The sequence below is a fragment of the Streptomyces sp. NPDC001604 genome (genome assembly GCF_042893475.1).
In the GTDB taxonomy this organism is placed as follows: domain Bacteria; phylum Actinomycetota; class Actinomycetes; order Streptomycetales; family Streptomycetaceae; genus Streptomyces.
Genome location: NZ_JBIAUY010000005.1, coordinates 1 through 56181 on the forward strand (window position 1 = coordinate 1; position 56181 = coordinate 56181).

The window sequence follows — 56181 nt, forward strand, 5'->3', positions numbered from 1 at the left end:
CTGGTCGGCGGCCTGTTCACGCGCTGGTTCCACCGCTGGGCGCTGCTCGCGGGCTGGGCGGTCGGCATGGTCTACGGCACCCTCGCCGCCTACGGCGTCGCCTCCCCGACCAACCCGGGCCAGAAGCACTTCGGCGGCTCCAACGCGAACATCCCGGGCCTCGACGAGATGGGCTACATCGGCCTGACGGCGTTCGTGCTGAACGCGGTGGTCGCGGTGGTGCTCACCTTCGTCCTGAAGGCCCTCAAGGCCCCCGAGGGCGTCGACGAGACGAAGCCGGACGACTACACGGCGGACGCGGGCGACCCGGGCGTCCAGGTGGAACTGCCGCCGGCGACGGCGGGCGCGTCCCACTAACGGATACGGCGATCAGCGGGCCGTCGGAGAAATCCGGCGGCCCGTTGTCGTACCCGTCCGGCAGACTCGGGACCATGGACATCGTGATCAGGCAGGCGGAACCCGGTGACTACGAGGCCCTCGGCGAGATCACCGCTCAGGCCTATCTCCAGGACGGCCTGCTCACCTTCGGGGAAAGCGACTGGTATCTGGCCGAGTTGAGGGACGTCGCCAAGCGGGCGGCCGCCGCCGAGGTGCTGGTGGCCGAGCTGGGCGGCCGGCCGATCGGCGGCGTCACCTACGTCCCGTCCGCCGGCCCCATGGCGGATCTGGCCGGCCCGGGAGAGGCCGAGATACGCATGCTCGCCGTCGACCGGGCAGCCCGCGGCCGAGGCGCCGGAGAAGCCCTCGTACGCGCCTGCATCGACCGGGCAAGAGCCGCGGAGCGCACCGGCATCGTCCTGTGCACCCAGCCGGTCATGCACGCCGCCCATCGCATCTACGAACGCGCCGGCTTCGTCCGCGCCCCCGAGCGCGACTGGAAGCCGATCCCGGGTCAGGACTTCACCCTCCTCGCCTATGAGTTGACGTTCTGACACGCTCCGAAGTCGCCACGACACAACATATGGGGGTGCTACCCACACCCGGCACAAGATGTATGCTCATGCTCGCTGTCGCCGCAGGGGAATCCGGTGTGAATCCGGAACTGTCCCGCAACGGTGTACCCATACGTGTTCGCACACATATGGGCGTCAGTCCGAGGACCTGCCGACAGTGCGCCCGGCCCATCCGGCCCGGGTGCATTGACGTCCGGGCCTCGTGGAGTGGGCCGGTGGACGCGACGCCGTGTGCGCTCGTGCCTGCCCCCTGCCCTCCGCAAGGCCCCCGTGCCGAGCGAGGGAGAGCCTCACGTGACCATCGCGCCAGCAGACCCGGTTTCAGCCAGCGCCGCCGTGGCCGACGACGGTCCCGGTACCGCGCTGCTGCGGACCCTGACCGAGCTGACCGCCGACCTCCCCGACGCCGACCCCGGCCGGGTCGCCGCCGCCGCGCTGCGCGGCCGGTCCGCCCGCGCGGACGAGACGGAGCTGCGCGAACTGGCCACCGAGGCGGCCGCCGGCCTCATCTCGGAGGACCCCGCCTACTCGCAGCTGGCAGCCAGGCTGCTGACGATCGGCATCGCCGCCGAGGCCGCCTCCCAGGGCGTCAGGTCCTTCACCGAGTCCGTCGCCGTCGGCCACCGCGAGGGCCTCATCGCCGATCGCACGGCGGAGTTCGTACGGGTCCACGCCGACCGCCTCGACGCACTCGTCGACCCGCAGGCCGATGACCGTTTCGGCTACTTCGGCCTGCGCACCCTGCACAGCCGCTATCTGCTCCGGCATCCCATCACCCGCAAGGTCATCGAGACGCCCCAGCACTTCATGCTGAGGGTGGCGAGCGGACTGGCCGAGGACGACACCACGCGCGCACTCGAGGAAGTCGAAGCCCTCTACCGGCTCATGAGCCGCCTGGACTACCTCCCCTCCTCCCCCACCCTCTTCAACTCCGGCACCCGCCACCCCCAGATGTCGTCCTGCTACCTCCTCGACTCCCCGCTCGACGAGCTGGACTCCATCTACGACCGCTACCACCAGGTCGCCCGCCTCTCGAAGCACGCCGGCGGCATCGGCCTGTCATACAGCCGCATCCGTGCCCGTGGCTCCCTGATCCGCGGCACCAACGGCCACTCCAACGGCATCGTCCCGTTCCTGAAGACCCTCGACGCCTCGGTCGCCGCCGTGAACCAGGGCGGCCGACGCAAGGGTGCGGCCGCCGTCTACCTGGAGACCTGGCACTCCGACATCGAGGAGTTCCTGGAGCTGCGCGACAACACCGGTGAGGACGCCCGCCGTACGCACAACCTGAACCTCGCGCACTGGGTCCCGGACGAGTTCATGCGCCGCGTGAACGCCGACGCGCAGTGGTCCCTGTTCTCCCCGGCGGACGTGCCGGAGCTGGTGGACCTGTGGGGCGAGGAGTTCGACGCCGCCTACCGCAAGGCAGAGGACGCGGGGCTCGCGAAGAAGACCATCCCGGCCCGTGACCTCTACGGCCGCATGATGCGTACCCTCGCGCAGACCGGCAACGGCTGGATGACCTTCAAGGACGCCGCCAACCGCACCGCCAACCAGACCGCCGAGCCGGGCCATGTCGTCCACTCCTCCAACCTCTGCACGGAGATCCTGGAGGTCACGAACGACGGCGAGACGGCGGTCTGCAACCTGGGCTCGGTCAACCTCGGCGCGTTCGTGGCCGGTGGGGACATCGACTGGGAACGGCTGGACGAGACGGTCCGCACGGCCGTGACCTTCCTGGACCGCGTGGTCGACATCAACTTCTACCCCACCGAGCAGGCGGGCCGCTCGAACGCCCGCTGGCGCCCCGTGGGCCTGGGCGCGATGGGCCTCCAGGACGTCTTCTTCAAGCTGCGCCTGCCCTTCGACTCACCGGAGGCGAAGGCCCTGTCCACCCGGATCGCCGAGCGCATCATGCTCGCCGCCTACGAGGCATCCGCCGACCTCGCAGAACGCAACGGCCCGCTTCCGGCCTGGGAGAAGACCCGCACGGCCCGCGGTGTCCTGCACCCCGACCACTACGACACCGAACTCACCTGGCCGGAGCGCTGGGCGGCCCTCCGGGAGCGCATCGCCGCCGTCGGCATGCGCAACTCGCTCCTGCTCGCGATCGCCCCCACGGCCACCATCGCGTCGATCGCGGGCGTGTACGAGTGCATCGAGCCGCAGGTCTCCAACCTCTTCAAGCGCGAGACCCTCTCCGGCGAGTTCCTCCAGGTCAACTCCTACCTGGTGAAGGAGCTCAAGGAGCTCGGCGTCTGGGACGCCCGCACCCGTGAGGCGCTGCGCGAGGCGAACGGCTCGGTGCAGGACTTCGCCTGGATCCCGGCCGACGTACGCGCCCTGTACCGCACGGCGTGGGAGATCCCGCAGCGCGGCCTGATCGACATGGCGGCGGCCCGCACGCCGTTCCTTGACCAGTCCCAGTCCCTGAACCTGTTCCTGGAGACGCCGACGATCGGCAAGCTCTCCTCGATGTACGCGTACGCCTGGAAACAGGGCCTCAAGACCACGTACTACCTGCGCTCCCGCCCGGCGACCCGTATCGCCCGCGCCGCCCGGGCGACCGTCCCCGTGCAGCAAGCAGCCGACCCCGAAGCGGTCGCCTGCTCCCTGGAAAACCCCGAGTCCTGCGAGGCCTGCCAGTAATGACCACCCGTAACCAGAACCTGCTCGACCCGGGCTTCGAACTGACCCTGCGCCCCATGCGCTACCCGGACTTCTACGAGCGCTACCGGGACGCCATCAAGAACACCTGGACCGTGGAGGAGGTCGACCTCCACTCGGACGTCGCGGACCTCGCGAAGCTCACGCCCGCCGAGCAGCACCTGATCGGCCGGCTCGTCGCCTTCTTCGCGACGGGCGACTCGATCGTGGCGAACAACCTGGTCCTGACCCTGTACAAGCACATCAACTCCCCCGAGGCACGGCTCTATCTGAGCCGGCAGCTGTTCGAGGAGGCGGTGCACGTCCAGTTCTATCTGACCCTCCTGGACACCTACCTCCCCGACCCGGAGGACCGCGCCGCCGCCTTCGCGGCCGTCGAGAACATCCCCTCCATCCGCGAGAAGGCCCAGTTCTGCTTCAAGTGGATGGACTCGGTGGACTCCCTGGACCGTCTGGATTCCAAGGCCGACCGCCGCCGCTTCCTCCTCAACCTGATCTGCTTCGCGGCCTGCATCGAGGGCCTGTTCTTCTACGGCGCTTTCGCGTACGTCTACTGGTTCCGCAGCCGGGGCCTGCTGCACGGCCTGGCCACCGGCACCAACTGGGTGTTCCGCGACGAGACGATGCACATGTCCTTCGCGTTCGACGTGGTGGACACCGTCCGCAAGGAGGAGCCGGAGCTCTTCGACGACCAGCTCGAGCAGCAGGTGACGGACATGCTGCGGGAGGCCGTCGAGGCCGAGCTGCAGTTCGGGCGCGACCTGTGCGGGGACGGTCTGCCCGGCATGAACACCGAGTCGATGCGCCAGTACCTGGAGTGCGTCGCCGACCAGCGCCTCACCCGCCTCGGCTTCGCCCCGGTGTACGGCTCCGAGAACCCCTTCTCCTTCATGGAGTTGCAGGGCGTCCAGGAACTGACCAACTTCTTCGAGCGCCGCCCTTCGGCGTACCAGGTGGCGGTGGAGGGCACGGTCGACCTGGACGAGGACTTCTGACGGCTCCCGGCTGCGGCAGGCCCCGCCTGTGGTAAGCCAGGAGGGTGATCAGCCGCCGCCCTCTCGATGACCAACTCGACGCACTGCGTGGGGTGTTGTCCCGCAACGGCGTCCTGACCGAGGTGCTGGAGCGGACCGCGACGATGACGCTGCCCGGCTGGTACCTCACCGCCGGGTGCCTCTTCCAGACCGTCTGGAACGTCGTCACCGACCGGCCGCCCACCGCCGGCATCAAGGACTACGACGTCTTCTACTTCGACGCCGGCGACCTGTCCTGGGAGGCCGAGGACGCCGTGATCAAGGCCGGCCGGGAGATCTTCGCGGATCTCCCGGCCGAGGTCGAGATCCGCAACGAGGCACGCGTGCACCTCTGGTACCAGGACAAGTTCGGGGTGCCGTGCCCGCCGTACGAGTCGAGCGAGGCGGCGATCGACAGCTTCGCCGCCACGACCTGCTGCCTGGGGGTACGGCTGGAGGCCGGCGGCCGGTGGCGGGTCTACGCACCGCACGGCCTCTCCGACGTCTTCAACCTCGTCGTGCGGCCCAACCCGGTGCTCGCCCCGCGTTCCGTATACGAAGCCAAGGCCGCGCGCTGGCGCGAGCAATGGCCGGAACTGACCGTCCTGGACTGGCCTCGCCGGGACTCGTCCATGGCGGGTCCATAGGGCCTCCATCGGACGGCCATGGACCTCCCACGGAGCGGCAAAGTTCTTCCGGCCCATCTGTTCCGGGCTCCTCGCCTCCGGCTACTTTCTGGCCGTCCTGCCATGTACACACAACACCGGCTCAGGATGTTTCAAGTGTCATGCCCATGACGGCATCGCGCACCGCCGCCGCTACGCGCGTCACAGGCCTGCCACCAGCGTCGAGAACCCCACTCCAACGACGGAGGCAGTAACCCCATGCGTGAGAAGCCCAGACGGAGCCTGCGAAGACTCCTGGCCACCGCCATACCCGCCCTCGCTCTCGGCCTCGCCGGCCTCGTGGCCGCACCGGCCCATGCGGCACCCGCGGCACCCGCGGCACCCGCGGCGACGCACCCCACCCGGACCGCCCAGAACGCCAAGGCACTCACCTCCCCCGAGCGGCAGACGTTCCACTCGACCGGCAAGGCCGGCCAGAAGGTGCCGACCCAGCACCTGTGTGCCGCCGCCGCCCCGGGTCACGCGTCCTGCTTCGCCCAGCGCCGTACCGACATCAAGCAGCGGCTGGCCTCCGCGGTCGCCGCCGCCGCGCCCTCCGGCCTCTCCCCGGCCAACCTGCACAGCGCCTACAACCTGCCGTCGACGGGCGGCTCCGGCCTGACGGTCGCCGTGGTGGACGCCTACAACGACCCCAACGCCGAGTCGGACCTGGCCACTTACCGCTCGACGTACGGCCTGTCCTCCTGCACCAAGGCCAACGGCTGCTTCAAGCAGGTCAGCCAGACCGGCTCCACGACCTCGCTGCCCACCAACGACACCGGCTGGGCGGGCGAAGAGGCGCTGGACCTCGACATGGTCAGCGCGGTCTGCCCGAACTGCAACATCATCCTCGTCGAGGCCAACTCCGCGAACGACACCGACCTCGGCATCGCCGAGAACGAGGCCGTGTCGCTCGGCGCGAAGTTCGTCTCCAACAGCTGGGGCGGCTCCGAGTCCTCCTCCCAGACCAGCGAGGACACCTCGTACTTCAAGCACCCGGGTGTAGCGATCACCGTCTCCGCCGGTGACTCCGCCTACGGCGCCGAGTACCCGGCCACCTCGCAGTACGTGACGGCGGTCGGCGGTACGGCACTGTCCACGTCCTCCAACTCCCGCGGCTGGACCGAGTCGGTGTGGCACACCAGCTCCACCGAGGGCACCGGCTCCGGCTGCTCCGCGTACGACCCGAAGCCGAGCTGGCAGACCGACAGCGGCTGCAGCAAGCGCATGGAGGCCGACGTCTCCGCGGTCGCCGACCCGGCCACCGGTGTCGCGGTGTACGACACGTACGGCGGTTCCGGCTGGGCGGTCTACGGCGGTACGAGCGCCTCGGCCCCGATCATCGCGGGTGTGTACGCCCTCGCCGGCACCCCGGGCTCCAGCGACTACCCGGCGAAGTACCCGTACTCCCACACCAGCAACCTGTACGACGTCACCAGCGGCAGCAACGGCTCCTGCTCCACGGCGTACTTCTGCACCGCCGAGACCGGCTACGACGGCCCGACCGGCTGGGGCACCCCGAACGGCACCACCGCCTTCACCTCGGGCAGCACCTCCGGCAACACGGTGACCGTCACCAACCCGGGCAGCCAGTCGACGACGACCGGCAGTTCGGTCAGCCTGCAGATCAAGGCGAGCGACAGCGCGGGCGCGACCCTCACCTACAGCGCGAGCGGCCTGCCGACCGGGCTGTCGATCAGCAGCTCCAGCGGCCTGATCTCCGGTACGGCGTCCACCGCCGGCACCTACCAGGTCACCGTCACCGCCAAGGACTCGACCGGCGCCTCCGGCTCGACCTCCTTCAGCTGGACCGTCGGTTCCGGCGGCGGCACCTGCTCCTCCACGCAGCTCCTCGGCAACCCCGGCTTCGAGTCGGGCAACACCACCTGGACCGCGTCCAGCGGAGTCATCACCAACTCCAGCAGTGAGTCGGCGCACGCCGGTTCGTACTACGCCTGGCTGGACGGCTACGGCTCCTCGCACACCGACACGCTCTCCCAGTCGGTGACCGTGCCGAGCGGCTGCAAGGCGACCTTCACCTTCTACCTGCACATCGACACCGCGGAGACCGGCTCCACCGCGTACGACAAGCTGACGGTCAGCGCCGGTTCGACCACCCTGGCGACGTACTCGAACGTCAACGCCGCCTCCGGGTACGTACAGAAGTCCTTCGACCTGAGCTCCTACGCGGGCTCGACCGTCACCCTGAAGTTCAGCGGTGTCGAGGACTCCTCGCTCCAGACCAGCTTCGTCGTCGACGACACCGCCGTCACGACCAGCTGATCCCGCTCGATCCTGTGTGACCCGGGCCCCGGCCGCGATCTCCGCGGCCGGGGCTCCGGTGTGGATCCGGACGTCGGGGTCACACGTCACAGAGGTGAGGAGGCCCCCCATGCGCCGAACGATCCGCCACACGACCCTCGCCCTCGCGGCACTCACCCTCGCCCTGGCCGGCTGCGGCAACCAGACCGACAGCGGCAAGGGCGGCGACGGCAACCACGTGTCGTCCTCCCCCACGCCCAGGAAGAGCCCGCCGGCCAGTACGACACCGAGTCCCTCGGGCGGCTGCACGACGTCGTCGACGCTCGGCGCCGCCGACAGCGGCCGTACGGTCTGTATGGCGGTGGGCGACACCCTCCGGATCAGCCTGGACGGAACCGCGAAGCGGCCCTGGAAGCCGGTCACCGCGAGCGGCTCGGTGCTGCGGGCCACCAACAGCGGCTTCGTCCTGCAGCCCGGGGATGCGAGCGCCGCCTTCACGGCCGTGGCGGACGGGAAGACCCGGCTGCAGTCCACGCGGCCGCTGTGCGCCGCCCAGCCCGGCCGGGTCTCGTGCCTGGGGATTCAGGAGTGGTGGGTCACCGTGGTGGTGAAGTAGCGCGGCCGGCGGGCGGGACGGCCCGCGGGGCCGCGGTCCTCGGCCTGCCGGCGGGCCTGCTCGGCCTCGCGGATCTGCCGGTCGATGCGACGGTCGCGCGCGATACCGAGCACGGACGGGAGGACCAGGAGAACGAGGAGGGCGAGAACGGTCAGCATTCCGATCAGTCCTTCGAGGTGTGCCGTATCCATGGACACCACTGTCGCGCCGATAGCTCCTGACAAACAGTGGCAGGACTGCCGTAGACCCTCGAAATACTGCCACCAGCGGGGCACACTGGTGGCATGCTGCAGAACGTCGCCGCCGTCGTCCTGGACGGTGTGAACCCCTTCGAACTGGCCGTCGTCTGCGAGGTGTTCGGCACCGACCGCAGCGACGACGGACTGCCCGTCTACGACTTCGCGGTCGCCTCGGCCGAGGGCCCGGTGCTGAGCACGCGCGCCGGCTTCTCCATGAACGTCGGGCACGGTCTGGAGCGGCTGGAGGAGGCCGACCTGATCGCCGTGCCGGCCGGCGCCTGCTTCGAGACCCGGGAGTTCCCGCCCGAGCTCCTGGACGCCCTGCGGCGCGCGGCAGGCCGGGGCGCCCGGATCCTCAGTGTCTGCTCCGGCGTCTTCGTGGTCGCCGCGGCCGGGCTGCTCGACGGCCGGCGCTGCGCCGTGCACTGGCACCACGCCGAGGAGCTGGCGCGGGCGTACCCGCAGCTGACGGTCGAACCCGACGTCCTGTACGTGGACGAGGACCCGGTGATCACCTCGGCGGGCACCGCGGCCGGCATCGACGCCTGTCTGCACATCGTGCGCAAGGAGCAGGGCCCGGAGGTCGCCAACAAGATCGCCCGGCGGATGGTGGTGCCCCCGCACCGGGACGGCGGGCAGGCGCAGTACATCGAGCGCCCGCTGCCCCGCTCGCACGGCGACACGGTCGCCGAGGTGCTGGTGTGGATGGAGCGGCACCTGGACGAGGAGGTCACGGTCGAGCAGCTCGCCGAGCGCGCCCACATGTCGCCGCGCACCTTCGCCCGCCGCTTCCAGCAGGAGACGGGGACGACTCCCTACCGGTGGATCCTGCGGCAACGCGTGCTGCTGGCCCAGCGGTTGCTGGAGGGGACGGACGAGACGGTGGACGCGATCGCGGGCCGGGCGGGGTTCGGCAACGCGGCCGCGCTGCGCCACCAGTTCGTCCAGGCGATCGGGACGACCCCGAACGCCTACCGGCGCACCTTCAGGGGCCCGGAGGCGGCCGCCTGACCGTCAACCGGGTGCCTCAGTCGTTCGCGACGACGGGGTAGCGCGGCTCGTTCTCGGCCATCTGCCTGAGCGCGTCCTTGCGCTCCCGCTTGGACAGGCGGTCGATGTACAGGTAGCCGTACAGGTGGTCGGTCTCGTGCTGCAGGCAGCGGGCGAAGTAGCCGGTGCCGCGGACCTTGATCGGGTTGCCCTTCTCGTCCTGGCCGGTCACCTCGGCGTAGTCGGGACGGGCCAGCGGTGCGTACGCGGTCGGCACGGACAGGCAGCCCTCGTTGCTGTCGTCCAGGCGGCGCCGCTCGGCGGGCAGGTCGACCAGCTTGGGGTTGCAGACGACACCGACGTGCCGGACGCCCTCGTCGTCGCCGCAGTCGTAGACGAAGACCTTCAGGTCGACGCCGATCTGGTTGGCGGCCAGGCCCACGCCCTCGGCGGTGCGCTGCGAGGCGAACATGTCCGCGACCAGCTGCTGCAGCTCCTCGCCGAACTCGGTGACGTCCTTGCACTCCTTGTGCAGCACCGGGTTCCCGACGACGGTGATGGGCCGCGAGGTGCCCCGCTCACGCCAGGCGTTCTCGCGCTCCTCCGTGTTCTCGGTGTCGACGACGAACCCCTCGTCGTCGACGGGGAGCACGCCCCCGTGCTGCTGCTCGGTGTCCTGCTGGGCCATGACCGACGTATGCCTTCCTAGAAAACAGGGGTGTGATGCTGCTACAGGGTACGGGGAAGCGCCCCTCAAGGGGCGCGGGACTGTGTCGATATGCGGCTTCGCCGCGTGGGCGCGACCAGCCACGACGAGCCCGCAGTCGGCAGGGGCGCTCAGCAGACCTCTTCCAAATCCCGCCAATCCCTGGAGTCCGGGCTGTCGGCAACCCACCCGTCCAAGAGCCCCCTGACCAGGGAAGCCGGAGCAGCCACGCCACACTCCCGCTCAGGCACCCAAAGCTGCCCGTCGGTCCGATGCCCCAGCGGCCCGGGATGCCCAGGCTCACTGTGGTCATGGGGGTCAAGATGCTCCCCGTCACCCTCATCCGACGGCATCCGAGACTCCGAGCACATACGGCACAGCAGCCGCACCGAGGACGACCAGTCCTCCGCGGCAAACCCCGCGTCCGCGGCAAGCTGCTCCAGCGCATCCCGATCCGCCTCGGTGGCGGCTTCGAGCAGCACCACCCACGTCGGCACAGGCGAAGGCGCCCACAGCTCGATCTCGTCGAACACCGGGTACGCATGCCCGGCGGCGGTCGTCCGCTCGCCATGGGGCACCCCGTCGTGCAGCACGACCTCACCCCACCGCCGCCCGGACGACGGCAGCGGGATCGACAGCACCTCGATACGCGCGGGGTCCAGCCGCCGCCCCCACACCACCTCGGCCTCCCCCTCCGGGGACAGCCGTACGGCAGCGCTGCCGAGCTCCATGCCGACGGGCTCGCCGTTCGCGGCGGCGGCCCCGGGCACCCGCAGCCCGTACGCCTGCCAGGCCCGCCGGGCCAGCGGCCAGTCCTGCAGGGCGGTGGCCGCGATGCCGACGTTCCACCAGTCGGGGGCGCCGGTCTCCCGGTCGAGCAGCGCGACGGCCCGCAGGCCTGCCGCGCGGGCCTGCTCCCAGTCGTGCCGGAACTTGTGCAGCAGGGCGAGGTTGAACCAGGACTCGGAGAGCCAGGGCTCCAGGTCGGCGGCACGTGTCAACAGAGCGCCCGCGTCCTCGTACCGGCCGTCGCCGATCAGCGTGAACGCCCGGTCGGTGGCCTGCCGCCAGGAGGCGGAGGGCCGGTGCCGTCCCTTGCCGAAGATCCTCACGATTCCCTGCCAGTTCCGTGGAGTGGGCTGGCTAGTGCTGCCCCCGGACACACCCTCTCATTCGCATCCAACCACGTACGGCTGGAAGGGCGCTCATTACCCATGGGTTACCCAGCCGCAGGCAGGGTCAGACAGTCCCGCGCGAGGACCCGGGCCAGCGATTCCACCACTTCGGGCGCATAGTCCCCTGCGGTGGCGAGCCGCAGCTCCTCCAGCGCCGTGAGGGGCCCGCCGGGCCCCGCGTCGCGTGCTTTCTCGTCGTAGGCGTTGACGGCCCGCACGATCCGGGCGGCAAGGGGCTGCTCCCGGTAGGGGTCGGCCTGCCGCTCCACGACCACGGCGACCGCCGAGTCGACCCCGGTCTGACGTACGACGGCCCCGCCGAGCAGGGCGATACGGCGCTGCTCGGCCGCGGGCAGTCCGGCGGTGGCGCCCGCGGGCACCGGGTCGACCAGGCTGAGCTGGCCGATGTCGTGCATGAGGGCGGCGTACTCCAGCACGGTCAGTTCCGGCCGGGTGAGCCCGAGGTCACGTCCGACGGCACGGCTGAGGGCCGCCACCCGGCGGGCGTGCCCGGCGGGGGTGTACCCGGCGATCTCGGTGGCGCGGGCGAGGGAGGTGATGGTCTGCCGGTAGGTGGTCCGCACGGCCGCGTACCGCTTGAAGGAGAGCTGGGTCAGCAGCAGCGGCAGCGAGAACACGGGCAGCGCCCACAGTCCGACGACGGCGACCGCGAGGGCCATCACCGCGCCCGTGGCGCACACGGCGGAGCCGATGCCGAGGAGGGCGTGCAGTTCGTCCCGCAGCAGCGGGCCGAAGGGCCACCGGGTGCGGGAGTGGGCGAGCGCGGCGGCGAGCACGGCGTCGCACAGTGCGGTGAGCGCGAGGAGGGCGAGGAGCAGCAGGGCATAGGCGGGGCCGTGCCATTGGCCGAACGCGCCCCGGTTGTACAGGGGTTGGAAGCAGACGGCGGCGAATCCGACGGTCAGCACGCGCCGCGCGAGGTGGTCGAGCACGGGTCCGCGTCCGCGGGCGATGTGCGGCACACTGCCGATGAGGGCGGCGGCGAGGACGACGGCGACGACCTGGGGGACACCGTGATGGGTGGGCTTCCCGGCATCCTCCCCGAGCAGGGCGTACGACATCGCGCCCGCGGCCCCGAGCGGCGCGGCCTCCCTGACCCGGGCACCGGTCCAGCGGCTGAGCTCGCCGACGGTGACGAGCAGCCCGAAGGCGAGAGCGGTGGGCCGCTCCTCCAGGCCGGTGCGGTGGGTGACGGCGAGGGAGACGGCGGCGAGGAGGCCGGCACAGGCGTGGATGACGAGCGTGAGCGGTGGCCGGCCACTCATCCGAGCCCTCCGTGCCTACTGGCAACGGCCACCCCACGCCCGTGCAGACGGGGCTGCTCCGCCCCGGCCACCGGGCGCTCACACCCCCGCGGCCCACTGGAGACAATCCCGGCGGGCACGGGCACGCAGGGGCGCGTCACAGCGGTCATCGGGCGCTCACCCCCGGGCCCCCGGTCGGCTGGAGACGGCCGCGGCTGGTGCGGGAACGCGGGGCTGCTCCTCCGCGGTGACTGCGGGATGCCAGCCGGACCGGGCGAGCGCCTGTACCAGTGCCGCGACCATGCGGGGGTCGAACTGTGCCCCCGCGCACCGCTCCAGCTCCTCCAGGGCGGCCGGGACCGGCCGGGCACGCCGGTAGCAGCGCGTGGACGTCATCGCGTCGAAGGCGTCCGCGACGGCCACCACGCGGGCGGATTCTGGGATCTGGCTTCCGCGCAGCCCGTAGGGATAGCCGCTGCCGTCAAGGCGTTCGTGGTGGTGGAGCACGGCGGCCCTGGCCTCGCCCAGAAAACCGATTCCGCGCACCATTTCGTGGCCGTACTCGGGATGCAGCTCGATCACCCGGCGCTCCTCGGGCGTCAGCGGCCCGTCCTTCCTCAACAGCCGCGTGGGGACGCCGAGTTTGCCCACGTCGTGCAGGATCCCGGCGAACCGCAGGACCTCGACGCGCTCGTCGTCCATGCCGAGTTCCCGGGCGATCATCATGGAGGCCTGGCCGACCCGTTCGCTGTGGCCGCGGGTGTACTCGTCCTTGATGTCGACGGCCTGCACCAGCGCCCGGATCGTCGCCTGGTGGGCGGCGCGCTCCCGGTGGTACTGCGTGAACACCCACCAGGACACGCACATCGGCAGCAGTACCAGCAGCGCGGCGACGGGCCCGTACGGGCTGCGCCACAGGACGGCCATCATCAGCCCGGCGAGACCGTGCACCACCACCGGCGCCAGCGACCGTACGAACAGCCCGCGCCAGGCCCGCCGCACCGGCACCCGCTCGGCCAGCGCGCGGATCCCGCCGTCGAGGGCGGTCAGCACCAGGCAGAAGGCCAGGACCGCTGCGCCCGCGGGCACGAGTACGCAGGGGAAGTCGGAGGCGACGACCGCATCCCGCCCGCCGAGCGACCAGTGCACCCGGCCCGCGGCCCACACGCCGAGCACCAGTTGGGCGGCGCGCCAGCACCGCCGCAGCCGCCGCGGCCGCTGGTCGACCCGGGACAGCAGCGCCCCCGGCAGCGCGACCAGCGCGGCGGCCGGGGGCGGCAGCAGAAAGGCACCGGCGAGCAGCACCGGGTAGAACGTTCCGGCAAAGCGCCATCGGGCGGCGGCCTGCTCACAGCCGGCGTAGAGCAGGGCGAGCAGGGCGACCGCCCGCCAGGAGGTGTGGACGGCGAGCAGCGGAAGCAGGCAGAGCAGCGCGCCGAGGACCGTACAGGCGACGTAAGCGCGTGCCCCTGCCGGAACCGCCTCCATCATGCTCCTCCCGGCCGAACCTCTCCGGGTGAGGAGACTAGGACGGGCCGGGGGGCGTCCGCGGGCTTATGAACCGCGGATTAGCACGTTCGAGTGACGACAGCCCGTTCCAGGCATTTCGGACGAAGGTCCGGGGGAGTTCAGGACTCCTGCGGGGTCGCGGTGACGTCGTGCTCGGGGACGGTCTGTCCGGAGCGGATCAGGTCGAGCCGCCCCAGGACCTTGGCGCGCAGGTCGGACGGTACGTCGTCATGGCCGCAGCACCGCTTGACCAGCTTCTTCACGGCCTGCTCCAGACCGTACTTCTCCAGGCAGGGCGAGCACTCCTTGAAGTGCTGCTTGAACTTGTCGCGATCGACGTCCGGCATCTCACTGTCGAGGAACTCGTAGAGATGGTCGAGGACCTCACTGCAGTCCGTCTCGTGCGGCTCTCCGCAGCTCATGAGCCCGAGCCTTTCGCTTCGTCCGACTCTCCGGCGCCGGCCGGGACCAGTCCGCGCTCGCGCGCGTAGTCCTCGAGCATGCCGCGCAGTTGACGGCGGCCCCGGTGCAGCCGGGACATCACCGTACCGATGGGTGTCCCCATGATGTCCGCGATCTCCTTGTACGCAAAGCCCTCGACATCGGCGAGGTACACGGCGATGCGGAATTCCTCGGGGATCGCCTGGAGTGCTTCCTTCACGTCCGAGTCGGGCAGGTGGTCGAGCGCCTGCGACTCCGCGGAGCGCAGACCGGTCGACATGTGCGACTCGGCGCGGGCGAGCTGCCAGTCCTCGATCTCCTCGGCCGCGGAACGCTGGGGTTCACGCTGCTTCTTGCGGTACGAGTTGATGAAGGTGTTGGTGAGGATCCGGTACAGCCACGCCTTGAGATTGGTGCCTTCGCGGAACTGGTGGAAGGACGCGTACGCCTTCGCGTACGTCTCCTGCACCAGGTCCTCGGCGTCGGCAGGGTTGCGCGTCATGCGCAGTGCGGCCGAGTACATCTGGTCGAGGAATTCGAGCGCGTCCCGCTCGAAGCGCGCGCTGCGCTCCGTGGTCGACTCCGCGCTGACGCCCTGGCCCTCGGGCAGCTCCGCCTGGCCGTTGTCGGTCCCTGCGTCGATCCCAGTGACCGGACCCACCTCCTCAAGATTCCGGGCAGCACCGAAACCGGTGTCGCCAGAATCGGAGGATAGACGACGACCCGTCCCCGCCGCCCCTCGAATAGGGGTGGTCTTGGCCGCAGTCAGCACCGTCCAGTCCAGGTCAGTGCGGCTGCTGCGGCTCGGGCATACGGTCGAACCCATGCGGCGGACTTCCTCTCCCACGACGATCGGTGCTGGTCTCCAGCACTTCTGTCCGCCTCAACAGTGGCCACCCGCGCGGCATTCCCCGCCGTCACCCGAGTGACGCGGTCCACTGGCCGACACCGTCCGTGATGATCTCCAGCGCCTGTTCCTGCGTGATCTCCGCCCGCTTGGGCACGGCGAACCCGTGATCGCCGTACGGGACCCCGACCAGCTCGTACGGCCCTTTCGGGAACTCCTCGGGCCGTCCGAAGGGGTCGTTCCCGCCCTGTACGACGAGGGTGGGCACCCCGGACCCCAGCAGTTCCTCGGCGCGGGACTTCTCCGGCTTGCCCGGCGGGTGCAGCGGGAAGCTGAGGGCGAGGACGGCACGGGCACCGAGCTCGACGGCCGTACGGCAGGCGACGCGGGCGCCCGCGCTGCGTCCGCCCGAGACCACCGGCAGTCCGGGCCCGGCAAGAGCGGGCCAGATCCCGCGCCAGCCGAGGTCGAGCGTCTTGGGAGCGGGCGCCAGCTTCTTGCCGGCCACCCGCCAGGGCTGCTCGACGAGGGCGACGGTCACCCCGTGTCCCGGCAGGACCCGGCCGAGGGCCTGGAGGTCCCGTGCCCCGATGCCGCCGCCGGCGCCGTGGCTGACGGCGAGGACGAGCCGGGGCTGCGCCGCGTGGCGCCAGGTGATGCGGGCCGGACCGGCATCGGTCTCGACGTCCTGTGTCACTTCTGTCAGATCTGTCACATCAGAAAAGTGTGCCTTCTTCGGGGCCCTCGAGTTCCTTCAGCAGCTCCGGCCCGTTGTTGCGGACGTTGCTGACGGCGGTGGAGACGGGGTAGGCGCGCATCAGCCCGGCGGGCGGCGGCTCCAGCAGCGACCGCAGGTCCTCGGGGTCGGTGCGCGAGGGGTCGAGCCAGGCGTCCCAGCGGTCCGGGGTGAGCATCAGCGGCATCCGGGGGTGGATGTCGGCGAGCGCGTGCGGGCCCTCGGCCGGGGCGACGGCGAGCGGTGTCGTCTCCGCCTCGGTGGTGATCACGGAGCAGGTCACCCACCAGGCCTGCGGGTGGTCGTCGGGCAGCGTCCTGTCCCGCCAGAACTCGTACAGCCCGGCCATCGCGAAGACCGACCCGTCCGCGGGCAGCACGAAGTACGGCTGCTTGCGGGGCCGCTTCTTCTTCCCCTCGACCTCCAGGTCCCGCTCGCCCTTGCCGGTGACCCACTCGTAGTAGCCGTCGGCGGGGATGATGCAGCGGCGGGAGACGAAGGCCCGCTTGTACGACGGCTTCTCGTGGACGGTCTCGGCACGGGCGTTGATCATCCGCGCCCCGCCCTCGGGGGTCTTCGCCCAGGACGGCACCAGGCCCCACTTCAGCGTGCGCAGCTGCCGAACCGGCCGCGGGTCCTCGGCGTCCTTGAGGGGGCGGTCCAGGACGGCGTAGACCTCCTTGGTGGGGGCCACGTTGTAGTCGGGCGCGAGGGTCTCCTCGGGTTCCCACTTCTCGATCTCAAAGATTCCTGCGAGATCCTCGGGCCTACGACTCGCTGCATACCGTCCGCACATACGTGCCACACTGCCAGGCCCACCCGTCGCCCGACCACCACCCCTCAACGATTGCGCCACGCGCAAGCCCCTGTTGACTGTCACCCGAGGGAGCCACCGCCGAACATGCACCCCACCGCAACCGCCTCGCTCGCCTCCCTCTGGGACCAGGTCTCCGGCAGTCAGCCGGACCCCGACCTCTGGGTGGTGATCGCGACCCTGGTCGCCGCGCTGACGGTGGTCGTCCCGCACAACGTCTGGCGCATCTCGCGCAACGCCATCACCATCGCCCACGAGGGCGGCCACGGCCTGATCGCCCTGCTCACCGGCCGTCAACTCACGGGCATACGGCTGCACTCCGACACCAGCGGCCTCACCGTCAGCCGCGGCAAGCCGCACGGCCTCGGCATGATCCTCACCGCCGCCGCGGGCTACACCGCTCCCCCGCTCCTCGGCCTCGGCGGCGCGGCCCTGCTCGCCGTCGGCCACATCACGCTGCTGCTGTGGCTGGCAACGGCCCTGCTGGTCGCCATGCTGGTGATGATCCGCAACGCGTACGGCGCCCTGACGGTGATCCTCACCGGCGGCACGTTCCTCCTGGTCTCCTGGCTGGCGGGCCCCCAGGTCCAGGCGGCCTTCGCCTATGCGGTGGTGTGGTTCCTGCTGGTGGGCGGCGTACGCCCGGCCTTCGAGCTGCAGGCGAAGCGGAGCCGCGGAGTCGCGGGCGACTCGGACGCGGACCAGCTGTCCAGGCTGACGCACGTACCTGCGTGGCTGTGGCTGTTCCTGTTCCATGCGGTGAGCCTGTGCTCGCTGATAGGCGGGGGGCGCTGGCTTCTTGAGATGTGATGCAGCCCCGAAGGGGCGCATCACAGGGGCGCGGGACTCTGACATGTGCGGCTCCGCCGCGGGGCGCGATCAACCCCCACGGCGCCGCACCTGTACAACGACCTGCACAACCCCCTGCTTATAAAGTGGCCCCATGGCCACAAACCCCGCACACACCGCCCTCTGGCCCGCCCCCCTCGCGAGCGGAGCCGTCGATGCGACGGTCCACGTGCCGGGGTCCAAGTCGGTCACCAACCGTGCCCTCGTCCTGGCGGCGCTGGCGAGCGAGCCCGGCTGGCTGCGCCGCCCCCTCCGCTCCCGCGACACCCTGCTGATGGCCGAGGCCCTGCGGGCCATGGGCGTCGACATCGAGGAGGGTGTCGGCCCCGACGGCACCGGCGAGACCTGGCGGGTGCTCCCCACCGGCCTGCACGGTCCGGCCACGGTCGACGTCGGCAACGCCGGCACCGTGATGCGCTTCCTGCCCCCGGTGGCCGCCCTCGCCGACGGCCCCATCCGCTTCGACGGCGACCCGAGGTCGTACGAGCGCCCCCTGCACGGCGTCATCGACGCCCTGCGCGTGCTCGGCGCCCGTATCGACGACGACGGCCGTGGCGCGCTGCCGCTGACGGTGCACGGCGGGGGCGCCCTGGACGGCGGCCCGGTGGAGATCGACGCCTCCTCGTCCTCCCAGTTCGTGAGCGCCCTGCTGCTCTCCGGCCCGCGTTTCAACCAGGGCGTCGAGGTCCGTCACATCGGCAGCTCCCTGCCCTCCCTCCCGCACATCCGCATGACCGTCGACATGCTGCGCGCGGTCGGCGCCCAGGTGGACACCCCGGAGTCGGGCGGCGAGCCCAATGTGTGGCGGGTGACGCCGGGCGCGCTGCTCGGCCGGGACCTGACCATCGAGCCGGACCTGTCCAACGCGCAGCCGTTCCTGGCTGCCGCCCTGGTGACCGGCGGCAAGGTCGTGATCCCCGACTGGCCGTCCCGCACCACGCAGCCCGGCGACAAGCTGCGGGAGATCTTCACCGACATGGGCGGTTCCTGTGAACTGACCGAGTACGGGCTGGAGTTCACCGGTTCGGGCACGATCCGCGGTATCGACGTGGATCTGAGCGAGGTCGGTGAGCTGACCCCGGGCATCGCCGCCGTCGCGGCCCTCGCGGACTCCCCCTCCACCCTCCGCGGCGTGGCCCATCTGCGGCTGCACGAGACGGACCGGCTGGCCGCCCTCACCAAGGAGATCAACGAACTCGGCGGTGACGTCACCGAGACCGCCGACGGCCTGCACATCCGCCCGCGCAAGCTGCACGGCGGGATCTTCCACACGTACGAGGACCACCGTATGGCGACGGCCGGCGCGATCATCGGCCTCGCGGTCGAGGGCGTGCAGATCGAGAACGTGGCGACGACGGCGAAGACCCTTCCGGACTTCCCCGACATGTGGGCCGGGATGCTCGGGGCGTAGAGGACGGCAAGGACCAGTCATGCGCCGCTACGGCAAGCACACCGACGAGGACGACATCCGCAGCCGCCCGAACCGCAAGGGCAACCGGCCGCGCACCAACATCAGGCCCAAGCACGAGGACGCCGCCGAGGGGATGGTCCTCACCGTCGACCGGGGCCGTCTGACCTGTCTGGTCGAGGACCGGATCGTGCTGGCGATGAAGGCCCGCGAACTCGGCCGGAAGGCGGCGATCGTCGGCGACCGGGTGGCCCTCGTCGGCGATCTCTCCGGCAAGAAGGACACCCTCGCGCGCATCGTCCGCATCGAGGAGCGCACCTCGCTGCTGCGCCGCACCGCCGATGACGACGACCCGTACGAGCGCGCGGTCGTCGCCAACGCCGACCAGCTCGCCATCGTCACCGCCCTGGCCGACCCGGAACCCCGCCCACGCCTCATCGACCGCTGCCTGGTCGCGGCGTACGACGGCGGCCTGGAACCCCTCCTGGTCATGACCAAGTCGGACCTCGCCCCGCCCGACAAGCTCCTGGAGCTCTACGGCGACCTGGACATCCCCTATGTCGTCACCAGCCGCGAGGAGTTGGAGAACGGCGACGCGGCGGCCCGGGTGCGCGAGCAACTCGACGGCAGGATCACGGCGTTCGTCGGTCACTCGGGCGTCGGCAAGACGACCCTGGTCAACGCGCTGGTCCCGGAGGACCGGCGGCGGCTGACCGGCCATGTGAACGCGGTGACCGGCCGCGGCCGTCACACGACCACTTCGGCGCTGGCGCTCCCGCTCAGCGGCGACGACGGCTGGGTGATCGACACGCCGGGCGTGCGGTCCTTCGGCCTCGCGCACATCGACCCGTCCCGGGTCATCCACGCCTTCCCCGACCTGGAACCGGGCACGGAGGGCTGCCCGCGCGCGTGCAGTCACGACGAGCCGGACTGCGCGCTGGACGCGTGGGTGGCCGAGGGCCATGCGGACCCGGCCCGGCTCTATTCGCTGCGTCGGCTGCTGTCCACGCGGGAGCGCAAGGAGGGTGACTGACCTCCGCGGTGTTTGTGAGGCGCCGAGCCCGGTAAGTGCATAATCGCACCGAGCCGGACATACGGGAGGACAGCACATGGCGTGGCTGCTGGTAGTGGTGGCCGGGTTGCTCGAGACGGGTTTCGCCGTGTGCCTCAAGCTCTCCCACGGTTTCACCCGCCTGTGGCCGACGATCGCGTTCTGCGCCTTCGCCTTGGGCAGCTTCGGCCTCCTCACCCTGTCCCTGAGGAAGCTGGACGTCGGCCCCGCCTACGCGGTGTGGACCGGCATCGGCGCGGCGGGCACCGCGATCTACGGCATGGTCTTCCTCGGCGACCTGGTGTCGATGCTGAAGCTCGTCTCGATCAGCCTGGTCATCGTGGGCGTGATCGGCCTCCAGCTCTCCGGGTCCGCCCACTAGACGACGTGGACGGCTTCGGGCGGCCGCGGACCGCTGCCGGTCCGCGTCAACTCCCGTTCCCCCAGCGTGCGCTCGACCCGTGCAATCACTCACCAGCCGAAGTCGCCGTCGGGAGCGGTCACTTGAGCAGCGGACGGCGGCTCCCCTCCCACCGTGAGGAAGAACATCCGGGGACGCGTCGACCTTGCGTCCCGTCACACCACCTGCCGGGGCAGGGCCGTGCGGACCAGGTCCGCCACCCCGCCCTCCCCCGGCGGCGCCGCCACGCAGGACAGAGCCAGCCGCACCACCAGCTCGCAGGAGCGCGCCAGATCCGCCGTGTCCGACTTGACCGCCCCCGGCTTCGACAGCACCGCCACGGCACGGTCCCGGACCATCGCCACGAAGTCGCCGGGCGACGGCAGCGGGCCGTCCGCCCGCCGCTGCGCCGGCACCGCCGAGGAGGACGGCACCGCGGACAGCGTCGGCGAGGGCAGCCGTTCACTCCAGCAGCCGGTCAGCATGGCCCGTACGAGTGCGTTCTCGCGCGCCGTCGCCGCGGTCCATTCGGCGGTCGCGGTGAGCCGGTCCCGGGCGTCGCTGTGGGTGGCGAGCGCACGTTCGACGCCGGCGAGATAGCCGTCCGCCTCCCTTCTCACGAGCGCCCTGGCGAGCCCCTCCTTGCTGCCGAACTCGTTGTAGAGGGTCTGCCGGGACACTCCGGCGGCCGAAGCGACGTCCACCATCCGTACGGCGGACCACGGTCGGCGCGCCAGCGCCGTGTACGCGGCGTCCAGTAGGGATTCCCGCGCTGCAGGCATCATCGCCTCCCTGGGGCGAGCGGCTCTGCGCCCAGATTTGACGCGCACAGGGGCACTGTCAAGGGTTCGCGAGCGCACGCGGGGGCGCCCCTCGGCCGCCGTGTGCCGCCCCCGAAGGCCGCAATGTGCCGCCAAACCGTGAGCATGGCCTGGTGGCCCCACCGCGACCTCGCCGGATAGCGTTCGTTCCATGCCGGACTACCTCGACGATCTCCGTTTCGCCCACGTCCTCGCGGACGCCGCCGACGCGGCAACGACGTCCCGCTTCAAGGCGCTCGACCTCAAGGTCGAGACGAAACCGGACATGACCCCGGTGAGCGAAGCGGACAAGGCGGCGGAGGAGCTCATCCGCGGCCAGCTCCAGCGCGCCCGCCCCCGGGACGCGGTCCTCGGCGAGGAGTACGGCCTGGAGGGCACGGGCCCCCGCCGCTGGGTGGTCGACCCGATCGACGGCACCAAGAACTACGTACGCGGTGTCCCGGTGTGGGCCACCCTGATCTCCCTGATGGAGGCGGGCGAGACCGGCTTCGAGCCCGTCGTCGGCGTCGTCTCCGCGCCCGCTCTGGGCCGCCGCTGGTGGGCCGCGAAGGGCCACGGCGCCTTCACCGGCCGCAGCCTCTCCTCCGCCTCCCGTCTGCAGGTCTCCCGCGTCGCGAAGCTGGCGGACGCCTCCTTCGCGTACTCCTCCCTGTCCGGCTGGGAGGACCAGGGCCGGCTGGGCGGCTTCCTGGACCTGACCCGCGAGGTGTGGCGCACGCGCGCGTACGGCGACTTCTGGCCGTACATGATGGTCGCCGAGGGCTCGGTCGACATCTGCGCCGAGCCGGAGCTCTCCCTCTGGGACATGGCCGCCAACACGATCATCGTCACCGAGGCCGGTGGCACCTTCACGGGCCTGGACGGCCGCCCGGGCCCGCACAGCGGCAACGCTGCCGCCTCGAACGGCCTGCTGCACGACGAGTTGCTGGGTTATCTCAACGAGCGCTACTGACGCGCACACACAAAAGCACAGATGAGCGCGTGCGCCCTCAATTGGCAGCACGCGCCCTCTTGTTGACTCCCGCTTTACCTGCGACTCTGAGAGTCCCCCCACTTGTGAACTTGTGAATCCTGGAACTAAGTGGGATTTCCTTGGAGGTGGCTGAAGTCCATGCTCGTCCGCGACGCCATGAGCACGGTGGTTCTGACCATCGGCCCCGCCCACACCCTCCGCCAGGCCGCAGCCCTGATGTCCGCCCGCCGGGTCGGCGCGGCCCTGGTCCTCGACCCCGACGCCGGCGGTATCGGCATCCTCACCGAACGCGACATCCTCAACTCCGTCGGCCTCGGCCAGAGCCCCGACATCGAGCGCGCCCACGACCACACCACCAACGACGTCGTCTTCGCCGCCCCGTCCTGGACGCTGGAGGAGGCGGCCCGCGCCATGGCCCACGGCGGCTTCCGCCATCTCATCGTCCTCGACCGGGGTGAGCCGGCCGGCATCGTCTCGGTCCGCGACATCATCCGCTGCTGGGCACCGGCACGGCAGCACGTTCCCGCCTGAGCTCGAAGGGGGACCGGAAAACCACTTTGGACTCAGTCCAATTCCGGCAGCGATCCAAACTCACACCTGTTCGGAAAATGGTCCCCCTGCTGTTAGGCTGGATTTCATGAGCGACCTTCTGGAACGGCTGCGCGGACGCGGATGGCGGATGACCGCGCAGCGGCGCGTCGTGGCCGAGGTTCTCGACGGCGAGCATGTGCATCTGACCGCCGACGAGGTCCACTCCCGGGCCGTCGCCAAGCTGCCCGAGATCTCCCGCGCGACCGTCTACAACACGCTGGGCGAGCTGGTCTCCCTCGGTGAGGTGCTCGAGGTCTCCACCGACAAGCGCGCCAAGCGGTACGACCCGAACGCGCACCGGCCGCACCACCACCTGGTCTGCGCCCAGTGCGGCGCGATCCGCGACGTCCACCCGAGCGGCAACCCGCTCGCCGACCTCCCCGACACGGAGCGCTTCGGCTTCACCGTCTCGGACGTCGAGGTCACCTACCGCGGCATCTGCCCGAACTGCGCGGCGGCGTAACCACCCGCGGCGCGAACACCAAGAGCGGGGAAAACACCGAGGGCCGGAATCCATTCACTGGATTCCGGCCCTCGGCCTTCAGTAGCGGGGACAGGATTTGAACCTGCGACCTCTGGGTTATGAGCCCAGCGAGCTACCGAGCTGCTCCACCCCGCGTCGGTGAACGCAACATTACGTGAAGCCCTCGACCAGACGCAAATCGCTTGTCCCGGGCTACGCAGCTGCGGGCAGTCGTGCCGCTGGGGCGGCACCCGTCCCACAGAGAGCGGCACCCCGCAAGCGCGGGCGAGCGAAACGCAGCGACAGCGACCCCCACCGCCGGGGCCGCTATGCCGACAGCTCCTCCAGCAACGCGTCCCGTAGCCGCGCCGCCCGCTCGGACACTTCCGCCGGCCCCAGGGACACCGCCCGGGCCGCCCACCGCTGCCCCTCCGCCAGCTCACCCCGACGCGCGTAGACCAGGGCCAGCCGCAGCGCCGCCCGCCCGTGCCCCGCGTCGGCGGCCCGCGTCCACCACACGGCGGCCTCCGGCTCGCTCCCCTCGCGGGCCAGCAGCAGCCCGAGGTTGAAGGCGCCGTTGCGGGACCCGGCCTCGGCGGCCAAGCGGTACCAGCGCGCCGCGTCCACCACGTCGCCGCGGGCGGCGGCCATCATCCCGACCCGTACCTGCGCCCGCCGGTGCCCCTGGGAAGCCGCTCGCTCGTACCACTCCTCGCACTCGGTCTTCTCGTGCACGGACTCCCCGAGCTCATGCGCGGGCGCAGGCGGGCGCCGGGCGTCCAGGACGGTCGCCAGCCGGTACGCGGCCTCCGCACTGCCGCCTCCTGCCGCACAGCGCAGATGCCGCTCCGCCGCCCGCTCGTCCCCGTCCCGCAGCCGCGCCATGCCGACCTGCAGCGCCGCCTCGGTGTGCCCGGCGGCCGCGGCACGCTCGTACCAGAGCAGCGCGACGTCGTCCTCGGCCCGCCCCGCGTGCAGGATCCCCAGGTTGAACGCGGCGTCCACGCTCCCGGCCTCCGCGGCCTTGGAGAACCACGGCTCGGCGCCGGTCGTGTCGCCGCCCTGCAGCAGCAGGATCGCCAGGGCGTTCGCCGCCTCCCGGTGTCCGGCGTACGCGGCCCGGCGGTACCACTGCTCGGCCTGTGCGGTCCGCCCCTGCTCGGCGCAGAGCAGCCCGAGGTTGTAGGCGCCGTTGTCGTCACCGGCGTCCATCGCGGCCCGGTACCAGCGCTCGGCGGTCTGCGTCTCGCCGCGCTCGGCATGCAGGGCGCCCAGCGCGTTCGCGGCGTTGCCGTCCCCGTCCTGGGCGGCCCTGAGCCACCACACGGCGGCGCTCTCGGTGTCGCCGGCGTCCCGCAGCAGGAACCCGAGCGCGCAGGCGGCGCGCGCCTCGCCGTCCTTGGCGGAGGTCAGATACCAGCGCCCGGCCTCCTTGAGCTCCCCGCGTTTCTCCAGGATCGCACCGAGGTGCAGCGCGGCCCGCCGGTGTCCGCGCGCGGCGGCCTGACGGTAGAACTGCTCGGCCTGAGCCAGCAGTTCGACACCGTTGTCGGCCCCGTCCTCGCCCTGGCGGGCCGCTTTGCGGTCGAGTGCACGTGCCAGGCGGTACGCCGCCTCCCGGTGCCCGCGCTCCGCCGCAGCCCGCATCCAGTCCTCGGCTCCGGCGTCCCCGCGGTGCTCCAGCAGGTCGGCGAGCGCGTAGGCGCCCAGGGCGTGCCCCTGTTCGGCGGACTGCCGCAGCCAGTACTCGGCGGCGGGCTCGTCCCCGCGCTCGCGGTGATGACGCCCGAGCGCGTGTGCGGCGGCCGCGGACCCGGCGACGGCGGCGATCCGCCACCAGCCGGCGGCGTCGTCGGCGTATCCGCGCTGATGGAGAAGGACCCCCAGGTTGTTGGCGGCGGCACGGTCGCCCGCGGCGGTGGCGGCACGCAGATGGGGCTCGGCTCCGTCGAGATCACCACGGCGCAGCAGCATGGCCCCGAGGACACTCATCGCCTCGACGTCGCCGGCCTCGGCGGCGAGCCGCTGACGAACTTCCTCGACGGCCTCCTCAGCCACCTCCCCGGCTTCGCCCGGTTCGGAAGGCTGCACAAATCGCCCTGTCTCGAACAGAGTTGCCTTGTCCCCCATAACGTCCATCGTCGCACCACCTGCAACCCGGGTACACCTGGTATACCGCAGCCAGTGAGGTCACTTCAGCGTTTTGTCGACATGCCCACAGAGAGACAAGTCAAACACAGTTCCCCCAACTCCCGGAGGCGGCATGACGATCCCCCTGACCGGCACATGCGTTCGCACATCACAAAGGCCCGGATCCTTGAGGATCCGGGCCTTCGACTGCAGTAGCGGGGACAGGATTTGAACCTGCGACCTCTGGGTTATGAGCCCAGCGAGCTACCGAGCTGCTCCACCCCGCGTCGTTGTGTGGCAACCGTACCACGACGCGGGGTGGACATGATCAGCCGCTGTCCGAGCTGCCGCTCGGGCTCGGACTGCCGCTCGGACCGGGACTGCTGCTGCTCTTGCTGCCGCCGCCACTCGCCCTGCCGGCCTTGGACTGTGCGTCCTCGGCCCGTTTGAGGGCGTCCTGGAGGTCCTTCTGGGCCTGGCCGTACGCCTGCCAGTCGCCCTTCTTGAGGGCTTCCTGGCCGGCGTCGAAGGCCTTCTGGGCGTCGTTCAGGGCCTGTTGGACCGTCGGGTTGCCGGCCGTCGGCGGCGGATTCGTCCCCGTGTCCGAGGGCGGTGTGGTCGAACTCTCCGCGCCGAAGACCTTGTCGAGGGCCTGGCCCAGGGTGTCCTCGAAGGCGGTGTTGCCTCCGTAGGTCACCAACACCTTGCGCAGCAGGGGGTACTTGAGTCCACCACCGCGTACGTAGACCGGCTCCACGTAGAGCAGTCCTCCGTCGAGCGGCACCGTCAGCAGGTTGCCGTACTCGATGTCGGAGTCGCCGCCCTTGAGGAGCTTGATCGCCGCGGCGATGTTCTGTTCGGAGTTGAACTTGCTCTGTACCTGTTTGGGTCCGTCGACGGTCGTGCTCGTCGGCAGTTTCAGGATTCTGATCTTGCCGTAGTCACTGGTGCTCGCATCGGCGTCGACCGCCATGAACGCACTGAGGTTGTCCCGTCCGTTCGGCGTGAAGGTCGTCGTCAGCGAGAACGCCTGCGAGGTCTGGCCGGGCATCTTCATGCTCAGGTAGTACGGCGGCACCGCGTTGCCCGACTTGTTGGTCGGGTCGTCCGGCACCTGCCACACCTCGCTGCCGGTGAGGAAGGTCTGCGCGTCCGTGACGTGGTAGCGGCTGAGCAGCTCGCGCTGGACCTTGAACAGGTCCTGCGGGTAACGGAAGTGGGCCTGCAGCTCGTGCGAGATGTCCTGCTTCGGCTTCACCGTGCCCGGGAACGCCTTCATCCACGTCTTCAGGACGGGGTCGGCGGTGTCCCACTGGTAGAGCTTGACCTCGCCGGTGTACGCGTCGACGGTCGCCTTCACCGAGTTGCGGATGTAGTTGACCTGGTTCTGCTGGGCCACCACCGCGCGGTTGGTGTTGGTCGCGGTGAGCGAGTCGGCGGTGGTGTCGCCGAGGGTCGTCCGGGAGGCGTACGGATAGCCGTTGGTCGTCGTATAGGCGTCGACGATCCACTGGATACGGCCGTGCACCACCGCCGGATAGGCGTCGCCGTCGATGGTCAGCCAGGGCGCCACCGCCTCGACGCGCTCCTTGGGGGTGCGGTTGTACAGGATCCGCGAACCCTTGCCGATCGCCCCGGAGTAGAGGATCTGCGGCTCGTTGAACGCGACCGCGTAGGCGGCCCGGTTGATCGGGTTGGCGAGGTTGACGCCGCTGTTGCCCTTGTAGCTGGTGGTCTTCTCGCCGCTGTCGTCGGAGTAGTCGATCTCCTGCTGGGGACCGCCGACGATCGAGTAGGTGGTGGTCTTCTCGCCGTAGTAGATCTGCTGCTTGTACTTCCCGAGGTCACCCGTGGACGGCAGGTCGGACTCGGTGAAGACGGGCTGGCCGTCCTGGACCTCGGTGCCCTTGGCGGCGACCACGCCGTAGCCGTGGGTGTAGCGGAAGTGGTCGTTGATCCAGTTGTTCTTCGGAATGCCGTTGAGGTTCAGCTCGCGCAGACCGATGACGGTGTCCTGCTCCTTGCCGTCCTTGCTGTAGCGGTCGACGTCCAGATTGTTCGGGAACGCGTAGTAGTTCCTGATCTGTTGGAGCTGCTGGAAGGTCGGCGAGACGATGTTCGGGTCCAGGATGCGGATGCTCGCCGCGTCGTCGACTCCGTCGCGCAGCTTGGTCTTGTCCTTGGTGGTGCTCGTCCCCGAGTAATCGGTCACCTTGGTGTCGTCGATGCCGTACGCCTCACGTGTCGCCTTGAGGTTCTTCTGTACGTACGGCGCTTCCTTGGCCTGCTCGTTCGGCTGGACCTGGAACTTCTGGACGATCGCGGGGTAGAGCCCGCCGATGAGGATCGCCGAGAGCACCATCAGGCCGAAGCCGATCACGGGCAGCTGCCAGGTGCGGCGCCACAGGGTGGCGAAGAACAGCAGCGCGCAGATGACGGCGATGCAGAACAGGATCGTCTTGGCCGGCAGATAGGCGTTCGCGTCGACGTACCTGAGGCCCGTCCAGTTGTCCGTCGCCTTGAAGTCGCTGGACTTGACCGCGAGGCCGTACCGGTCGAGCCAGTACGCGACGGCCTTCAGCGCGACGAAGATGCCGAGCAGCACCGAGAGGTGGCCGGTCGCGGCGGCGGTGGCGCGCGCGCCCGGGGAGGTGATCCTGAGGCCGCCGTACAGGTAGTGCGTGAGCGCGGCGGCGATCAGGGAGAGGATCGCGGCGGCGAAGCCGAAGCCGAGCAGGAAGCGGTACCAGGGCAGGTCGAAGGCGTAGAAGGAGACGTCGAGGTGGAACTGCGGGTCCTTCTGGTGGAAGGGCACGCCGTTGACCCACATCAGCCAGGTGCGCCACTGGCTCGAAGCCGAGGCGCCGGCGATCAGTCCGACCAGGGCGGTGATCCCGAGCAGCAGCCAGGTCTTGTACGGGGCGATGCCCATCCGGTAGCGGTCCAGGCTCTGCTGCTCCATGGACATGGCGCTCAGCGGCGGCCGCAGCCGGTGGGCCAGCCAGATGTTGAAGCCGACCGCGAGGGCCATCAGCAGACCGAAGACGAAGAACAGTCCGATCTTGGTCCACAGGGTGGTGGTGAAGACGGACGAGTACTTCACGGAGCGGTACCAGAGCCAGTCCGTCCAGAAGCCCGCGAACATGGTGAACGCCATGCCGAGGACGGCAAGGACGCCCAGTGTCATCAGCAGGGTCCGGACTCGCCGGGACGGGCGGCCCACTCTGATCCGTGGCCCCGTCGGGCCTCCGCCGCGGTCCGGCATCTGGAAAGCCAAGGTGCGCACCTCGAAGTCGCTGTCGGTTCGTCAGGCCCCCGCGTGTTCGTGAGCCCCGCCGTGGCCCCCCGTGATCGCGGGCCCACACCTATGCAACTTACTCACCGTTTACTCGGTTCCCGATTCCGGCCATGAACGAGGCAGGATTGTGACCATGTCCAACACTCCCATGGCAGCGAGCCCGCTCACCCGGGCCGTACTCGAGATCGACGAGTACGCCTCCGGCCTCGGCTGGGACCAGCCCGCCCGCCTCTTCGCCCTCGTAGACACCGCTCGGCTGCGGTCCCAGGAGCCCGCGCTCGCGGCCCAGCTGGGCCTTGCGGACGAACCCGACACCACCGGGCTCACCCCGGTCGAGCAGGACGAGATCCCGGCCGGCAAGCCGCTGGACGAGTTCCTCGCCACGATCGCCTGGCCCGACGCGGTGGCCGGCTGCGCGCTCACCGTGGAGCGGCTGATGCTGCCGCCGTCCGCCGAGTCCCAGGTCCCCGAAGGGCTGGACGAGGCGGGGCTGGCGAAGTGGGTGGCCCGGCACCCTGACCGTCAGGAGGTCCGGATGACGGTGGCGGTGCTGCGCGACGGCGCCCGTGACTCGGCGCTGCGGCTGCGCGAGAAGGACACCCCGACGGAGGTCCTCACGGGCTCCGACCTGGTGCCGGGCCTGGCACAGGCACTGGCCGCGACCTTCGAGGAGTAGGCCGCCGCAGCCCTTCGGACTACTTGGTCGTGCACTTGGGCAGGTCGGACGTCTTTCCGGTGCGGATGTCCTTCAGCGCGCCGAGGGCGTCCTCGATGGTGTTCACCTTGACCAGGGTGAGCCCGCTCGGGGTGTCCTTGGCGGCGGCCTTGCAGTTGTCGGCCGGCGTCAGGAAGTACTGGGCGCCCTTGTCGCGTGCGCCGACCGTCTTCATCTCGATGCCGCCGATCGGGCCGACCTTGCCGCTGTCGTCGATCGTGCCGGTGCCGGCCACGAACCTGCCGCCGGTCAGGTCGCCCGGAGTGAGCTTGTCGTAGATGCCGAGCGCGAACATCAGACCGGCACTCGGACCGCCGACGTCGGCGAGCTTGATGTCGATGGTGAACGGGAAGGTGTGATCGGTCCCCGCGGAGATCCCGACGATGGCGCGCTTCTTGCCGCTGTCGTCGGAGGTGGTGGTCGTGATCGTGACGTCGCGGGTCGTGGTCGCCGTCGTGTTCTTCTTCTCGGCGGCGGCCTGCTCCTTGGCGGGCACGATCGTGAAGTCGACCTTCTGGCCCGGCTGGTGCTTGGTCACGAGCCTGGCGACGTCGGAGGGCTGCTTCACGGCCGTACCGTCGACGGCCTTGATCACGTCTCCGGCGTGCAGCCGGCCCTGCGCCGGGGAGCCCTTGACCACGGTCGAGACGATCACCCAGCTGTTCACCGGGATGCCGAGTTCCTTCAGCGCTGCGACCTTGGCGCTCTCCTGGGACTGGCTGAACTCCTCGGCGTTCTCCTGGGTGGACTGCTGTTCGGTCTTGCCGTCCGGGTAGAGCGTGTCGTGCGGCACGACCTTGCTGTCATGGGCCAGCCAGCCGTAGACGGCCTCGACGAGGTTCATCTTGTAGTCGGCGCTGGTGACCCGCACGGTCGTCATGTTCAGGTGGCCGTCGGCCGGGTAGGTCTTGCGCCCGGAGATCTGCAGCACCGGCTCGCCGTCGTGGTTCCCGAGCGTGTTGACCGTGGGTCCCGGGGACATCTCCGAGTACGGCACGGGAATGAAGACCCCCGCGCACAGGAGCGCGATCAGCATCAGGGTGGAGGCGAGCATCGTCGCGGTGCGGCGTGGCATGCCAAGACAGTACGGGAAGGACCTGTCAGCGCACCGTCAGCCCCACTCTGTTGTCATGTCACGTACGGGAGTGCGGCTTCTCCATGGCCTCACGGAAGCGGGCGTACCCGTCGAGCTCGGGCCCGTCGCCGCGGACCTTGCGGGTCCGGTTGGCCCAGGTACCCCACAGACCGGCTCCGATCGCTGCCATGAGCGGAATCAACAACCACAGGAGCGCCCCCATGCCGACCTCCCGACCCCAGTGAGCGACCGCAAGAACTGACTGATCAGCAGATTAACCAGTCACACTGAGAACGCTGACGCCAGGGGTGCAGTTACGCAACCCGGGCGTGGCGCAGGGGTCTCAGCAGGCCCCCACCCCGCTCAGCAGGCCCCCACCCGCCCTCCCGTCGCCCGACCACCACCCCTCAACGACGGCGCTACGCGCCGACCCATTCCTCTGTTCCGTCCGAGAAGGTCTGGTGCTTCCAGATCGGCACCTCGTGCTTGAGATCGTCGATCAGCTTCCGGCAGGCCTCGAATGCCTCGCCCCGGTGCGGACACGAAACGGCGACGACCACGGCGAGATCCCCGACGGCCAGGTCACCGACCCGGTGAACGGCGGCCAGGGCCCGCACCGGGTATCCGGCCACGACCTTCTCGGCGATCCGGCGCATCTCGGCCTCGGCGCTGGGGTGGCACGAATAGCCGAGCCGGTCCACATCGGATCCCCCGTCGTGGTTCCGCACGGTCCCCACGAACAGCGCGGTCCCGCCCGCGGCGTCGTCCCCGACGGCCTGGAAGACCTCGTCCAGGGAGAGCGCGGTCTCCCGGACGGCGATCAGCTTGATGGGGTCCTGCGCGGCCTGCTCGCCGGGATGGTCGTTGGTGGGTGCCATGCCTCCATCGTGCCGCACGCCACTGACAACCCGGAACAGACGTTTCACCCGGCACGCGCGTGTGCGGTCTTGGAGTCTCCTACAAGGCTCGCTCTCAGATCCGGCGCCGGGCCTTCCGGGCCCTGCGCACCACGGCCGCCGCGCCCAGCAGCGCCACCGTCGCGCCCGCGGCTCCGGCCGCCGTCGCGTCCTTGCGTCCCAGCCGCCGGCCGGCGACGGTGTGCCTGCCGGAGACCTCCTCCAGGAGCTCGGCCAGCACTTCCTCGTTGGTCCACTGCGGCCGCCAGCCCGCGTCGTGCAGCCGGCTCCCGCTGACCACCCAGGGGTACATCGTGTACGCCAGGTCCCCGGCCGGGGAGGGGGTCAGGCCGATCCGGTGCAGCCGGGCCGCCGCGCCCAGCGCGACGGCCGACGGCAGTTCCATCCGCCGGATCCCGCTGAGCTCCTCGACCTCCTCCTGTTCCAGCCACCCGTCGCAGCCGACCGTGAGCTCCCCGTCGACCTTCTCCAGGACGGCGTACTCCAGGGCGCTGCACAGGTCCTCGACGTGGCAGAACTGCCAGGCGGGCCGCGACCCGGCGACCACGAGCAGCCGGGGCGACTCGAAGTACCTGGTCAGCGCGGTGTCGGTGCCTCCTACGAGCACCGCGGGCCGTACGACGGTGACATTGAGTCCCGGGTGCGCGCGCGGCGCGCGCCGCGCGAGCCGTTCGATCTCCAGGAGGTCCCCGACGCCGGTGGCCTCGGCCGTGGCCCGCAGCTCCGCGTCCTCGGACAGCGGCAGCTCGTTGTCCGGCAGCGCCCCGTACACCATGGCGGACGTGCACAGCACGACCCGGTGGACACCGGCCGCGGCGGCCGCGGTCAGCACTGTCTGCGTCCCCCGCACGTTGTAGGCCGTGCGGGCGGCGGGATCGGTCTCCAGATCCAGATCGAGCGCCAGGTGCACCACCACGTCGGCGCCCCGCAGCTTGTCCGCGATGGCCGGATCCCGTACGTCCAGGATGTGCCACTGCGCTCCCGCGCACTCGCCGCGCCGCTCGTCGATGGCGATGACCTGCTTGATCTCGTCGGAGGCGGCGAGTCGTTCGGTGAGCAGGGCGCCGATGCCGGAGGCGGCGCCGGTGACCGCGACGACGGGCCCGCGCGTGGCGGAACTGGTTGACTCGTTTCGCGCTGCGCGAACCTGCGGATCTGGGGAACTCACCGGGCGTCTCCAGCGGTTGTCTTCAGTAAGAACGCGAGTGACGCGTCCGTACCAGGTGGCATCCATCCTGCCGCAGGCCGAGAGTCGGCGAAGCACCGAGGCCCGAACCGCCCATGGTGTCTACGCTGGGTGGTGTTATCGGGCAGCCGTGCCGTCGGAGAGAACCCGGCGGCCTTACCAGCCGAGGAATCCCGTGAGTGACACCCCATTCGGATTCGGCCTTCCGCCGGAGGAGCCGGAAGACGGCGACGAGGGCAAGAAGAAGGACCAGCAGAGCGGTGGTGGTCAGGGACCGGCCAACCCGTTCGGTTTCGGCGGGCTGCCGGGGGCCGGAGGCTTCGGCGGCCCCGGTGCGGACAATCCGCTCGCTGCCATGTTCGGTTCGCTGAACCCCACCGACCTGGGCGCCGCCTTCCAGCAGCTGGGCCAGATGCTCTCGTACGAGGGCGGCCCGGTGAACTGGGAGATGGCCAAGCAGATCGCCCGCCAGACGGTCTCCCAGGGCACCCCTGACGGCACCAAGGACGCGAGTGTCGGCGCCGCCGAGCGCACCGCGGTCGAGGAGGCCGTCCGCCTGGCCGACCTGTGGCTGGACGACGCGACGTCGCTGCCGTCCGGTGCCGGCTCCGCGGTGGCGTGGTCCCGCGCGGAGTGGGTCGAGGCGACGCTGCCCGCGTGGCAGGAGCTCGTCGACCCGGTCGCCGAGCGGGTCGGCGCCGCGATGGGCGATGTCCTGCCGGAGGAGATGCAGGCCATGGCGGGCCCGCTGATCGGCATGATGCGCTCCATGGGTGGCGCGATGTTCGGCACGCAGATCGGGCAGGCCGTCGGGGTGCTCGCGGGCGAGGTCGTCGGTTCCACCGACATCGGCCTGCCGCTCGGCCCGGCCGGCAAGGCCGCGTTGCTGCCGGTGAACGTCGAGGCGTTCGGCAAGGACCTGGGCGTGCCGAAGGAGGAGGTGCGGCTGTATCTCGCCCTGCGCGAGGCCGCCCACCAGCGCCTGTTCGCGCATGTGCCGTGGCTGCGCTCGCACCTGTTCGGCGCGGTCGACGGGTATGCGCGCGGGATCAAGGTCGACACGGCCAAGCTGGAGGACGTGGTCGGCCAGTTCGACCCACAGAATCCGGAGCAGCTGCAGGACGCCCTGCAGCAGGGCATGTTCCAGCCGGAGGACTCCCCGGAGCAGAAGGCGGCCCTGGCCCGTCTGGAGACGGCCCTGGCGCTCGTCGAGGGCTGGGTCGACGCGGTGGTGCATGCGGCGGCGAAGCCGCGTCTGTCGTCCGCGGACGCGTTGCGCGAGACGCTGCGCCGCCGCCGTGCGACGGGCGGCCCGGCGGAGCAGACGTTCGCCACGCTGATCGGCCTGGAGCTGCGCCCGCGCCGCCTGCGTGACGCCTCCCGCCTGTGGGCCTCGCTCACGGACGCGCGCGGAGTGGACGGCCGGGACGCCCTGTGGTCGCACCCGGACATGCTGCCGACGGCCTCCGACCTGGACGACCCGGACGGCTTCGTGCACCGCGAGCAGCTGGACTTCTCCGAGCTGGACAAGATGCTCGGCGAGGCGGCGGGCGGCGGCTCCGCGGACAAGCCGAACCTGAAGAAGGACGACGCTCCTCAGGACGACGACAAGGGCGACGACACCGAGTGAGCCTGTACGACGACGCGGTCCTCGTCCTGAAGGGGTACGAGGGCCAGGAAGAGCTGCGCCAGGCGTATCTGGACCACTTGGCGGCCCATCCGGACGGCATGTGGAAGGCCTGCCACGCGGGCCACGTCACGGCGAGCGCCCTGGTGATCGATGCCTCGCGTGAGCGGGTCCTGCTCACTCTGCACAGGAAGCTGCGGATGTGGCTCCAGATGGGCGGCCACTGCGAGCCGGGCGACCCCACCCTGGAGGCCGCGGCACTGCGCGAAGCGACCGAGGAGTCCGGGATCGCGGGACTGACACTGCTTCCGGGCGGCCCGGTGCGGCTGGACCGGCATCCCATCCCGGCGCCCTGCCACTGGCACTTCGACGTCCAGTACGCCGTCCTGGCGCCGCCCGGGGCGGTCCACGAGATCAGCGACGAGTCCCTCGACCTGCGCTGGTTCGCCTATGCCGAGGTGGCGGACGTGGCCGACGAGTCGGTCGTACGGCTGCTGGAAGCGACCCGCGCCAGGCTGTGAGCCTCGGGGAGCCTGCGGCTCTCGGCAATGTGTAAGGGGCGCCTGCACCTGCGGGCGCCCCTTACGTTGGCTGACCGGACGTCAGCTCCAGACGTTGCCCTGGTTCTGGGCCCGCGCCCCGTGCTGCCCCATGCCGTACTGCGCGGCGAGGCCCGATCCGATCTGGGCGTTCTGCGGCGGCAGCAGCTCGCTGGGCTGGACCAGCGCGTAGCCGCTGCCCATGAAGCTGAGCTCCCAGCCCTCACCGGTGTTGCCGCGGCGCCGCCATACGCCCGAGGAGTGCGTCTGGGCCTGCATCTGGACGCGCAGCCCGGTCGACCAGGCGACGATCGCGTCGGCGTCGCAGTTGACGTACTTGTCGGGCGTGACCTGCATCATCAGCGGCGCACCCGAGGTCATCAGGGCGACCTTGCCGCGGCCGGTGATGTTGAGCTGGTACTTCCCCGAGCCGGAGATGCCGTAGAGGCTGTCCACGGCGATGACCTCGTGGTGCAGCGAGGAGTCCATCGCGAGGACGTAGCTGCTGTCCACGGTCAGGCCGTCCTGTTCCACGTCCACCACATGGATGTGCTGGGCGAGGTTGGCGAAGTAGACCGTGCCCTGCCCGTGGCAGCGCATCAGGCTGAGGCCCTCGCCGGTGTGCGCACGCGTGCGTCGCTGGTTGTTGCTCTGGTACTCGGCGTCGAACTCGACGAGCCCCTGGTAGGCGACCATGGTGCCCTTGCGGGCCAGGATGTCGTCGTGGCCCTCCAGGGTGACGCGCAGCATCTGCTTGTTCTGCAGGCTGTAGCGCTCCTGGGACTGCGAGTCGTTGAAGGCGAAAAGCGGACTCTGCATGGTGTCTCTGGCTCCCCCTCAGCCCCGGAACCGCAGGCGGTCGGTGCTGTCCTCGCTGGGCTGGACGACGACGATGCCCTGACCGGAGAAGGCCATCTGGTAGGCCTCGCCGCTGCCGCGGCCGATCAGCGACTGCGCCTTGAAGCTGCGCTTGCCCTTCACCTTGAGGTTCGGGGACCAGGCGACGAGCGCGTCCGGGTCGACGTACGTCTCGTCCTCACCGCCGCCGCAGTCGACGACGATCGGCTTGCCCCGGGAGGTCAGCGCGACCCAGCCCTGCCCGGAGATCTTGGTGTTCCACAGGCCCTGCCCGGCGAACTTCGCCAGTCCCTTGACCCGCTCGACTCCCCAGGTGAGGTGGGCGTCGAAGGCGAGCAGGTTGGTGGCGTTGACGGAGATCCCGTCGCCGTTGAGGTTGATCACGACGACGTTCGCGCCGTAGTCGGCGAGGTAGAGCAGTCCGTCACCGGAGCACTTCATCAGGGGCGCGCCCTCGCCGGTGATCCAGTCACGGGCGATCTGGCGCACGGCCGGCGGGTTGGGCTCGTACTGGATGAAGCCCTCGTAGGCGATCATCGAGCCCACGCGCGCGAGGATGTCGTTTCCGGTCTGCATGGCGACCTTCAGCATGTGGTCGCCGTGGTTCTCCATGCGGGCGGTGACGGGTGCGGGGGCGTAGCCCGCGAGTGGCTGGTTCATGACGGGCTCCCTCAGACCTCGTACGGCTGGACTACGATGAAGTTGCCGGGCGCGCCCCGGAACTGCAGGTTGACGCTCTCGCCGGTGTCGCCCGGGTAGGCGTTGCGGCGCATGCGGACCTGGCTGGAGACGATCACCTGGGAGGCGGCCGACCAGGCCACCACGGCGTTGGCGTCGGCGAACGTGGTCGGCGTGACCGGCAGCACCACGGGCGTGCCGTGCGTCTTGACGACGAGCGTGCCGGTGCCCTGGAACTGCATCGTGAACAGTGCGCCGCCGGGGATGCCGTGTCCCTCGATGCGGCGGACCTCGTACTGGAGGCCCTCGTCGAAGGCGAGGACGCTCTCGGCGGAGACGCAGATCGCGTCGCCCTGTAGCTCGATGGGGTGCAGATAGGTGGCGTTCTCGGCGAGGAACACCTGGCCCTGGCCGGTGCAGCGCATCAACTGCATCTCCTGGCCGGTCGCGTTGCCCACGATCCGGCCCGCGAAGCCGGCGCCCTTGTAGCCGAAGTCGACCTTGCCCTGGTAGAGCACCATGCTGCCCTGCCGGGCGAGCACGGGCTGGCCGCCCATGCCGAGGTCGACACGGATCAGCTTGCTGTTCTGCTGCGTCCAGCGCTGCCCGGTGGGCGTCTCCTTGAACATCTGCAGCGCCGCGGCCACCCCGGCACCGCCCTGGGGGGCGCCCTGAGGCGCGCCGTAGGGCGCCGACTGCCCCGGGACCTGCCCGAACGGGGGCTGCTGGCCGTAGCCGGGCGGCGGGCCCGGGGCGTGCGGGGCCTGCGGAACCGGGGGCTGGGCGTAGCCGGGTGGCGGCGGTGCACTCTGGCCGTACGGCTGCTGGGGCGGCTGGCCGTAGGGCGCGGGCGCCGGGGCCGGCGGGTGCACCTGGCCGCCGCCGGGCGGGGACATGGGCGCGACGATGGTGGGCGCCGCGTGCACATTCGGCGCGGGTGCGGGCGCCGGGGGCGGCGTCGGTGCCGGGGGCGGGGCGAAGCCCTGCGGGGCCGGCGTCGGTGCGGGGGCCGGCACGGGTGCCGGGGCGGCCGGGGCACCGAACGCGGGCGGGGCGAAGGCGGGAGCGGCTCCGGTCTGGGGCTGCTGCGGAGCAGGCGCCGCAGGGGCCTCCTCCTCCATGACCTCGCCGCCGAAGTTCTTCAGCAGCGCCTCCAGGCCACCGTCGAAGCCCTGCCCGACGGCCGCGAACCGCCACACGTCCTTGAGGTAGAAGTCGCCCAGCATGACGGCCCGTTCGGTGGAGAACTCCGAGCCGTTGAAGGCGTACCGGGCCACTTCCTCGCCGCCCGCGACAATACGGAGGTATCCGGGGGCGATCTGCGACATCTGCCCGGCGCCGTCGATCGTCGCCGTGAACGACAGCTTCTGGATCTGCGCCGGGATGCGGTCGAGCGTGACCCGGAAGGACTCCGTGTCACCCGCCTGGGCACCCAGCAGCTGAATGGACTCCTCGGGGGACTTCGGCTGGTTGAAGAAGACGAAGTAGCGGTCGTCCGAGAGCCGTTCGTCGGCGTCAAGACCGAAGCAGCTGATGTCGAAGGTCAGCCCGGGGCCGCTGATCTGCACGCCTACGTACAGATCGGTGCCCGCGGTGAGGTCACTGATCCTGGCCTTGTGGCCGCGTTGGAATTCCCTGGCCATGCGTAACGACCGTCCCCCATCCCGAATGCGAGTGCGTCGCGCCAGGTTAACGGCTAACTCGGACACCGGATGAAGTCGGTACAGACCCGGTACACAACCACCGCCCCACAGTGGCCGTCACTCCCCGCGAGCCCCCGGCAGATGCGGCAACCGTTCCGCGGCGACCACACCTTCGAGGTAACCGCGGGCCCGTTCCGTGCGCGGATACGCCTCGAGGAGCCGCCAGAAGCGGGGACCGTGCCCCGGCACCAGCAGATGCGCGAGCTCGTGGAGGAGGACGTAGTCGACGACGTACTCCGGCATGCCCTGCAGCCGGTGCGACAGACGGATACTGCCCTCTGCCGGGGTGCACGAGCCCCAGCGCGTGTTCTGGTTGGTGACCCAGCGCACCGAGGTGGGCCGCGCGCGGCCGTCGAAGTACTGGACCGACAGCCGTTCGGCTCGTTCGGCAAGCTCGTCGTCACCGAGGACCCGTTTGCTCTCCTGGGCGGCCAGCTTGTCGAGCATGACCGTCACCCAGCGCTGCTCCTCCGCCTCGGACATCCGGGCAGGAATGAGCACGACGGTGCGATCGCCCTCGCGGTACGCGGAGACCGTCCTGCGTCGACGGGAGCTCCTGCGGACCTCGATCGCGCTCGCCCCCGAGCCGCTCGGCGGCTGGCTCGTCTTGCTGCGCTGTGGCATTCCGGCGCGGTGCAGTGGGTCGGCGGGCACGCCCCGACGTTACCCGCTGCACACGGGGGAAGTCCCGACTCCTGGACGGTTCCGTCTCGATCCGCCACCAAGCGTTTGATTTATACGACAAATATCCACCGCCTGTGGACAACTTTCGGCACCTGTCCGCCCGTCCGGGCATGCTGGTTCCCGCCGGCACAGCCACGACGGACCGTCGACCGACCACCGACCGCCCGCCGACCGAGCTCCACCGGCGGACAGGGATGTTCTACGAGGGCTTACGGGGGCCTGTCATGGATGCGATGGTTCCGCTCGCGCCGATCGTGAAGCCGGCGCTCAGGCGCGGCTGGCGCGATCTCAACACCGTGCAGTTCGGAATGGCACCGGCGCACGCACTGACACTGGGACCGGTGGACACGGCAACAGGCAGCTTCCTCGACCTGCTCAACGGCACCCGCGGACTGCCCCTCCTACGGGAGGAGGGACGCCGTATGGACCTGCCCGACGGTCACGTCGACAGACTGGTGGAGCGGCTGGCACGCGCCGGCCTCCTCGACGACGCAAAGGGCGGCGGGCCGGCCGCCGACGCACTGCGCGCCAAGAAGGACGTCCTCGCCCGGCTGCGCCCGGACCTCGCCGCACTGTCCCTGACCACCACCGAACCGGGCGAGGCCATCAGCCGCCTGGCCGCGCGCCGCTCACTGCGGGTCCAGGTACGGGGTGCAGGCCGGGTGGGCTCGATGCTGGCCTCACTGCTCGCGGGCGCCGGCGTCGGGGAGGTCGATGTGCGGGACGTCGGCAAGGTCGAGGCCGGCGATGTGGCGCCGGGCGGCCTGCCCGCCGAGTCCATCGGCGACCGCAGGGACGAAGCCGCCCGGCAGGCCGTACGCCGGTCCGCCCCCGACCGCCCGCCACCCCGCGCGGGCACGGCCCCGCCCCCGGACGGCGAGCCCGGCTTCTCCCTGGTGATCCTCGCCCCACGCGACGACGTCGCCGTCCACGCCCCCGCCCCGTCCACCGCCGAACCCCTCATCGCCTCGGGTACGCCGCATCTGTACGCCGGGGTCGTGGAGGCGACCGGCGTCGTCGGACCCCTCGTCCTGCCCGGTGAGACGGGCTGCGCGGGCTGTCTGCACGAGGGCCGCACCGATCGGGATCCGGCCTGGCCCCGGCTGGTCGCGCAATGGCGCTCCGGCACACCCCGCCAGGCCCGGCCCTGCGACCTTGCGCTGGCCACGACGGTGGCCGGGCTGGCGGCCGCACACGCGCTCGCCTTCCTGGACGGCCGGGTCCCGACGAGCGCCGGAGCACGCTGGGAGGTGTCCCTCCCCACTCTGACCTGGCATGCACGACCGGTCTGGGCACATCCGGCATGCCCCTGCGGGGCCACGGACAAAGGTAAGGGAGAACACACCTCCGAGGACGAGGAGTCACACGAGACAATGAGGGGGCAACGGTCGCCGAAGGAGCTCAGCCGTACGGCACAGGCGGCGCGGCCGGCAGGGACTTGGAGGGCGCATGTCTGATCTTCCCCGCAAGGCGGTCACCCGGACCGCCAAGCTCGCCGCGCTCCCGCTCGGCTTCGCCGGACGGGCGACCTGGGGACTGGGCAAGCGGATCGTCGGGGAGTCCGCGGAGATCGTCGGCCGCGAGCTGCAACAGCGCACGGCGGAGCAGCTCTTCAAGGTGCTCGGTGAGCTCAAGGGCGGCGCCATGAAGTTCGGCCAGGCCCTGTCGGTCTTCGAGTCGGCACTGCCCGAGGAGGTCGCGGGTCCCTACCGTGCGGCGCTGACGAAGCTGCAGGAGGCTGCGCCGCCGATGCCGACCAGCACCGTGCACCGTGTGCTGGATGAGCGGCTCGGCGAGGGCTGGCCCGACCTCTTCCTCGAGTTCGAGGACAAGCCCGCCGCCGCGGCCTCGATCGGACAGGTCCACCGCGGGGTGTGGCACGACGGCCGCGAGGTGGCGGTCAAGGTGCAGTACCCGGGTGCCGGCGAGGCCCTCCTGTCGGACCTGAACCAGTTGAGCCGTTTTGCCCGTCTACTGGGCCCGCTGATCCCCGGCATGGACATCAAGCCTCTGATCGCGGAGCTCAAGGACCGTGTCTCGGAGGAGCTGGACTACGGTCTGGAGGCCCAGGCCCAGCAGGCGCACGCCGAGGAGTTCACGGACGACCCGGACGTGGTGGTGCCGGGCGTGGTCCACCAGTGCGACCAGGTCCTGATCACCGAGTGGATCGACGGAATCCCCCTCTCGGAGATCATCTCGCGCGGCACCCGGGAACAGCGCGACAGGGCCGGTCAGCTCCTGGCCCGCTTCCTCTTCTCGGGCCCGGCCCGCACCGGTCTGCTCCATGCCGACCCGCACCCTGGCAACTTCCGGCTGCTGCCCGGCGGCCCCGGCGGCGAGGACGACTGGCGTCTGGGCGTACTGGACTTCGGCACGGTCGACCGCCTCCCGGGCGGCCTGCCGACCCCCATCGGCGACTCCCTGCGCATGACCATCGACGGCGAGGCGGAGGCCGTCTACGAACTCCTCTGCGCGGAGGGCTTCGTCAAGGAATCCATCGAGCTGGACCCGAGCGCCGTCCTCGACTACCTCCTGCCGATCATCGAACCGGCCCGGGTCGACGAGTTCACCTTCACCCGCGGCTGGATGCGCAGCCAGGCGGCCCGCGTCGCCGATCCCCGCTCCCCCGCCTACCAGCTGGGCAAGCAGCTGAACCTGCCGCCGGCGTACCTCCTGATACACCGGGTGACCTTGAGCACAATCGGCGTGCTGTGCCAGCTGGGCTCGACGGTGCGACTGCGCGAGGAGTTGGAGGAGTGGCTGCCGGGCTTCGCGGAGGAAGCCCCTGAGGAGGAGCCGGCCGCGGAGGCTTGATCTGGGCTGCGGGGCCGGCCCCTACTGGGGGCTGCCGCGGCCGAGGCTGCGGGCTGGTGGGCGGGGGGCTGTGTGGCCTCGCTGCGCGCTTCGGGGCTGCGTTTCGGAGGGGTGGGGGGCGGGGTGGGGGGGCGGGGAGGCGGGGGGAGGCCCCCAGAGGGACGTCTCACCGGACGTCTCACCACCAGGCGGAGTCCAGCCGCCCCTCGATCGCCCTGAGGTTCTCCCGCGAGCAGCCGTCGCAGAAATACTGGCGGGCGCCGTTTTCCACGGAGCAGGTCCAGGTGGGCTGCGGACTCCCCGCCCGGGCGCCGCAGCGGCCGCACACCAGGGGTGGGGGCTCCACGGGGGAGCCTGAGTCGTCACTGCCTCCGGGAAGACTCGTCACCCGGTGACGATAACGCCGCGGTGGGTGGATCGCGGGCACAACGCACCGCGGGGGCCGGTCCGTTCGGACGGACCGGCCCCCGCGGGGAGCTACTGCCTCCCGGGGTCGGGAGGCCACCGCTTCAGGTGTGATCGGTTACTGCATGACCGCCATGGCGAGCGCGCGGCGGGCGCGCATCGAGGCGCGCTCGGCCCGGCGCTGCATCCGGCGGGCGCTCGCCAGGCGCACTGCCCGGCGTTCCCGCTCGGCCTCGTGCAGTTGGTCGTGCATATGCGCACGAGCCAGGGCTTCTTGGAGGAGTTGCATCTCTCGGGTCCTGTTCTGACGCGAGCCCGTCGCGCCTGTGGTGGTGAAATCTTCGATCGCGGAGCCGGCGGGCTCGTTGGTGGACGGCTTCATCGGGGCCTGCTTCTTGGGGTCGTTCGTGAGGGGGCGGTCGATGGTTCCGGTGATGTTCATGCTGTGACCGGGTTCTTGCGCGGGCGGCCACGCGGCCGCTTCCGGGCGACGACGACACCCTGGACGAACAGCTCGCCACCCCAGACACCCCAGGGCTCACGCCGCTCCTTGGCGCCGGCGAGGCAGGCCTCGATCAGCGGGCAGGTGCGGCAGAGGGACTTGGCGTACTCGACGTCGGCCGGCGACTCGGCGAAGAAGACCTCCGGGTCGTAGGAGCGGCAGGGGACGGGTACGCCGAGGTTCTCGATGGCGTCGTCGAGCGCGGTGAGCGCAGTGAGCGGGATCAAGGTGGAGTCCTCCGTGAGGCCGGGCGGGGGGATCGTTTCGGAAGGCGGTACGGACGGGGCGTGCGCTTCGAGTTGCACGGTTCGTCTTCCTCGTCTGGTCGTTCCGGTCCTGTTGGACCGGGTGGCGGCTGGTACCGGGTTCAGCTCTTGTCCCGAGGCCCCTTCGCTCCGTCGTCCCCGTTCGGGGAAAACAGAAGGGCCGCGGATCCCGGATGGGGTTCCGCGGCCCTGAAGGCGCCGGCCTGATCGGCGATCAGGCTGGATCACTCCAGGGTTCTGGCCCACGGAAGGCCCACATCAGGTGGTGCTGCGTCGTCTGCTTCCGGTTTCCGGCACCGACCGCGGTAAAGGCATAGGCCTGCGCCTGTGCCACTACTGCTTCCAGTGCCTTGGTCGGTCGCTCATTGCGCTCACGGATGGGAAGACCCGCGAGAGAAACGGGGGCGGACGCCAGCCGACCGGCAGAAATGCCGGACAGACCGGTGCCCTGGTTCGAGACGCCGAGCATGCACGTGGAGACGACCGAGCGATCGGTCAGTTTGGCGGTGCTGATGGAGCTGGTGCTGATGCTGATCACTTCAATCGCCTCCTCTCGGCGTCTCGGGGGACTGGGGGTGAACCAGTCCGACGGATATGCAAGTAGAACACGGAATCGGGGCCTCCGAGAAGGCCTCCGTCCCCGTGGATAAGAACCTATGGGGATTGCTGGGGCATGCGCAAACTATTTTTTCGACGAGTTTGAATCAGTCCTCTTCGTCCTGTTCTCCGGGTTCGCGACCTGCGCAGAGGGCCAGGACATCGGCACCGTAGCGGTTGAGCTTGCGTACGCCGACTCCGGGGATCCGGGCCAGTTCGCCCTCCTCGTCGGGGGCGGCCTCGGCGATGGCCATCAGTGTCTTGTCGGTGAAGATGCAGAAGGCGGGTTGTCCGCTGCGCTGCGCCTGGTCCGCCCGCCACTCGCGCAGTCGCTCGTAGAGGCCCTCGTCCATGTCGGTGGGGCAGTCCTCGCAGCGCATCAGTTTCATCTCGCCGGCGTCGGTGAGCGTGCGCCCGCAGACCCGGCAGCGGGCCGGGGTGCGCTGGGTGCGCCGGGGTACGGCGTCCGGTCTGCTGGTGAAGCCGCGCTCGACTCCCCCTGCGCCGCTCGCGGCGGTGCGGCCGACGGTGGCGGTGGAACCCGGTCGCAGGCCGTCCAGGAAGCGGCTGGGGCGGCGGTTGGGGCGCCCGCCGGGTGAGCGGGACAGTGACCAGGAGACGTGGAGGCGCTCCCTGGCCCGGGTGACGCCGACGTAGAGGAGGCGGCGTTCCTCCTCGATCTGCTCGTCGGTCCTGGCGTAGGTGATCGGCATCATGCCCTCGGCGACGCCGACCAGGAAGACGACGTCCCATTCGAGGCCCTTGGCGGAGTGCAGGGAGGCCAGGGTGACGCCCTGGACGGTGGGGGCGTGCTGGGCGCCCGCGCGTTCGTCGAGTTCGGCGACGAGGTCGCCGAGGGTTGCGGCGGGTTTGGCGGCGGCGAAGTCGTGCGCGAGGTTCACGATTGCGGTGAGGGAATCCCAGCGCTCTCGGACCGCGCCGGAGCCTGCTGGGGGCTGGGGGGTCCAGCCTTCTCCGGAGAGCACGGCGCGTACCTGGGAGGGCAGGTCCACGGCGTCGTCGAGGAGGGAGTCGTTGCCGCCGAAGCGTGCCGCGCCGCGCAGGGCGACGCCTGCCTTGCGTACCTCGGGGCGGTCGAAGAACCGCTCGGCGCCGCGCAGCTGGTAGGGGATTCCGGCGTCGGCGAGGGCTTGTTCGTAGGTCTCGGACTGGGAGTTCGTCCGGAACAGGATGGCGATTTCGCTGGCGGGGACGCCGGCGTCCATGAGTTCGCGGATGCGGCGGGCGGCGCCCTCGGCTTCGGCGGGTTCGTCGGTGTACTCGGTGTAGCTGGGTTCGGGGCCCGGGTCGCGTTGTGAGATCAGTTCGAGGCGGTGGTCGGCTGCGCGGCCTCGGGCCTGGGCGAGGAGGCCGTTGGCGAGATGGACGACCTGGGGGGTGGAGCGGTAGTCGCGGACGAGCTTGACGACGGTGGCTCCGGGGTGGCGGGTGCGGAAGTCGAGGAGGTGGTCGGGGGTCGCTCCGGTGAACGAGTAGATCGTCTGGCTGGCGTCGCCGACGACGCAGAGGTTGTCCCGGTCGCCGAGCCACAGTTCGAGGAGGCGCTGTTGGAGGGGGCTGACGTCCTGGTACTCGTCGACGACGAAGTGCTGGTACTGGGAGCGGACCTGGTCGGCGATGTCGTGCCGGTCCTGGAGGATGGCGACGGTGAGCAGCAGGACGTCCTCGAAGTCGATGACGGAGCGGTCCCGTTTGAGGTCTTCGTAGACGGAGTAGAGCTGGGCGATCTCGGCCGGGTCTCGGGGGGTGTCGCGGCCGGCCTTGGCGGCGGCGGGGGCGTAGTCGGCGGGGACGGTCTGGGTGACCTTGGACCATTCGATTTCGGCGGTGACGTCGCGCAGTTCGCCGCGGTCGAGGCGGATGCGGCAGGCGGCGGCCGCGTCGGCGACGAGTTGGATCTTGCGGTCGACGAGCCGGGGCATGGAGCCGCCGACTGCTTTCGGCCAGAAGTACTGGAGCTGACGCAGGGCGGCCGAGTGGAAGGTGCGGGCCTGGACTCCGGTGGCGCCGAGGTGGCGCAGTCGGCCGCGCATCTCGCCGGCGGCGCGGTTGGTGAAGGTGACGGCGAGGACGCTGGAGGGCTGGAGGATTCCGGCGCGGACTCCGTAGGCGATGCGGTGGGTGATCGCCCGGGTCTTGCCGGTTCCGGCGCCGGCCAGGACGCACACCGGTCCGCGCAGGGCGGTGGCCACCTCGCGCTGTTCGGGGTCGAGCCCTTCGAGCACGGCATCAGGTGTGTCCGGTACCTGCGGGAAGAGCGTGGAGTGCGTTGCTGCTGTCACATGGCCATGCTGCCAGGTCGTCGGAGACGGGTGCGGTGGTTGTCCACAGGCAGGTACCTGCAGTCGTACTAATGCGGCAGGCGTCACGTCGGGTGCGGTACCGCATGTGGGAATGGTGGCTGTTTCAAGTACGTTCCATCACTGCGACCAAGCATCCCCGAGCAGCTGAGGAGCGCGAGAGACATGCCGGGCACTGTGACGATGTACAGCACCACGTGGTGTGGCTACTGCCGTCGGCTGAAGAGCCAGATGGACCGTGAGGGCATCGCGTACAACGAGATCAACATCGAGCAGGACCCGGATTCCGCGGCTTTCGTGGAGAAGGCGAATGGCGGAAACCAGACGGTGCCGACGGTGCTGTTCCCGGATGGTTCGACGCTGACGAACCCGTCGCTGGCGCAGGTGAAGCAGAAGATCGGCGCGTAGGCGCTGCACGGTTTTGTTCGGAGGGCGGTTCCTGGGTCGGCTCAGGAACCGCCCTCTTGTGGTTTGTCCCACACCGCGGTGTAACGCCACAGCAGTCGGCGGCGGAAGCGGCAGCCGGGCAGCAGGCGGTGTGCCGCTTTGCGGGCCTCGGCCCAGTGCATGGCGGAGTCCTTGACGGGCATGCCGGCCGGGCCCCGTTTACCGCCGTGCAGCCGTGCGTTCAGCACGCTCGCGGGCAGACCGCAGCCGCTGATCACCCAGTCGAGGGCGGTGTGGTTGTACGCCATCCCGACGATCACCAGTCGGCCGCCGGGGGCGAGCAGTCGTACCAGGCCCCGTACGGCGTCCTCGAACGGTGCGTGGTGGACCACTGCGACGGCGCTGACGAAGTCGTACTTGCCCTCGGGGAGGGTGTCGTCGAGATAGTCGCCCTCCTGAAATGTGACGTTCTCCGGCCTCTGCTCGCACGCGAGCCGGATCATTTCCGGTGAGCGGTCCACGCCTGTCACCGATTCGGCTCTCTGCGCCAGCTTGCGTGCGAGCAGCCCGTCGCCGCATCCGACGTCCAGGGCCGTCCGGCAGCCGTCCGGGACGGCTGCGAGGACGACGGGGTGGTAGTGGACGTTGTGGTTCCAGTACGGGTCTGTCATCGCCGCGTCCGGCTCAGACGAAGCTCCTGGTCGGCAGGGGCTTGCCGTACCACATCTCGATCAGGCGGGCGGCGATGGAGATGCCGTAGGGGGGCAGTACCTCGCCGGCTTCGAAGGCGGCGCCCAGTTCGTCCCGGGAGAACCAGCGGGCTTCGTGGATCTCGTCGCCGTCGACGTTGATCTCGGTGGAGGTGGCGCGGGCCATGAAGCCGAGCATGAGGCTGGACGGGAAGGGCCAGGGCTGGCTGGCGACGTACTCGACCGTGCCGACGGTGATGCCGGCTTCCTCGAAAACCTCGCGGCGTACCGACTGCTCGATGGACTCGCCGGGTTCGACGAAGCCGGCGAGCGTGGAGAAGCGGCCTTCGGGCCAGTGGACCTGGCGGCCGAGCAGGATGCGGTCCTCGTCGTCGGTGACGGCCATGATCACGGCGGGGTCGGTGCGCGGGTAGTGCTCGGCGCCGCAGGCGGAGCAGCGGCGGATGTGGCCGGCGGCGGCGATGACCGTGCGTTCGCCGCAGCGGGAGCAGAAGCGGTGGGTGCGCTGCCAGTTCTCCAGGCCGACCGCGTGCACCATCAGGCCGGTGTCGCGGGGGGACAGCAGGAGGCCGGCCTCGCGCAGGCCCGCGGGGCGTGCGGACTGGTCGATGCGGCCGGGCAGGGCGTCCTTCTGGAGGGCGAAGTAGCTGACGCCTTCCTCGTCGGTGCCGAGGAAGTAGCGGTGGGCCTCGGTCAGGGGGGCTTCGAAGGAGGGGGTCATGACGAGTTCGGTGCGGCCGTCGGCCGTCTCGTCGATGAGGACCTGGCCGCCGGAGACCACGAAGCAGCGGGTCGTGGGGTGGCTCCATGCCGCTGCGAGCCAGGCCTCGTCGAGGCGGTGGTGGGCGGCGCGGTCGATGCCGCTGGGGGCGGTGAGGGAGATGGGGCGGTCGGCGGTGTGGTCGGTCCAGGTGGTCACGGGTGCTTCCAACTCCCCCAGTGGAACGGATTGTGTCGGCGGGCGGTACGGCGGTACGGACGGCGGGAGGCGAACGGATCCGGCGGGGCTGAGCGGTGCGGGGCGGCTCTTTCAGTGTGCCCCGCGCGCGGTGCCGCTACGGACGGCGCGGGGCGCTCAGGGTGCATGGCGCCAGGTGTCGGCGAGGTCGGCCCACAGGTGTGCGCTGGTCTCGACGCCTTTGAGGAGCAGGTCGAGTTCGACTTTCTCGTTCGGCGCGTGCCAGCCGTCGGAAGGGACGGAGATACCCAAAAACAGCACGGGTGCCCCGAGGACTTCCTGGAGGTCGGCGGCGGGTCCGGAGCCGCCCTCGCGGGTGAAGCGGACGGGCTTGTCGAAGGCGCGGCCCATCGCGCGGGCGACGGACTGCAGGGCGGAGTGGTCCAGTGGTGTCAGGCACGGGCGGGTGGCCGCGGCGAACGTGATCTCGTACCGGATCCCGGCGGGCACCTGTTCGGCGGCCCAGCTGCGGACGGCCTTCTCGATGTGGTCGGGGTCCTGGCCCGCGACCAGGCGGAAGGAGAGCTTCACCATGGCCGTGGACGGGATGATCGTCTTGCTGCCGGGGCCCTGGTAGCCGCCGCCGATGCCGTTGACCTCGGCGGTGGGGCGGGCCCAGATGCGCTCCAGGGTGGTGTGTCCGGCCTCGCCGTGGGTGGCGTACGACTTGGCGCTGCGCAGCCACTGCTGCTCGTCGAAGGGCAGTTCGGCGAAGAGTTCGCGCTCGCGGTCGGTGAGTTCGACGATGCCGTCGTAGAAGCCGGGGATCGCCACGCGTGCGTGCTCGTCGTGGAGGGCGGCGACCAGGCGGGCGGCGACGGTGGCGGGGTTGGGGACGGCACCGCCGAAGGAGCCGGAGTGGATGTCCTGGTCGGGGCCGGAGAAGTGGATCTCGCACTCGGCGAGGCCGCGCATGCCGGTGCACACGGTGGGGGTGTCCTCGGACCACATGCCGGTGTCGGAGACGATCACGGCGTCGGCGGCGAGCCGGTCGGTGTGCTGTTCGACGAGGGTGCGGAAGTTCGGTGAGCCGGACTCCTCCTCGCCCTCGATCAGCAGCTTCAGGTTGACCGCGGGGGCGGTGCGGCCGGTGGCGGCGAGGTGGGCGCGGACGCCGAGTGTGTGGAAGAACACCTGGCCCTTGTCGTCGGCCGCCCCGCGTGCGTGGAGCCGGTTTCCGCGGACGACGGGTTCGAAGGGGTCGCTGTCCCAGCCGTCCTCGCGGGCGGCGGGCTGCACGTCGTGATGGCCGTAGACGAGGACGGTGGGTGCCGCGGGGTCGGTGGCGGGCCACTCGGCGAAGACGGCCGGGGCGCCGGGTGTCTCCCAGACCTCTGCGGTGGTGAAGCCGGTGTCCTTGAGTTTGGCGGCGAGCCAGTCTGCGCTGCGTCGTACATCGGGTGCGTGGTCGGGCTGGGCCGACACGGACGGGATGCGCAGCCACTCGGCGAGGTCGTCGAGGAAGGCGGCGCGGTGCTGCTCGATGTACGTACGGACGGCGCTGACGGCACTGTCAACGGGCTGGCTCATGGTCACGAGCCTATCGGCCCGCACTGACATCCTCGGTGGGCGGTTGCTCACAGTTTGCTTCCGCGGCCGGCTCGTCCAGCAGCAGCCGCTCCAGTGCGGCCCGGTCCGGCAGGCCCTCCGGTCGTACAACCTCACCAGTGCGTACGTACAGGAACGCGGCGTTGACGGATTCCAGGGGCACGCCCTGCTGCTCGGCCCAGGCGAGCCGGTAGAGGGCGAGCTGGAGGGGGTCGGCGGTGCGCGAGTGACTGGTCTTCCAGTCGACGATCTCGTACGTCGTCCCGTTGCCGTCGTCGTCCTTGTAGACGGCGTCGATGCGGCCGCGGATCACACGGCCGGCGAGGGCGAGCTGGAAGGGCGCTTCGACGCGGTGGGGTGTGCGGTGGGCGTACTCGGTGCGTTCGAAGGCGTCCTTGAGGGCTTCCAGGTCGCGTTCGTCGGCGATCTCGGTCTCGCTGCCGGGCAGTTCCTCGGGTTCCAGCATCGGAAGGGTCAGTTCTTCGAAGCGGGCCTCGACCCAGGCGTGGAAGCGGGTGCCCCGGCGTGCGGCGGGTTGCGGGGGGCGCGGCATGGGGCGTGCGAGCTCCTGCGCGAAACCGTCCGGGTCGGTGGCCAGGCGCAGCACCTGGGAAGCGGTGAGGGACGCCGGGAGGGGGACGTCCGTGACGGCCTCCCGGGCGCGCAGGAGTTCGCCGGTGAGGGCGTCGAGGTCGCGGTCCCAGGAGGCGAGGGTGCGGGCCTCCTCCGGGCTGAGGCGGGTGGGGGCGACGGCGCGGGGGCGCCCAGGGGTGGTGCGGGCGCGCTCGGCAGCGGCTTTCGGTGGGGTGGGGTGCGGGCGTGCGCCCTGGTTCCCGGTTCCCTCCGGAGCCGCTGCCTGGTGCGGGACGGTCGGGCGGGCCGCGGACCAGGCGTCCCAGTCCGCCGGGTACTCCTCGGCGAAGCGGTCCTCCTCGGCGAACGGGTCCTCCTTTTCGTACGGCAGGTCCTCTTCGTAAAGCAGATCCTCTTCGTACGACAGGTCCTCGTCGTACGACAGGTCCTCGTCGTCCGGCGGCGGGGGCCACTCCGGGTCGTCGTGGCTGTCCGGATCGTGCGTGGCGGTCGGGTGGCTGTCCTCGTGGGAGGCGAGGTCCTCCAGGTGGGCGAGGACCGTTTCGGCGGCCGTCCGGCGGCGGGCCAGGGATGCCTCGTCCAGGGGCAGGGGCCAGACCTGGTCGGCGGTCGCCGTGTGCAGGGCCGGGTTCTCCTCGCCCTCGGCGGGTTCGTCCGCCCACGCCTCGATCTCGCCGTGTCCGGCCGCGCAGTGGTCGTGGAGGGCCTGCAGGAAGTCGGACGGGCCGCGGGGCTTCTTCTGGGTGGGGCCCCACCAGTGGCCGGAGCCGAGGAGGAGGGAGCGGGGGCGGGTGAAGGTGACATAGCCGAGGCGGAGTTCCTCGGTGTGCTGGTGTTCCTTCATGGCCTCCTGGAAGGCCTTGAGGCCCCGGGAGTCCCAGGTGTCGACGTCGGGCAGGGTGTCGGCGTCGCCGCGCAGTTCGTGCGGCAGGACCTTGCCCTGGGCGGTCCACTTCTCGCGGCCCTGGGTGCTGGGGAAGGTGCCGGTGACCAGGCCGGGGACGGCGACGACGTCCCATTCCAGGCCCTTGGACTTGTGGGCGGTGAGGACCTTCACGGTGTTCTCGCCGCCCGGGAGGGCGTTGTCGAGGCCCTTCTCGTACTGGGCGGCGGTGCGCAGGAAGCCCAGGAAGGCGAGCAGGGTGGCCTCGCCGTCTCCGGCGGCGAAGGAGGCGGCGACGTCCAGGAAGTTGGAGAGGGTCTCGCGGCGGCGGGCGGCCAGGGCGTGTGGGGACGCCGACAGCTCCACCTCCAGGCCGGTCACGGCGAGGACCCGGTGCAGGACGTCCATGAGCGGGTCGGCCAGCGAGCGGCGCAGGTCGCGCAGTTCGGCGGCCAGGCGGGCGAACCGGACGCGCGCGTCCGGGGAGAAGGGCAGCCCGTCGTCCTCCTGTTCGGCGTCCAGCGGCATCTCCAGGAACGTGTCCAGGGCATCCGCGAGCGAGGTCACCTCGGAGGGGTCGACTCCCTCGACGGCTTCGGCGAGCCGGCGGTCCGGGTCGTCCTCGTCGCCCACGCGAGCGTGGGCGACGAGGAGCCGGGCGCGGCGTCCCAGGAGGGCGAGGTCGCGGGGGCCGATGCGCCAGCGCGGGCCGGTCAGGAGGCGGACCAGGGAGGCGTTGGCGCCGGGGTCCTGGAGGACCTCGCAGACGGCGACCAGGTCGGCGATCTCGGGCAGGTGCAGCAGCCCGGACAGGCCGACCACCTCGACGGGGACGTCCCGGGCGACGAGCGCGCCCTGGATCTCGGCGAAGTCGGTTGCCGTACGGCACAGGACGGCGATCTCGCCGGGCGCCTTCCCGGTGTCGACGAGGTGGGCGATGGAGTCGGCGATCCAGTCGATCTCCTCGGCGTGGGTGGGCAGCAGCGCACAGCGCACGCTGCCGTCGCGTTCGGCGCCGGGGGCCGGGCGGAGGGCTTCCACGCCCGCGTGCATGGCGCGCAGGGGCTCCGCGAGGCCGTTGGCGAGGTCGAGGAGTCGGCCGCCGCTGCGGCGGTTCTCGCTCAGTGCCTGGCGGGTGGCCGGGCGGCCGTCGGGGTGCGCGAAGTGCTCCGGGAAGTCGTCCAGGTTGGCGACGGACGCGCCGCGCCAGCCGTAGATCGCCTGGCAGGGGTCGCCGACGGCGGTCACGGGGTGGCCCGTTCCGTCGCCGAACAGGCCCGCCAGGAGGATGCGTTGGGCGACCGAGGTGTCCTGGTACTCGTCGAGGAGGACCACACAGAACTCGTCGCGCAGGATGCGGCCCACTTCGGGAATGCGGGCGAGCTGCGCGGACAGGGCGATCTGGTCGCCGAAGTCGAGGAGGTCGCGCTCGCGTTTGGCGGCGCGGTAACGGACCACCAGGTCGGCGAGTTCGCGGCGGGCGGCAGCAGCTTCGGGGACCTTGCGCAGGTCGGCGTTGGTGAGCTTGGCGCCCTCCAGGGTGCGCAGCAGCCCGGTGTCGTACGCGCGCAGTTCCTCGGGCCGTACGAGGTGCTCGGCGAGTTCGGCGTCGAGGGCGAGCAGGTCGCTGACCAGGTCCGCGAAGGAGCGGGTGAGCGCCGGGTAGGGGCCCGGGGCCTCGCGCAGCACGCGCGCGGCGAGTTGGTAGCGGGTGGCGTCGGCGAGCAGCCGGGCGGTCGGTTCCAGGCCGATGCGCAGGCCGTGGTCGGTCAGGAGGCGGCCCGCGAAGGCGTGGTACGTCGAGATCACGGGCTCGCCCGGCGGATTGTCCGGGTCGATGGCGTCCGGGTCGGTGACGCCCGCTTTGACGAGCGCCTTGCGGACGCGCTCGGCGAGTTCACCGGCCGCCTTGTTGGTGAAGGTGAGACCGAGGACCTGCTCGGGGGCGACCTGCCCGGTGCCGACCAGCCACACCACGCGTGCCGCCATCACCGTCGTCTTGCCCGATCCGGCTCCGGCCACGATCACCTGCGGGGCGGGCGGCGCGATGATGCAGGCCGTCTGCTCCGGGGTGAACGGAATCCCCAGGAGCTCCTTGAGCTGATCGGGGTCGGTGATACGGGGCGGCACGTCAGAGAGGCTAGCGGCGGCCACTGACAGTGCAGGCCGGAATCGGCCTCCGGGCGGGGAGAAGCGCAGGTCAGCACGGGTGGTGGGGTCGATCACAGAGGGCCCGGAAGATCGCACCCGTCACTCGACCACGTGTCGCCCTTCGGGTCTCGCACTGCAGGAGGCCTGGAAGGCGCAGTGCGAGCAGTGCTGGCCGGCACTGGGTGTGAACCGTTCGTCGAGGACCTTTCCGGCGGCGTTGGCCAGCAGCTCGCCGACCCACTCCCCCGCCGCGCCCTCGACGGGGTCCTGGGCCTGCACCTTGGGCAGGGTCTCGCCGCCGTCGCGCCGGGCGGCGCCCTGGCGCAGCTGGACCAGTTCGGCGCCACCGGGTTCGGGACGCACGCCGTCGAAGGCCTCGTCGACGGCGCCTTCGCGCACGGCGAGCTGGTAGACGGCGAGCTGGGGGTGGCGTGCCACCTCGCGTGCGGTGGGCGCCTGTTTGCCGGTCTTGAAGTCGACGACGTAGGCGCGGCCCTCGCCGTCGGTCTCGACGCGGTCCATGGAGCCGCGGATGCGGACCTCGTAGTCGCCCGCTTCGAGGGTGACGTCGAAGTCGTGCTCGCTGGCCACCGGAGTGCGGCCGGTGCGATCCATGACATGCCACTTCAGGAAGCGTTCGAGCGCCACGCGCGCGTTCTCCTTCTCCTGCGCCGACTTCCACGGCGCGTCGAAGGCGAGCGCGTTCCACACGGAGTCGAGGCGCTCCATGAGGACGGCGAGGTCGGCCGGGGTGTGTCCGGAGGCGACCTCGTCGGCGAGGACGTGCACCACGTTGCCGAAGCCCTGGGCGGCCGTCGCGGGCGCGTCGGCCTTCACCTCGCGCCCCAGGAACCATTGCAGGGCGCAGGTGTTGGCGAGCTGGTCGAGGGCGCTGCCCGAGAGCACGACGGGCTGGTCGCGGTTGCGCAGCGGCACCTTGCTCTCGGTCGGCTCGTACATGCCCCACCAGCGGTAGGGATGGGCGGAGGGGACGAGTGGGCGGCCGTCCGCGTCGGCGAGCGCGGCGAGCCGGGCCAGGCGGTGGGCGGCGGCCTCCCTGAGGGTGTCCGAGACGCGCGGGTCGACGGTGGTGGCGCGCAGTTCGGCGACGAGCGCGGCGACGGACAGCGGGCGGCGCGGGCGGCCGGTGACGTCCCTGGGTTCGACGCCGAGTTCGGTGAGGAAGCGGGAGGGCTGGTCTCCGTCGTCCGCGGGGGCCTTCACCGCGGTGACGACGAGACGTTCACGCGCGCGCGTGGCGGCCACGTAGAACAGGCGGCGCTCCTCCGCGAGCAGTGCGCCCGGAGTGAGCGGTTCGGCCAGTCCGTCGCGGCCGATGCGGTCGGCCTCCAGGAGGGAGCCCCGGCGGCGCAGGTCCGGCCACAGGCCCTCCTGCACGCCCGCGACGACGACCAGGCGCCACTCCAGGCCCTTGGAGCGGTGCGCGGTCATCAGGCGTACGGCGTCGGGGCGGACGGCACGCCGCGTGAGGGTGTCGGCGGCGATGTCCTCGGCCTCGATCTCCTCCAGGAAGTTGAGGGCGCCCCGGCCGCCGGTGCGCTCCTCCGCGCGTGCGGCGGTCGCGAACAGTGCGCACACGGCGTCCAGGTCGCGGTCGGCGTTGCGCCCGGCGGCGCCGCCGCGCCGCGCGGACCGCTCAAGCCGGGCCGGCCACGGTGTGCCGTCCCACAGGTCCCACAGGGCCTCTTCGGCGGTGCCGCCGTTCGCGAGGCGCTCACGGGCGGCCCGCAGGAGTGCGCCGAGCCGCTGGGCGCCCCGCGCGTACGCGGGGTCGTGGGCGACGAGGCGCTCCGGCTCGGCCAGTGCCCGGGCGAGCAGCTCGTCCGAGGGTGGCGGCAGCGGGTTTCCCGCGGCCCGTTCCTCGTCGCGCAGGGCACGCCCGAGGCGGCGCAGGTCGGCGGCGTCCATGCCGGCCAGGGGGGAGGCCAGCAGGGTCAGGGCGGTTTCGGTGTCGAGCCAGCACGCGGCGGTGTCGTCATCCTCGGAGGCGACACCCTGGGAGCCGGTCTCCTCGGAACCGTCCTCCTCGGGGAGGGCGCCTTCGGAGGCGGGCTCGACACCTGCGGCGTCCGGCACTTCGGTCCGCGCCGCCTCCGCCTCGGCCACCGCCCGCAGTGCCGTCAGCAGCGGCGCCACAGCCGGTTCGTGCCGCAGCGGCAGGTCGTCACCGTCGATGTCCAGGGGCACGCCCGCCGCGGTGAGCGCGCGGCGGACCGTGGGGATCGTGCGCGATCCGGCCCGCACCAGTACGGCCATCTCACGCCAGGGGACCCCGTCCTCCAGGTGCGCCCGGCGCAGGATGTCGGCGATGTTGTCCAGCTCCGTGCCGGGCGTCGGGTACGTGTACACCTCGACGCGGCCGCCGTCCCGCACCGGGGCCAGGTCGCGGTGCGCGCGCACCTTCTCCGCCGGGAGCCGGGTGAGCGGCATGCGCTGGGTGAGCAGCCGGGTCGCGGCGAGCAGGGCGGCACCCGAGCGGCGCGAGGTGCGGAGGACCTCGACGGGCGCGGGGCGGCCGTCCGCGCGCGGGAAGGCGGCCGGGAACTCCAGGATGCCGCCCACGTCCGCACCGCGGAACGCGTAGATCGACTGGTCGGGGTCACCGAAGGCGACGAGGGTGCGGCCGCCGCCTGCGAGGGCGTGCAGCAGCCGTACCTGGGCTGCGTCCGTGTCCTGGTACTCGTCCACGAAGACGGCGTCGTAGCGTGCGGCGAGCCGCTCGGCGGCCTCGGGGCGGCGGGCGAGGAGGACCGCGCGGTGGACCAGTTCCGCGTAGTCGAGCACGCCCTGCAGGTCGAGCACGTCGAGGTACTCGGCGAGGAAGGTGGCCGCGGCACGCCAGTCGGGGCGGCCGATGCGGCGGGCGAAGGCGTCCAGGGCGCCGGGTCCCAGGCCCAGCTCGCGGCTTCGGGCGAGGACCGCGCGGACCTCGTCGGCGAAGCCCCGGGTGGTCAGGCAGGCCCGCAGTTCGTCGGGCCAGCGCACATGCGCGAGGCCCAGCCGCTCCAGGTCGGCCTGGCCCGCGAGCAGTTCACGGACGGTCACGTCCTGCTCGGGGCCGGACAGCAGCCGCAGCGGCTCCACGAACAGGTCGTTGTCCTGATGGGCGCGGACCAGGGCGTAGCAGAACGAGTGGAAGGTGGTCGCCTGGGGCGCGCGT

50 protein-coding genes, 2 tRNA genes, 1 pseudogene and 1 riboswitch (1 of these 54 only partly in view) are annotated in these 56181 nt (G+C 70.9%); of the genes and pseudogenes, 21 read left to right on the forward strand and 32 right to left on the reverse strand.

The genetic code is table 11. From position 1 onward, the window contains the following. The 7 genes and pseudogenes from ACFY1E_RS15930 to ACFY1E_RS15960 form a co-directional block, all read left to right on the forward strand. Positions 1–357 (forward strand): annotated as a pseudogene (locus ACFY1E_RS15930) (sodium:solute symporter); the annotation flags it as partial. Between the two features lie 74 nt (positions 358–431). After that, positions 432–932, forward strand: a complete 501-nt coding sequence (locus ACFY1E_RS15935) for a GNAT family N-acetyltransferase (protein ID WP_389076049.1) — start codon at positions 432–434, stop codon at positions 930–932. 32 nt (positions 933–964) lie between these two features. After that, positions 965–1124: riboswitch (cobalamin riboswitch) on the forward strand. 123 nt (positions 1125–1247) lie between these two features. Beyond that, positions 1248–3602, forward strand: coding sequence for a ribonucleoside-diphosphate reductase subunit alpha (locus tag ACFY1E_RS15940; protein ID WP_389076052.1), 2355 nt, complete (start codon positions 1248–1250; stop codon positions 3600–3602). After that, on the forward strand, positions 3602–4615 hold the full coding sequence (locus ACFY1E_RS15945) for a ribonucleotide-diphosphate reductase subunit beta (RefSeq protein ID WP_389076054.1): 1014 nt from the start codon (positions 3602–3604) through the stop codon (positions 4613–4615). The genes ACFY1E_RS15940 and ACFY1E_RS15945 overlap by 1 nt, the downstream gene beginning before the upstream one ends. Before the next feature lie 44 nt (positions 4616–4659). Then, a complete protein-coding gene (locus ACFY1E_RS15950) occupies positions 4660–5280 on the forward strand; it encodes a nucleotidyltransferase family protein (RefSeq protein WP_389076055.1) in 621 nt (206 codons plus the stop codon). Between the two features lie 237 nt (positions 5281–5517). After that, a complete protein-coding gene (locus tag ACFY1E_RS15955) occupies positions 5518–7581 on the forward strand; it encodes a putative Ig domain-containing protein (RefSeq protein ID WP_389076058.1) in 2064 nt (687 codons plus the stop codon). 109 nt (positions 7582–7690) lie between these two features. Then, the gene (locus ACFY1E_RS15960) at positions 7691–8176 is read left to right on the forward strand and encodes a hypothetical protein (RefSeq protein ID WP_389076060.1); all 486 of its coding nucleotides are present in this window, start codon (positions 7691–7693) and stop codon (positions 8174–8176) included. Here the strand turns inward: ACFY1E_RS15960 and ACFY1E_RS15965 are convergent. Next, the gene (locus ACFY1E_RS15965; RefSeq protein ID WP_389076062.1) at positions 8143–8367 is read right to left on the reverse strand and encodes a hypothetical protein; all 225 of its coding nucleotides are present in this window, start codon (positions 8365–8367) and stop codon (positions 8143–8145) included. The genes ACFY1E_RS15960 and ACFY1E_RS15965 overlap by 34 nt on opposite strands. A 93-nt stretch (positions 8368–8460) precedes the next feature. Here ACFY1E_RS15965 and ACFY1E_RS15970 point away from each other — a divergent pair, with 93 nt between their 5' ends. After that, positions 8461–9426, forward strand: a complete 966-nt coding sequence (locus tag ACFY1E_RS15970) for a GlxA family transcriptional regulator (protein ID WP_389076065.1) — start codon at positions 8461–8463, stop codon at positions 9424–9426. Between the two features lie 16 nt (positions 9427–9442). Here the strand turns inward: ACFY1E_RS15970 and def are convergent, their stop codons facing one another. The 8 genes from def to ACFY1E_RS16010 all read right to left on the reverse strand — a co-directional run bounded on the left by def (position 9443) and on the right by ACFY1E_RS16010 (position 16880). Continuing rightward, complete coding sequence (gene def, locus ACFY1E_RS15975) at positions 9443–10093, reverse strand: peptide deformylase (RefSeq protein WP_389076067.1); 651 nt, start codon at positions 10091–10093, stop codon at positions 9443–9445. A 149-nt stretch (positions 10094–10242) separates the two neighbouring features. Next, on the reverse strand, positions 10243–11223 hold the full coding sequence (locus tag ACFY1E_RS15980) for a hypothetical protein (RefSeq protein ID WP_123967367.1): 981 nt from the start codon (positions 11221–11223) through the stop codon (positions 10243–10245). 107 nt (positions 11224–11330) lie between these two features. Further along, positions 11331–12572 carry an HD-GYP domain-containing protein gene (locus tag ACFY1E_RS15985; protein ID WP_389076070.1) on the reverse strand — a complete coding sequence of 414 codons (1242 nt, stop codon included), beginning with the start codon at positions 12570–12572 and terminating at the stop codon, positions 11331–11333. Positions 12573–12728: 156 nt separating this feature from the next. Further along, a complete protein-coding gene (locus tag ACFY1E_RS15990; RefSeq protein ID WP_389076927.1) occupies positions 12729–14039 on the reverse strand; it encodes an HD-GYP domain-containing protein in 1311 nt (436 codons plus the stop codon). A gap of 140 nt (positions 14040–14179) precedes the next feature. After that, positions 14180–14482, reverse strand: a complete 303-nt coding sequence (gene rsrA / locus ACFY1E_RS15995) for a mycothiol system anti-sigma-R factor (RefSeq protein WP_389076073.1) — start codon at positions 14480–14482, stop codon at positions 14180–14182. Further along, a complete protein-coding gene (gene sigR, locus ACFY1E_RS16000) occupies positions 14479–15162 on the reverse strand; it encodes an RNA polymerase sigma factor SigR (protein ID WP_389076075.1) in 684 nt (227 codons plus the stop codon). The genes rsrA and sigR overlap by 4 nt, the downstream gene beginning before the upstream one ends. A 256-nt stretch (positions 15163–15418) precedes the next feature. Then, complete coding sequence (locus ACFY1E_RS16005) at positions 15419–16045, reverse strand: alpha/beta family hydrolase (protein WP_389076929.1); 627 nt, start codon at positions 16043–16045, stop codon at positions 15419–15421. Positions 16046–16064: 19 nt separating this feature from the next. After that, positions 16065–16880: an SOS response-associated peptidase gene (locus tag ACFY1E_RS16010; protein ID WP_389076078.1), complete on the reverse strand. Its 816-nt coding sequence runs from the start codon at positions 16878–16880 to the stop codon at positions 16065–16067. 105 nt (positions 16881–16985) lie between these two features. On the opposite strand from ACFY1E_RS16010, the gene ACFY1E_RS16015 reads away from it, so the two are divergent. The 4 genes from ACFY1E_RS16015 to ACFY1E_RS16030 all read left to right on the forward strand — a co-directional run bounded on the left by ACFY1E_RS16015 (position 16986) and on the right by ACFY1E_RS16030 (position 20588). Continuing rightward, complete coding sequence (locus ACFY1E_RS16015; protein WP_389076079.1) at positions 16986–17708, forward strand: M50 family metallopeptidase; 723 nt, start codon at positions 16986–16988, stop codon at positions 17706–17708. 133 nt (positions 17709–17841) lie between these two features. Then, complete coding sequence (aroA, locus tag ACFY1E_RS16020; protein ID WP_389076082.1) at positions 17842–19158, forward strand: 3-phosphoshikimate 1-carboxyvinyltransferase; 1317 nt, start codon at positions 17842–17844, stop codon at positions 19156–19158. A gap of 19 nt (positions 19159–19177) precedes the next feature. Further along, entirely contained in the window at positions 19178–20188 is a 1011-nt protein-coding gene (gene rsgA / locus ACFY1E_RS16025) for a ribosome small subunit-dependent GTPase A (protein ID WP_389076083.1), read from the forward strand. Between the two features lie 76 nt (positions 20189–20264). After that, positions 20265–20588, forward strand: coding sequence for a DMT family transporter (locus ACFY1E_RS16030; RefSeq protein WP_389076086.1), 324 nt, complete (start codon positions 20265–20267; stop codon positions 20586–20588). Between the two features lie 194 nt (positions 20589–20782). Here the strand turns inward: ACFY1E_RS16030 and ACFY1E_RS16035 are convergent, their stop codons facing one another. Further along, positions 20783–21391 carry a TetR/AcrR family transcriptional regulator gene (locus tag ACFY1E_RS16035; protein WP_389076088.1) on the reverse strand — a complete coding sequence of 203 codons (609 nt, stop codon included), beginning with the start codon at positions 21389–21391 and terminating at the stop codon, positions 20783–20785. Positions 21392–21578: 187 nt separating this feature from the next. Between ACFY1E_RS16035 and hisN the strand changes: the two genes are divergently transcribed. The 3 genes from hisN (at position 21579) to ACFY1E_RS16050 (ending at position 23454) form a co-directional block, all read left to right on the forward strand. Beyond that, positions 21579–22379: a histidinol-phosphatase gene (hisN, locus tag ACFY1E_RS16040; protein WP_389076090.1), complete on the forward strand. Its 801-nt coding sequence runs from the start codon at positions 21579–21581 to the stop codon at positions 22377–22379. Positions 22380–22538: 159 nt separating this feature from the next. After that, entirely contained in the window at positions 22539–22931 is a 393-nt protein-coding gene (locus ACFY1E_RS16045) for a CBS domain-containing protein (RefSeq protein WP_344405390.1), read from the forward strand. A 106-nt stretch (positions 22932–23037) separates the two neighbouring features. After that, positions 23038–23454 carry a Fur family transcriptional regulator gene (locus ACFY1E_RS16050; RefSeq protein ID WP_115906041.1) on the forward strand — a complete coding sequence of 139 codons (417 nt, stop codon included), beginning with the start codon at positions 23038–23040 and terminating at the stop codon, positions 23452–23454. Positions 23455–23536: 82 nt separating this feature from the next. Here ACFY1E_RS16050 and ACFY1E_RS16055 read toward each other — a convergent pair. From ACFY1E_RS16055 to ACFY1E_RS16070, 4 genes are all read right to left on the reverse strand, one after another. Continuing rightward, positions 23537–23610, reverse strand: a tRNA-Met gene (locus ACFY1E_RS16055). Between the two features lie 171 nt (positions 23611–23781). After that, the gene (locus tag ACFY1E_RS16060) at positions 23782–25593 is read right to left on the reverse strand and encodes a sel1 repeat family protein (protein WP_389076093.1); all 1812 of its coding nucleotides are present in this window, start codon (positions 25591–25593) and stop codon (positions 23782–23784) included. Between the two features lie 204 nt (positions 25594–25797). After that, positions 25798–25871, reverse strand: a tRNA-Met gene (locus ACFY1E_RS16065). Between the two features lie 41 nt (positions 25872–25912). Beyond that, the gene (locus tag ACFY1E_RS16070) at positions 25913–28849 is read right to left on the reverse strand and encodes a UPF0182 family protein (protein ID WP_389076932.1); all 2937 of its coding nucleotides are present in this window, start codon (positions 28847–28849) and stop codon (positions 25913–25915) included. Between the two features lie 166 nt (positions 28850–29015). On the opposite strand from ACFY1E_RS16070, the gene ACFY1E_RS16075 reads away from it, so the two are divergent. Further along, entirely contained in the window at positions 29016–29558 is a 543-nt protein-coding gene (locus tag ACFY1E_RS16075) for a PPA1309 family protein (RefSeq protein WP_389076095.1), read from the forward strand. Between the two features lie 19 nt (positions 29559–29577). Here ACFY1E_RS16075 and ACFY1E_RS16080 read toward each other — a convergent pair whose 3' ends face one another. The 4 genes from ACFY1E_RS16080 to ACFY1E_RS16095 form a co-directional block, all read right to left on the reverse strand. Then, entirely contained in the window at positions 29578–30672 is a 1095-nt protein-coding gene (locus ACFY1E_RS16080) for a PDZ domain-containing protein (RefSeq protein WP_389076097.1), read from the reverse strand. Positions 30673–30730: 58 nt separating this feature from the next. Beyond that, positions 30731–30862: a hypothetical protein gene (locus ACFY1E_RS16085; RefSeq protein WP_389076984.1), complete on the reverse strand. Its 132-nt coding sequence runs from the start codon at positions 30860–30862 to the stop codon at positions 30731–30733. 229 nt (positions 30863–31091) lie between these two features. Next, positions 31092–31550, reverse strand: coding sequence for a molybdenum cofactor biosynthesis protein MoaE (locus ACFY1E_RS16090; protein ID WP_389076100.1), 459 nt, complete (start codon positions 31548–31550; stop codon positions 31092–31094). A 94-nt stretch (positions 31551–31644) separates the two neighbouring features. Continuing rightward, positions 31645–32757, reverse strand: coding sequence for an SDR family oxidoreductase (locus ACFY1E_RS16095; protein WP_389076102.1), 1113 nt, complete (start codon positions 32755–32757; stop codon positions 31645–31647). Between the two features lie 193 nt (positions 32758–32950). On the opposite strand from ACFY1E_RS16095, the gene ACFY1E_RS16100 reads away from it, so the two are divergent. Both ACFY1E_RS16100 and ACFY1E_RS16105 read left to right on the forward strand, forming a co-directional pair. Continuing rightward, positions 32951–34405, forward strand: a complete 1455-nt coding sequence (locus tag ACFY1E_RS16100; protein ID WP_389076105.1) for a zinc-dependent metalloprotease — start codon at positions 32951–32953, stop codon at positions 34403–34405. Further along, positions 34402–34923 carry an NUDIX hydrolase gene (locus tag ACFY1E_RS16105; protein ID WP_389076107.1) on the forward strand — a complete coding sequence of 174 codons (522 nt, stop codon included), beginning with the start codon at positions 34402–34404 and terminating at the stop codon, positions 34921–34923. Before ACFY1E_RS16100 ends, ACFY1E_RS16105 begins: the two co-directional genes overlap by 4 nt. An 81-nt stretch (positions 34924–35004) precedes the next feature. Here the strand turns inward: ACFY1E_RS16105 and ACFY1E_RS16110 are convergent, their stop codons facing one another. The 4 genes from ACFY1E_RS16110 to ACFY1E_RS16125 all read right to left on the reverse strand — a co-directional run bounded on the left by ACFY1E_RS16110 (position 35005) and on the right by ACFY1E_RS16125 (position 38834). Beyond that, positions 35005–35760 carry an AIM24 family protein gene (locus ACFY1E_RS16110; RefSeq protein WP_389076110.1) on the reverse strand — a complete coding sequence of 252 codons (756 nt, stop codon included), beginning with the start codon at positions 35758–35760 and terminating at the stop codon, positions 35005–35007. A gap of 18 nt (positions 35761–35778) precedes the next feature. Then, positions 35779–36459, reverse strand: coding sequence for an AIM24 family protein (locus tag ACFY1E_RS16115; protein WP_030929135.1), 681 nt, complete (start codon positions 36457–36459; stop codon positions 35779–35781). Positions 36460–36470: 11 nt separating this feature from the next. Beyond that, the gene (locus ACFY1E_RS16120; protein ID WP_389076112.1) at positions 36471–38120 is read right to left on the reverse strand and encodes a TerD family protein; all 1650 of its coding nucleotides are present in this window, start codon (positions 38118–38120) and stop codon (positions 36471–36473) included. Between the two features lie 117 nt (positions 38121–38237). Continuing rightward, positions 38238–38834: a M48 family metallopeptidase gene (locus ACFY1E_RS16125; protein WP_389076114.1), complete on the reverse strand. Its 597-nt coding sequence runs from the start codon at positions 38832–38834 to the stop codon at positions 38238–38240. 254 nt (positions 38835–39088) lie between these two features. On the opposite strand from ACFY1E_RS16125, the gene ACFY1E_RS16130 reads away from it, so the two are divergent. After that, complete coding sequence (locus tag ACFY1E_RS16130) at positions 39089–40321, forward strand: TOMM precursor leader peptide-binding protein (protein WP_389076116.1); 1233 nt, start codon at positions 39089–39091, stop codon at positions 40319–40321. After that, a complete protein-coding gene (locus ACFY1E_RS16135) occupies positions 40314–41678 on the forward strand; it encodes an ABC1 kinase family protein (RefSeq protein ID WP_389076118.1) in 1365 nt (454 codons plus the stop codon). Before ACFY1E_RS16130 ends, ACFY1E_RS16135 begins: the two co-directional genes overlap by 8 nt. Positions 41679–41856: 178 nt before the next feature. Here the strand turns inward: ACFY1E_RS16135 and ACFY1E_RS16140 are convergent, their stop codons facing one another. The 5 genes from ACFY1E_RS16140 to ACFY1E_RS16160 form a co-directional block, all read right to left on the reverse strand. Then, a complete protein-coding gene (locus tag ACFY1E_RS16140; protein ID WP_389076120.1) occupies positions 41857–42066 on the reverse strand; it encodes a hypothetical protein in 210 nt (69 codons plus the stop codon). A gap of 135 nt (positions 42067–42201) precedes the next feature. Then, positions 42202–42525, reverse strand: coding sequence for a hypothetical protein (locus tag ACFY1E_RS16145; RefSeq protein WP_389076121.1), 324 nt, complete (start codon positions 42523–42525; stop codon positions 42202–42204). Beyond that, positions 42522–42890: a WhiB family transcriptional regulator gene (locus ACFY1E_RS16150; RefSeq protein WP_010984500.1), complete on the reverse strand. Its 369-nt coding sequence runs from the start codon at positions 42888–42890 to the stop codon at positions 42522–42524. Before ACFY1E_RS16150 ends, ACFY1E_RS16145 begins: the two co-directional genes overlap by 4 nt. Positions 42891–43065: 175 nt before the next feature. Next, positions 43066–43389 (reverse strand): hypothetical protein, encoded by a 324-nt coding sequence (locus ACFY1E_RS16155; RefSeq protein WP_389076123.1) that lies wholly within the window; start codon positions 43387–43389, stop codon positions 43066–43068. Between the two features lie 166 nt (positions 43390–43555). Further along, a complete protein-coding gene (locus ACFY1E_RS16160; protein WP_389076126.1) occupies positions 43556–45751 on the reverse strand; it encodes an ATP-dependent DNA helicase UvrD2 in 2196 nt (731 codons plus the stop codon). Between the two features lie 183 nt (positions 45752–45934). Between ACFY1E_RS16160 and ACFY1E_RS16165 the strand changes: the two genes are divergently transcribed. Next, complete coding sequence (locus ACFY1E_RS16165) at positions 45935–46177, forward strand: mycoredoxin (RefSeq protein ID WP_115906059.1); 243 nt, start codon at positions 45935–45937, stop codon at positions 46175–46177. A gap of 41 nt (positions 46178–46218) precedes the next feature. On the opposite strand, the gene ACFY1E_RS16170 is transcribed toward ACFY1E_RS16165, so the two are convergent. The 5 genes from ACFY1E_RS16170 to ACFY1E_RS16190 all read right to left on the reverse strand — a co-directional run. Further along, a complete protein-coding gene (locus ACFY1E_RS16170) occupies positions 46219–46827 on the reverse strand; it encodes a class I SAM-dependent methyltransferase (protein WP_389076128.1) in 609 nt (202 codons plus the stop codon). A 13-nt stretch (positions 46828–46840) separates the two neighbouring features. Next, positions 46841–47785, reverse strand: coding sequence for an NAD(+) diphosphatase (gene nudC, locus ACFY1E_RS16175; RefSeq protein WP_389076130.1), 945 nt, complete (start codon positions 47783–47785; stop codon positions 46841–46843). A 156-nt stretch (positions 47786–47941) separates the two neighbouring features. After that, positions 47942–49354, reverse strand: a complete 1413-nt coding sequence (locus ACFY1E_RS16180) for a dipeptidase (RefSeq protein WP_389076133.1) — start codon at positions 49352–49354, stop codon at positions 47942–47944. Positions 49355–49364: 10 nt separating this feature from the next. Further along, positions 49365–52979 carry a UvrD-helicase domain-containing protein gene (locus ACFY1E_RS16185; protein ID WP_389076134.1) on the reverse strand — a complete coding sequence of 1205 codons (3615 nt, stop codon included), beginning with the start codon at positions 52977–52979 and terminating at the stop codon, positions 49365–49367. A gap of 120 nt (positions 52980–53099) precedes the next feature. Beyond that, a protein-coding gene (locus ACFY1E_RS16190) for an ATP-dependent helicase (protein ID WP_389076137.1) crosses the window boundary here: on the reverse strand, positions 53100–56181 show its 3' portion. It continues 323 nt past the right edge of the window; 3082 of the gene's 3405 nt are visible here — the last part of the coding sequence; the start codon falls outside the window, past its right edge; it ends in the stop codon at positions 53100–53102.

What these genes read in the sequence shown, in the direction of transcription:
- ACFY1E_RS15935 (WP_389076049.1), top strand. Translation starts at nt 432, where the DNA reads ATGGACATCGTGATCAGGCAGGCGGAACCCGGTGACTACGAGGCCCTC.
- ACFY1E_RS15945 (WP_389076054.1), top strand. Translation starts at nt 3,602, where the DNA reads ATGACCACCCGTAACCAGAACCTGCTCGACCCGGGCTTCGAACTGACC.
- ACFY1E_RS15955 (WP_389076058.1), top strand. Translation starts at nt 5,518, where the DNA reads ATGCGTGAGAAGCCCAGACGGAGCCTGCGAAGACTCCTGGCCACCGCC.
- ACFY1E_RS15960 (WP_389076060.1), top strand. Translation starts at nt 7,691, where the DNA reads ATGCGCCGAACGATCCGCCACACGACCCTCGCCCTCGCGGCACTCACC.
- ACFY1E_RS15965 (WP_389076062.1), bottom strand. Translation starts at nt 8,367, where the DNA reads ATGGATACGGCACACCTCGAAGGACTGATCGGAATGCTGACCGTTCTC.
- ACFY1E_RS15970 (WP_389076065.1), top strand. Translation starts at nt 8,461, where the DNA reads ATGCTGCAGAACGTCGCCGCCGTCGTCCTGGACGGTGTGAACCCCTTC.
- def (WP_389076067.1), bottom strand. Translation starts at nt 10,093, where the DNA reads ATGGCCCAGCAGGACACCGAGCAGCAGCACGGGGGCGTGCTCCCCGTC.
- ACFY1E_RS15985 (WP_389076070.1), bottom strand. Translation starts at nt 12,572, where the DNA reads ATGAGTGGCCGGCCACCGCTCACGCTCGTCATCCACGCCTGTGCCGGC.
- ACFY1E_RS15990 (WP_389076927.1), bottom strand. Translation starts at nt 14,039, where the DNA reads ATGGAGGCGGTTCCGGCAGGGGCACGCGCTTACGTCGCCTGTACGGTC.
- rsrA (WP_389076073.1), bottom strand. Translation starts at nt 14,482, where the DNA reads ATGAGCTGCGGAGAGCCGCACGAGACGGACTGCAGTGAGGTCCTCGAC.
- ACFY1E_RS16010 (WP_389076078.1), bottom strand. Translation starts at nt 16,880, where the DNA reads ATGTGCGGACGGTATGCAGCGAGTCGTAGGCCCGAGGATCTCGCAGGA.
- ACFY1E_RS16015 (WP_389076079.1), top strand. Translation starts at nt 16,986, where the DNA reads ATGCACCCCACCGCAACCGCCTCGCTCGCCTCCCTCTGGGACCAGGTC.
- aroA (WP_389076082.1), top strand. Translation starts at nt 17,842, where the DNA reads ATGGCCACAAACCCCGCACACACCGCCCTCTGGCCCGCCCCCCTCGCG.
- rsgA (WP_389076083.1), top strand. Translation starts at nt 19,178, where the DNA reads ATGCGCCGCTACGGCAAGCACACCGACGAGGACGACATCCGCAGCCGC.
- ACFY1E_RS16030 (WP_389076086.1), top strand. Translation starts at nt 20,265, where the DNA reads ATGGCGTGGCTGCTGGTAGTGGTGGCCGGGTTGCTCGAGACGGGTTTC.
- ACFY1E_RS16035 (WP_389076088.1), bottom strand. Translation starts at nt 21,391, where the DNA reads ATGATGCCTGCAGCGCGGGAATCCCTACTGGACGCCGCGTACACGGCG.
- hisN (WP_389076090.1), top strand. Translation starts at nt 21,579, where the DNA reads ATGCCGGACTACCTCGACGATCTCCGTTTCGCCCACGTCCTCGCGGAC.
- ACFY1E_RS16045 (WP_344405390.1), top strand. Translation starts at nt 22,539, where the DNA reads ATGCTCGTCCGCGACGCCATGAGCACGGTGGTTCTGACCATCGGCCCC.
- ACFY1E_RS16050 (WP_115906041.1), top strand. Translation starts at nt 23,038, where the DNA reads ATGAGCGACCTTCTGGAACGGCTGCGCGGACGCGGATGGCGGATGACC.
- ACFY1E_RS16060 (WP_389076093.1), bottom strand. Translation starts at nt 25,593, where the DNA reads ATGGACGTTATGGGGGACAAGGCAACTCTGTTCGAGACAGGGCGATTT.
- ACFY1E_RS16070 (WP_389076932.1), bottom strand. Translation starts at nt 28,849, where the DNA reads ATGCCGGACCGCGGCGGAGGCCCGACGGGGCCACGGATCAGAGTGGGC.
- ACFY1E_RS16075 (WP_389076095.1), top strand. Translation starts at nt 29,016, where the DNA reads ATGTCCAACACTCCCATGGCAGCGAGCCCGCTCACCCGGGCCGTACTC.
- ACFY1E_RS16080 (WP_389076097.1), bottom strand. Translation starts at nt 30,672, where the DNA reads ATGCCACGCCGCACCGCGACGATGCTCGCCTCCACCCTGATGCTGATC.
- ACFY1E_RS16085 (WP_389076984.1), bottom strand. Translation starts at nt 30,862, where the DNA reads ATGGCAGCGATCGGAGCCGGTCTGTGGGGTACCTGGGCCAACCGGACC.
- ACFY1E_RS16090 (WP_389076100.1), bottom strand. Translation starts at nt 31,550, where the DNA reads ATGGCACCCACCAACGACCATCCCGGCGAGCAGGCCGCGCAGGACCCC.
- ACFY1E_RS16110 (WP_389076110.1), bottom strand. Translation starts at nt 35,760, where the DNA reads ATGCAGAGTCCGCTTTTCGCCTTCAACGACTCGCAGTCCCAGGAGCGC.
- ACFY1E_RS16115 (WP_030929135.1), bottom strand. Translation starts at nt 36,459, where the DNA reads ATGAACCAGCCACTCGCGGGCTACGCCCCCGCACCCGTCACCGCCCGC.
- ACFY1E_RS16120 (WP_389076112.1), bottom strand. Translation starts at nt 38,120, where the DNA reads ATGGCCAGGGAATTCCAACGCGGCCACAAGGCCAGGATCAGTGACCTC.
- ACFY1E_RS16130 (WP_389076116.1), top strand. Translation starts at nt 39,089, where the DNA reads ATGGATGCGATGGTTCCGCTCGCGCCGATCGTGAAGCCGGCGCTCAGG.
- ACFY1E_RS16135 (WP_389076118.1), top strand. Translation starts at nt 40,314, where the DNA reads ATGTCTGATCTTCCCCGCAAGGCGGTCACCCGGACCGCCAAGCTCGCC.
- ACFY1E_RS16145 (WP_389076121.1), bottom strand. Translation starts at nt 42,525, where the DNA reads ATGAACATCACCGGAACCATCGACCGCCCCCTCACGAACGACCCCAAG.
- ACFY1E_RS16165 (WP_115906059.1), top strand. Translation starts at nt 45,935, where the DNA reads ATGCCGGGCACTGTGACGATGTACAGCACCACGTGGTGTGGCTACTGC.
- ACFY1E_RS16170 (WP_389076128.1), bottom strand. Translation starts at nt 46,827, where the DNA reads ATGACAGACCCGTACTGGAACCACAACGTCCACTACCACCCCGTCGTC.
- ACFY1E_RS16180 (WP_389076133.1), bottom strand. Translation starts at nt 49,354, where the DNA reads ATGAGCCAGCCCGTTGACAGTGCCGTCAGCGCCGTCCGTACGTACATC.